The sequence below is a fragment of the Bradyrhizobium sp. WYCCWR15520 genome (genome assembly GCF_056174665.1).
This window is the reverse complement of sequence record NZ_JBWBWM010000005.1, coordinates 54,918-111,950: the sequence shown is the minus strand read 5'-3', so window position 1 is coordinate 111,950 and position 57,033 is coordinate 54,918. Positions and strand designations below refer to the sequence as shown.

The window sequence follows — 57,033 nt, the reverse complement described above, 5'->3', positions numbered from 1 at the left end:
AGAAGACCGCCGAGAGATTGCCGCTGGCCCACATCACCACGCCAGACGATGTCGCAAGGGCCGTGATTGCCTGCATAGTCAACCTGACCAGTTCGACGGGAATTGTGCTGCCGGTGGATGAGGGCAGGCACCTTTAGCACGCAGAATAGCGTCACGGAAAAGGAACGATGGAAAAACTGAAATTCTACATCGACGGCGCCTGGGTCGATCCGGCTGCACCATCGACGCTGGGAATAGTCAACCCTGCAACGGAGGAGATCTTCGCGCGGATCAGCCTGGGCTCGCCGCAGGATGTGGATCGGGCCGTCAAGGCAGCGCGCCGCGCGTTCGCGGCCTATTCGGTAACAAGCGTCGAAGAGCGCCTGTCCTGGCTTCAGAAAATCATCGCAGGCTTCAGAGCGCGGCTGCCGGAACTGGCGCGGATGATGACGCTCGAAATGGGCGCGCCCATCACGTTTGCGACCGAACGCCAGGCGACCGTCGCGCTGTTTCATTTCGAGGAAGCGGCGCGCGTACTTGCGCAATACAAGTTTGAGGAGCGGATGGGGAACGGCATCGTCCGCCGCGAGCCGATCGGTGTCTGCGGGCTGATCACGCCCTGGAACTGGCCGCTGAATCAGGTTGCATCCAAAGCTGCACCGGCGCTTGCGACCGGCTGCACCGTCGTGCTGAAACCCAGCGAGATCGCGCCGCTCAGTGCAATGTTGTTCGCCGAGATCGTCGACGCCGCCGGTGTCCCGGCGGGCGTCTTCAACCTCGTCAACGGCGATGGGCCCACGGTGGGCGAGGCGATCGCCGCCCACCCGGGGATCGACATGGTGTCTTTCACCGGATCGACGACGGCTGGCGTCAGGGTGGCCAAGCTTGCGGCGGATACGGTCAAGCGCGTCGCGCAAGAGCTGGGCGGCAAGTCCGCCAACATCATTCTGGCTGACGCCGACCTGAAAGCCGCCGTGATGCAAGGCGTTCACGCCTGTTACACGAATGCCGGCCAGAACTGCCAGTCACCCACGCGCATGCTAATCCCGCGTGGGCAGCGGGATGCGGCGTTCGCGGCGGCGCGTGAAGCGGTTGATGCGATTCGTCTGGGAGACCCGCTCGACCCCGCGTCCACCATGGGACCATTGGTGAGCCGGGCGCAGTTTCAAAAAGTTCAGGATCTGATCCAGTCAGGTGTGGACGAGGGGGCGACGCTGGTGGCCGGCGGAACCGGGCGGCCCGCCGAAGTCAACCGCGGATACTTTGTTCGCCCGACCGTCTTCGGCGATGTGACGCCGCAGATGAAGATTGCGCGGGAGGAGATCTTCGGCCCGGTGCTGTCGATCATGAGCTATGACAGCGAGGACGAGGCGATTGAAATCGCCAATGACACGCCGTTCGGATTGGCGGGCTTTGTGCAGTCCAAGGACGTGGCCCGCGCCCGCACCGTCGCCAATCGCATCCGCGTCGGGCGTGTTTACCTCAACGGTGCTCCCTTCGACCGCAGCCTGCCGTTCGGCGGCTACAAGCAGTCGGGCAACGGTCGCGAGTTCGGGGTCTTCGGGTTTGAAGAATATCTCGAGGTGAAGGCCATCCTCGGCCACTAGGGTCAGGCGACGGGCCGGAAATGTCCGGGCGGATGTTTGGTGTCGCGCCGGATCAGCCGGCGCAGCGTGGAGGGCTCCGCATATCCGACCCTCCGCGCGATCTCCTCGACCGGCAGCCGCGTGGTCTCCAGCAAGAATCGCGCGGTCTCCAGCCTGATCCGCTGGATGAATTGAATCGGTGAAACGCCGCAGGTCGCTGCCATTCGCCGGGCGAATGTCCGCGGCGCCAGCGCGACGGCTGCGGCGAGCTCCTCGATCGCAAAGTCGCGCGCGATGTTGTCGCGCACCCATTGCTCGGCCTTGGCAATTTTGGGGTCCTGGCCCGCCAGATAGGTCATCGCCATGAATGGCGCCTGCGAGCGCCGCTCATCCAGCAGGAGAAAGTTGGCGCAGGCTTTGGCAAGGCTGGGCCCGGCGAACCGGCCGACGATGACAAGCATCAGGTCCATCTGCGCCATGGCCGCTCCGGCGGTTGCGATCGGCCAATCGGCGACGACCATCTGCTCCGTCATGAGTTCGACGCGGGGATAGCGCTGCCGGAACAGCGGCGCGAACCACCATGTCGTGGTCGCCCGCCGGCCATCGAGCAAGCCCGTCTCCGCCAGCAGGAATGTGCTGGCACAGGGCGCGGCGAGCATGGCGCCGTTGCTGAACGCGCGGGTGAGCATGTCGCCCGCGCGCCGGCACGCCGGACTCTTCAACTTGCTGACCAGTTCGTCGGCCGACGGCGTGCCGAGACCGGGGACGATGACAAGTTCTATCCCTCGCAGATTGACGTCGCTGCGGCGGGAGCCGCAGCGCACCGTCGTCACCTCGAAAGGCAGAACGCGTTTCGCCCCGCTGATCCGGTTGGCGGTCGCCATGACGTCATGGGTGATGGCCGCGCTTGAAGCCATGCATCCCTCGATCTCGACAATGGCGACCTTGGTCATGTCAAAAAATGCCTGATAAATGTCATTTATGACACTAGCCCGCCGGCCGTGAAAGCGCAACGATACGCTCGAAAACATCCTCCTGTGAGTACTGATCGATCAAGGAATTGCGCCGATGCCGACCCGGTCCATGAAGCAGGACGATCCGCTCGAGGATTTCACGCGCCGCGACATCACGCTCGATGACGTCACCAAGGTCGTCTACGTCGCTGGCGCAGGGCCTGCCGTCATCGTGATGACGGAGATGCCAGGCATCAGCCCACATGTCGCGCGGTTTGCGCGCTGGGTTCGCGCCGCCGGCTTCACCGTCTACATGCCCTCGCTGTTCGGCCGCGACGGCGCCGTTCCAGGCGCGGAGGAGGGCGCCGCGGTTTTTCAGCGCGCCTGTGTGAGCGCCGAGTTTCGCGCCTTGGCCTCCAACCAATCCAGTCCGGTGACGAAGTGGCTGCGATCGTTGGCGCGGTTTGCGCATGGCGAGCGCGGCGGACCCGGCGTCGGCGCCATCGGGATGTGTTTTACGGGAAACTTCGCGCTGACCATGATGCTCGAACCGTCGATGCTGGCGCCGGTGCTCTCGCAGCCGTCACTGCCGCTGAACGATCCGGCCGGCATTGAAATCGCGCCTGACGAAGTCAGGGCGGTGCGCGAGCGGCTCGAACGGGAGGATCTGACTGTCATGGCCTATCGCTTCGAAGGCGACAAGTTCTGCACGGCGCAACGCTTCGCGGCCTATGCAGACGCGCTTGGCGACCGCTTCATCGGCCGGGTGCTTCCGGACAGTGCCGCGAATACCGATCTCGCGCCGTTTTTCGCGCGCCACGTGACGACGCCGCATAGCGTCGTCACCGCGCACCTGATCGACGAGGCCGGCCAGCCGACCATCGCGGCGCGCGACGAGATCCTGGCGTTCTTCAGGCACAGGCTGGCGCCGCTGCGAGGAGGGCGCAGCTCATAGCGCCCCAAGCGCGCGTCGCGACGGCGCAATCGGCAGCCATTCCGGGATGCGGCGCTTGGCGAGCCAATACGGCCGCCAAAGCGAAAGCCAGGTCATGCGATCGAGCGGCGCGGTGTCCCAGCCACGCCGCACTATGTTGATCTGCGATAGGTCATGCATATGAAGCCACTGGCGCGCCACCCACCATAGCTCGCGCGATGCCTTTTTATTTCCGGCAACTTCGAGCTCGACGATGCTTGGCAGCGGATCACGAAAGCGGCAGCCAACGCTCAGGGTGGCGACGCGTTCGCCATTTCGCCGTATGCTCCACAATCGCGAGCGATTGTACGCCAGATGGTAGCCATAGGTGCGAAGGCAATTCCGCATGGCGTCCGCCTCTTCAGTGATAGCGGAGATCGAGTTCAAAGGAAGGAAATCGTAGCCAGTCACGCGACCGCCATGGAGCCACATGTCGTTGATCGGCTGAGGGCCGAGGTTCACATGCAAATCGATCGTCGTTCGCCAGTCGTCGGCAGCTTGAAGGGCGGCACCCATGCGCATGCCCGGCGTCCACCGCTTCCCGATCAAACCGTGGGCGAACGTTGTCGGTTGGCCGGAGAACCACGCCCAGAGGCTGATGAGCCGCAACCGCGCGGGGTTTACCCGGCGTGGCTCGCGGACAAGCTCGCGCGCGATCCACACCGCTGCCGGCTCATGCGCGAGCTCGACGACATCGGCAACGACCTGCAGCCAGGTCGGCGCGAGCCTGGGTGAGTGCGGCAAGTGGTTCGCGATCTGCCGGCGAAACAGTTCGCCGTCGGGCAGCCGCGCGATCGGACGCGCGAACGCCTCGGGAGGCAGCCTTCGTAGCCACAGCGGCAGCTCAGCGGCCGCGGCCGCTTCGGCGAGACCGACACCATCGAGCACGCGCGCAAGCGCAGGCGCTGGATCGAACCCGGGTCGTGGGACGGCCAGTGCGAAGAGAAGCGCGGGAAAGCTCGCGGCGAGGTCGGCAATGCGCGAGTGCCGCATCGCCAGTGTACGCACCGCGCCCTGAAAGCGCGGATGATAGCGCCGAAGTCGACGTTCCAGCAGATCGGAACGCCCGGCCCCTCGGCGAGGGGCCAGCATGGGAGTCGTAGTCATGACAAAGATTCCGCAAGCGCGGACCAGGGGTCTACGGCAGATTGGGTTTCAGTTGAAGATCTTAAGATCTCGTCCGGGATCGTATCCCGGAGTACGCGCTAAGTATCGCGCGTCGAACCCGGGAAGCGTGCTGTGGCAAGCATAGTCGCCTCCAGTAATGCAGTTGCGGTGCAGCCCTGTAGCTTAGTTTTTGTCATCGTGCAACCCGGGACTGCTTGCCGTCCCAGCGTCGGCGCAGCGTCGCGGTTTGGAATCGGCTCAAGTGTGCTTGTCCAGCCGACGCTTCAGCAGGGTCAAATGTTGCAGTAGGTCCGATTGCGCGACGGGTGACAGCTCGCCGATCAGGGCAATCACCCATTCCTCGTGCCTGCGCGCCATCCGGCCGAATTCCTTGGCGCCTTCCTGAGACAGGCGCAAACGGAAGGTGCGACGGTCCTCGGAATCGACCTCGCGATGGATAAGGCCGTCGGCTTCCAGCTTCTGCACCAGCGCGGTGATGGCGCCGTTCGAGACCATCAGCAGCTCGGAGACCTCGGACATGGTAGCGCCGTCAGGCTTGCGCGTAAGCTGCGCCAGCAGGTCGAAGCGGGCCAGCGTGGTGTTGAACTCCTTGCGCAGCCGCGCGTTCAGCGCCTTCTCGATCCGGGTGGCGCAGGAGAGCAGCCGCAGCCAGATGCGCAATTCCAGATGCGCGCCGTCGGATTCGTGCGCCGGCTCGACCGGCCGCAATGCTTGCCCGCGCGTGCCCTTCGTGGATCTGGCCTTTCGCTTGACTGTGGCGTCCATGGTTGTGATCTCAGATGGAAATCGATCCAATGCTGGCTCCGCCGCAGACATACAGCGTCTGTCCGGTGATGAAGTCGGCATCGGGTGAGCTGAAGAATGTAACCGCGCGGGCGACGTCGCTCGATTTGCCGAGGCGGCCAAGCGGGATCGACTGCGCCAGCTTTTTGGCGCGTTCGGATTCCGGCGACATCACGCTCTCGAACATCTCGGTATCGCCGATCGGGCCGGGCGCGACGACATTGACGGTGATTCCAAAGGGGGCGAGCTCCAGTGCCCAGGTTCGCGCCATGCCGATGATGCCGGCCTTGGTGGCCGAATAGACCGTGCGTGTGGTGGCGCCGAGTGCGGCGCGGGAAGACAACAGCACGATGCGGCCGAAGCGGGCCTGCTTCATGTTCGGCAGCGCCGCTTGCGCCAGCGCGATTCCCGCGCCGAAGTGGAGCTGCGCCAGGGCGCCGACGTCTTCGTCGTCGACTTCTTCCAGCGGCTTGGCGCGGATTGCGCCGGCATTGTGCACGACGTGGGTGATGGCAAATTTCGCGGCGATTTCCCCTGCCGCCTGGCGCGTCGCCGCCGCATCGAGCAGATCGACCTCGTGCGAAGAAAGTTTTGGATGGCTCCAGTCGGGCTTGCGCCGCGACAGCGAGATCACGTCATAGCCCTCGGCGAGAAGATCGCGCGCGATCGCAGCGCCAATTCCGGTATTGCCGCCGCTGACGATCGCCGTGTGGTGGAGAGCACCCATCTTGCCTCACATGAAGAGCTGGATGTTGCCGAAGGCAGCATCGCAATTGATCAGGTCGACACGCTTCAGCTTGATCTTCAACTTGCCGTCCTCGACGCTGAGATGATGCGTCGCCCAGGCCGCATAGAGCGTCTGCTCGTCCAGGCGGGTCTCGATGTAATGCATCGGGGTCCAGGTGACGTAGCTGTTGGCGCTGGCGTCGCGCGAATCCACCTGCGGCGTCTGCAGCACGTGATGGCAGCGGCTCTTCGGTTTCTGGCTGAAGGTCCGCGCGCCCTTGAGCCGCTCGACCCGGATCGAGAGCAGCAGTTTGTCCTCGTACATCAGCGAGCAGGTCAGCCGAGGATCGGTCTGATTCCATTCCAGCGGCATCCAGTAGAAGGCGTCGTCAGCGTACATTTCGAGCCATTCGTCGAAACGCTGCTGGTCGATCAACCGCGCTTCGCGGACGACGAAGTCGATCAATTCCTGGTCCGTAGGAATCGCATTCTTGAGGGGAGCTTCAGCGACCATGCTCATGTCACATCCCCATCGTCATGAATTTGGTCCAGGCTCGGAACTGGTGGCGCATCGGCCACTCGCTGGTGCCGTTGACGGCCACGTTGGTCTGCCCGGCTTCGTCGGGGCTGTAGAGGCGCTGGAGGTTGACCCACTCGTTGCCGTTCGAATGCAGGCCTTCCTGCGCGCGTTCATACATTTCGAGGTCGTCATGGCCGACGATGGAGGTCGGCGCATTGATGAGCCGGTTGTACATCAGCGTGCGCTCCAGCAGCATATCGGGCGCATCGACGAGCTGGAAGGTCCAGGACTCCACCAGCGTTTTGTTGGCCGCGATCGGCTTGAAGTGCCGTAACAGCTGGATCGGACCCTTGATCATGATGTTGGGGAAATAGACGGTGTTGTGCCGGTTCTCGCCGAGGATCGCCTTGGCGCGCTCCTCGCCATAGGCCGCCGTCATCTTCTCGAAATAGCCGGGGATCGCCGAATAGTCGGAATGGATCGAGTGATGCACGCCGGTGTGGCCGTGGCCATTGTCCCAGATCCGGATGCCCATGTTCTCGAAGAACTCGTACGGGCTCATAAAGGGGGCGATGATCTCGACTGCCATCGGCTTCTTGGTGCCGGGCGGCGCCTTCTTCCAGACCTCGACCACGGTCCCGGCCGAAGATTCGTGTGCCACCATCGGATGGCAGGTGTCGGTCTGGTTCTCGACCAGCATCTTCCAATTGCAATTGTGCATGTAGCGCAGCACGCCGCCGGCGACCTTGAGCTGGCCGACCGGCGAACGGTCGATCATGTTGTCGAAGCTAGACAGGCTTTCGCCAAAGAATTCCTCGAAGTCGAGGCCGCCGTCGTTGATCTTGGCGAACACGAAACCGCGATAGTTGCGGACATGGCGCACCGGCGTCATTCCGGTCGCGGCATGGCTCTGCTCGAAGCCGGTGTTCTCGTAGCCCTTCTTCAGGGGAATCGCGAGCAGCGAGCCGTCGGTCTTGAAGCTCCATGCATGATAGGGACAGCGGAAGAATTTTCCGGTGTTGCCGCAGGTCTCGGAGGTGATGCGCGTGCCCTTGTGCGGGCAGCGGTTGTGCAGAACCTTCACCGTTCCGTCGGTGTGGCGGACCAGCAGGATCGGCTGCGTGCCGATCGTGGTGCCGTAATAGTCACCGGGATTGGGGACCTGGCTGTCGTGGCCGACATAGACCCAGCTATTCGGGAACATGTGCTCCATCTCGAGCTGGAACACTTCCTCGCTGACATAGACGTCGCGGTGAACCTCCTGGTCGCGGACCAGGGCGCGGAGTGCCGCGGCGTTGCCGGCATATCGGGTCATGCGTTCCTCCTTCACAGGTCGAGCACGAGTTTCTTGGTCTTCGCGCGCGAAATACATATCTGCATCACCTTGTTCGACGCCTTCTCGCTGTCGCTCAGGATGTAGTCGCGATGATCGGGGACGCCCTCGATCACCGTGGTCTGGCAGATCCCGCAATCGCCGCGCTTGCAGTCATGCATCGGGTCTTCGCCGGCCTCGAGCAGCACGTCGAGGATGGTCTTGCCGGCCGGAATTTCGTAGACGCGTCCGCTGCTCTTGAGTTCGACCTCGAAACTGGCATCGCCGGATTTTTCTTCCGGTGCGCTGAAGATTTCAAAGTGCAACCGCCCCTGCGGCCAGTTCATCCGTTTCGCCAGCGCGATGGCGGCTTCGATCATCGGCAGCGGCCCGCAGAGATAGAGCGACACCTCGGGCGCAAGCCTGTTCATCAGGCCTTCGAGATCGAAGAGGCCGCCGGCCTCCTCGTCGGCATGGATGGTCGCGCTGGCACCAGCCAGCCGCTCGACCTCGCCGAGAAAGGCCAGTTCGCTACGGCTGCGTCCGGCGTAATAGAACGAGAACGGCCGCTTTGCTGCATTCAATTCGCAGGCCATGGTGAGCAGCGGCGTCACGCCGATGCCGCCCGCGACGAGCGCGACTTCATCGGCGCCTGCATGAAGCGGAAAATTGTTCGCCGGCGGCGAGATCGTCAGGCGGTCGCCGGTCTTGAGGCCGTGCATGAAGGTGGAGCCGCCTTGGCTCTTGTTTTCCTGCAGCACGGCGATGCGATAGGCGGTCGGGTGTTCGGCCGCGCGCGGCGACATGGTCTCGATCAACGAATAGGAGCGGCGGCCGACATCGGGCAGGTGGATGTCGATATGGGCGCCGGCAGCCCAGCCTGGCATCGGCGCGCCATTGGCGCGCGCCAACACGAACTCGCGAATGCGCGGCGTGAGCGCCTCGGCCTTCGACACCACGACTTCGAATTGATCCATCCTCAGGCGTCCTCAAACAGTGTCTCGACGGTACGCAACGCGCCGTCGAGCTCGGCGCCATCGGCGTCCTTCAGCGCCACCTTGATCAGCCTCTGCACCCATTCGGCGGCGTCGGGCCTGCCGGCCAGACGCTCGGACGCAAGCATGACCTTGTCGAATTTCGATTCGCCGCGGGAATGCGTGTCCGAATAGCCGCCGACGAGACGGCGGGCCTCGCACACGGCGGTTGCAAGCGCGACGTCGCTTGCTGCGAACTTCCTGATACGTTGCGCCCAATCACCGAGATGGCGCATCTCACGGGTATGCCGCAGCGTGCGACGGCGGAACCGCCGCAAGCCCGCCACGCAGTACAGCATCAGGAACGCCGCCGGCGCGGTCGTGCGCAGTCTTCGTCCACGATCGATGAGCCGGGCGAGTCGCTCGCTGCGCTCGACCTTTTCGCCGAGCCGCGGCGGCAATAGCCCCGCCATTTCCTCGATCCTTGGATGGAAGAACTCGGTGATCCCGAGGATCTGGTCATCACCGGCCCGCGCCTCACGGCGCACCCGGTCGAATCGCCCCGCGCGCGTCTTGAGATCCGCCACGCGGATCACGTCGTCATAGGCCATCGCAACGGCGAGATATTTGGCAAAAGCCTGCAGCAGGCCGGTCGCGTCGCGCGGCATCGCTTCCAGGCGATGGAGATATTCGCCGCCATAGGCGACGTCCTGATAATCGACAACGCGCTGCAGGCCGGCCGCGACGATTCCGTGCACCTCTTCCGGCAATTGCCGCGCTCGCGCGACCAGCGCGTCGTAATCGGCGTGACCGATCGGCTCGAGGCGCGGAAAGTGTTTAGCGAGCGGCGGTTTCGCTGCGGGCTTGATCTTCGGATCCTGCTTGAGCGTGGCGACGGCCCGCTCGCGGCCGGCAGTGAAGGCGCGCAGGCTGGCATCGACGCCGACACCGGCGGCCCGGATCGTTTCTTCAAAATCCTCGGTGGCGAAGGGCAGGGCGCCGGAGCCGGCGAGCGCGCCGAACAGTACCGAGGAAACTACGCTGCCGGTGGCGTCAGCGATCTCGGCCATGTCGAAGGCGATGAAGCGATTGGCTGCGACATTCGCCGCCTCGTAGACCTGCGATGCGTCGGCAGTGCCGTCGCCGGGCGCGGTTTTTTCGATCACGGCCAGGGAGCGGTGCGAAGAGCCGATTAGGAGCGTGCGGTCGGGCGAGACCAGCCCGCGCAGGATGGCGCGGCCGGCTTCCATCAATTCGGCGCCGATCACGATGTCGACCTTGCCCGGCGCCGGCATCAGCGACAGCACGGGGTGACGGTCGGGTTTGCTGGCGTCGGGCGCGATCATCTCGATGTAGTAGATCGTGGCGCCGGTGCGCTGAGCGACGCCGGGCACCGAGGTTGATTGCGCGAACCAGCCGCGCCGCTCGGCCAGCGCCACGATCCAGTCGACCAGCACGCCGCCGCCCTGGCCGCCCATCGCGAGCACCGCAACGGTGATGGGCCGTGCCTGACTGAGCGCGACCGAGGAGGGGGCTACGGAGACGTTCATACCGCCTCCTGTTGGAACATGATCCGCCGTCCGGCCCGCCAGCGCTGCAGCGCGCCGATCACACCCCGCCAGATGCGGTCGAGCCGCGCTTCGAATGCGGACGGATTGGAAACGATGTCGGCGCGGTAGAAGGAAGGACACAGCACGGCGGCGTCGGCGACCTCGCCGCAATGCCCGCAGCCCACGCAGGTATTGTCGACCGCCGCGACCGGATTGTCCTTTAACGGGTCGGTCGTCGGCTTCACCGACAGCGACGGGCAACCGGACAGGCGGATGCAGGCGTGATCGCCGGAGCAGACATCTTCATCGACGCCGAAGCGCTCGCGCACGATGCGCTCACCGCGTTTGGCGGCAGCAGCGACCAGCGGTTTCACGCGCCGCTGCTTGTTCAGCATGCACTCCGAGGAGGCGACGATGACCTTCGGCCCCTTTTCCTCCGTCGTCAGTGCCTCGCGCAGGGTGTCGCGCATGCGCGACACGTCGTAGGTGCGGTCGATCTGGCGCACCCATTTGGCGCCGACGCCCTTCACCGCCTCGACGATCGGATGCTTGGTCGAGCGCGAACGGTTGTCGGCGCGGGAGGAGGGGATGTCCTGGCCGCCGGTCGCGGCAGAATAATAATTGTCGACCACGACGATCACGCCGTCATGCTGGTTGAACACGGCGTTGCCGACGCCACTGGTCAACCCGTTATGCCAGAAGCCGCCGTCGCCCATCATCGAGATCGAGCGCTTGCCCGCGGGAACGTTGAAGGCGGAGGCCGACGCGGGGCCGAGCCCGTAGCCCATGGTGGTGGCGCCGATATTGAACGGCGGCAGGATCGAGAACAAATGGCAGCCGATATCGGCGGCGATGTGATGCGGGCCGAGTTCCTTTTCCACCAGCTTCATCGCGGAAAAGATCGGCCGCTCCGGGCAGCCGGTGCAAAAACCCGGCGGCCGCGGCGGCACCACATCGGCCAATGCGCGGATCTTGTCGTCGACCTCGACCCGGTCGATGTTCGGTGCGCGCGCGGCATCCGGCAGCGCATCCGCTCGCCAGCGGCGGATGAAGGCGCCGATCGCTTCGCCCATCACCTGCGCGGTGTACTCGCCGGCCATCGGGAACAGGTCCTTGCCGTGCAGCTTGGCCGGAATGTCGGCATTACGCAGGATCTTGTGCAGCGCCTGCTCGATGAATTCGGGCTGGCCCTCCTCGACCATCAGCACCGCCTTCTTGCCGCGGCAGAAGTCGATCACCTCGCGGTCGACGATCGGGTAGGTCACGTTCATCACATAGAGCGGGACGCGCGTCTCGCCCCAGATGTCGGCAAGGCCTGCCTCGCGCAGCGCCGTGATGACGCCGTTATACATGCCGCCCTGCATGATGATGCCGATATCGTCGATATCGCCGTCGAACGTCTCGTTCATGCCGCGTGCATGGATGAATTCGACCGCTGCGGGCCAGCGATGCTCGATCTTCTCCTTCTCGTGCAGGAACGAGGCAGGCGGCAGCACGATGCGGTTGGTGTCGCGCGACGGCTGATCCAGCGCGCGGGAAAGCGGAAAGGCGGGACGGACGTTGTCGCGGGTGGCGAACCGGCCATGGACATGGCAGGCGCGGATCCGCACTTCCAGCATCACAGGCGTATTCGATGCCTCTGACAGCTCGAAGGAATCGTGCACGGCCTTGACGATCGAGGCCACGTTGGGCCGCGGGTCGACCAGCCAGAGTTGCGACTTCATCGCAAACGCGTGCGAACGCTCCTGCATGATGGAGGAGCCTTCGCCGTAATCCTCGCCAATGATGATGAGCGCCCCGCCGGTGACGCCGCCCGAGGATAGATTGGCGAGCGCGTCGGACGCGACGTTGATGCCGACCGGCGCCTTGAAGGTGACCGCGCCGCGGATCGGATACATCACGGACGCGGCCAGCGTCGCCGCTGCCGTCGCTTCGCTCGCGCTGGATTCGAAATGCACGCCGAGGTCGGAGAGGATATCCTGCGCGTCCGACAGCACGTCCATCAGATGCGAGATCGGGGCGCCCTGGTAGCCGGCGACGTAACTGACGCCGCATTCAAGCAAGGCCTTGGTGATGGCGAGGATGCCTTCGCCGCGGAATTCCTGGCCGGCGCCGAGCTTGAGGTCCTCGACCTCGCGCGCAAAAGAGCGTTCTGCCATGCTCGCCTCCAAGGCCTTGCCCGGAACTCTGGGATGACCGAATATAATTTTAGACATCAAACAAAAATGATGTCAATCGGGCCGGCGGGTTCACAGGCCGCAAAAACACCGATCGCGCATTTGTGCGCAGTTTTTAGCCTGTTTCGTAGGCTTCGTGCGCAGGCGCCGGGCTTCCGATGAGCGAGCGGCTCGCTTGACAGGATATTTTAGCCATGAAACATTATTGGGGCGCGCTGCGCTTGGCGGCGTGCGCCAAAAGCGGCCTTTGCGGGAGACTAGTATGACCCCGGTTTCGCCATTACGCGGGCCGTCGCGCGAACATCTCGCGTGGCCGTTCTTCGATTCCCGCCACAGCGAATACGCTGCCGCGCTCGATGCATTTGCTGCCGATCTTGGCGATACGCACGGCCATGACGTGGACGAGACCTGCCGTTCGCTGGTCCGCAGGCTTGGCGCCGCCAGATTGCTGGAGGCCTCGGTTGCGGGCGAGCAACCCAATGCGGTAATCGATTCCAGGCTGATTTGCCTCGCCCGCGAGACGCTGGCCTGGCATAGCGGGCTCGCCGATTTCGCTTTTGCGATGCAGGGGCTTGGCACCGGTGCGGTGGCGATTGCCGGTTCGCCCGAACTGCGCGCGCTGGTGCTGCCGAAGGCGCGGCACGGCGAATGGGTTGCCGCCTTTGCCCTGTCGGAGAAGGAAGCCGGTTCCGACGTTGCCGCCATGGCCTGCAGCGCCCGGCGCGAGGGCGATCACTACATCCTGGATGGCGAGAAGACCTGGATTTCCAACGGCGGCATCGCTGACGTCTATACGCTGTTTGCGCGAACCGGCGAGGCGCCAGGTGCGCGGGGCATTTCAGCCTTTGTAGTGTTGCCGGACGATCCCGGCTTTTCGATCGCCGATCGCATCGATGTGATGGCGCCGCACCCGCTGGCGACGCTGCGTTTTGAGGGCTGCCGGATTCCGGCGAGCCGGCTGTTGGGTTCCCCGGGTGAAGGTTTCAAGATCGCGATGTGCACGCTCGACATCTTCCGGGCATCGGTCGCAGCCGCAGCGTTGGGTTTTGCCCGCCGCGCGCTCGATGAGGCCGTGGTGCATGCCCGGTCACGACGGATGTTCGGCGGCGTGCTGGGCGACCAGCAATTGACGCAAGCCACGCTCGGCGACATGGCCGCCGACGTCGATGCCAGCGCGCTTCTCACTTATCGGGCGGCGTGGCGGCGCGACGTGCAGAAGGCCTCCACGACGCGCGAAGCAGCGATGGCCAAGATGGTTGCGACGGAAGCCGCGCAGGCAGTGATCGACCGCGCCGTACAGATGTTCGGCGGCCGCGGCGTGCGCTCTGGCGAGATCGTCGAGCAGCTCTATCGCGAAATTCGCGCGTTGCGCATCTATGAAGGCGCGACCGAAGTCCAGAAACTCATCATCGGACGCGACGTCCTGAAGGCGATCTAGCCGTACGGCTTTCCAGTCGCGTCCTGCTACGGGAGTTGAGAATGTTCGAAGTCTTGCAGCCGCCCGGTTGGGCCAAGCCGAGCGGTTACGCGAACGGCATCGCCGCGCGGGGCAAGATGATCTTCATTGCCGGCCAAATCGGCTGGAACGAACAATGCAAGTTCGAGTCGGACGATCTGGTGGATCAGATCGGCCAGACCCTGAAGAACGTCGATGCGGTTGTGCGCGCCGGCGGCGCCGCACCCGAGCATATCGTGTCGATGACCTGGTTCCTGCTCGACCGCAAGGAGTATTCAGCGCGCCTGAAGGAAATCGGCGTTGTCTACCGCGGCGTCATGGGCCGTCACTTTCCGACCATGACGGCGCTGCAGGTATCGGGGCTGGTCGAGGATCGCGCCAAGGTCGAGATACAGGCGATTGCGATGATACCCGATTAGATGAATTGACAGGCGATGCCGGAAACGGCGCCAACTCACAGGAGGGCGGCATGGCAACGAAAGCTCGTGAAAACCACCGGGAAGACGTGGCCGGGCGGGCCAATGTCGAGGATACCCCTGAACTGCTCGCCTACTATGACGAACTCGAAAGGCTGGAGGCGGGCGCGCTCTGGACGGTGGCGAACAAGATCGAGCCCTGGCAACCAAAATCATCCTCCGTTCCGGTCTTGTGGCGTTATGAAGATCTTCGCGCGCATGTGCTGCGCTCCGTCGAACTGGTATCACCGGAGAAGGCCGGGCGGCGCGTCATCTATCTGAACAATCCCGGCCGGCGCGAGCACGCCGCCGCGGTCGGCTGGCTCTATTCCGGGCTGCAGGTGATGCATCCGGGCGAGGTCGCATCTGCCCACGCTCATTCGGCCTCCGCGCTGCGCTTCATCATGGAAGGCGAGGGCGCCTACACCATCGTCGACGGTCACAAGATGACGCTCGGCGCCAACGATTTCGTGCTGACGCCGAATGGCACCTGGCACGAGCACGGCGTCTCCAGCGACGGCACGCCCTGCATCTGGCAGGACGGCCTCGACATTCCCCTGGTCAACACGCTCGAAGCCAATTTCTACGTGGTTCATCCCGATCTGCAGCAGAGCGTCGGCTATCCCGTCGACGATATGACGCACACCTGGGGCAGCCCCGGCCTGCGGCCGGCCGGCGCCGAGTGGTCCAAGGGATATTCGCCGCTGCTGAAATATGAGTGGGGTCCGACCTACGAGGCGCTGCAGCGCTACGGCAAGGCCACCGATGGCTCGCCATACGACGGCGTTCTCATGAACTATGTGAATCCCGTTACCGGCGGTCCGGTGATGCAGACCATCGGCGCGTCGATGCAGATGCTGCGGCCGGGCGAGAGCACGTGCGCGCATCGTCACACCGGCAGTTTCATCTATCAGGTCGCAAAGGGAAGCGGTCACTCCATCATCGACGGCAAGCGCTTCGACTGGAAGGAGCGCGACATCTTCTGTGTTCCGTCCTGGGCCTGGCATGAGCATGTGAACGGCTCGGCCAGCGAGGATGCCTGCCTCTTCACCTTCAACGACCTGCCGGTCATGCAGGCGCTTGGCCTCTATCGCGAGGAAGCGTTCGGCGACAATGGCGGCCGCCAGCCGCTCGTAGCCTAGGAGAGCAGCAGTGCGTCTTGTTACTTATCGCAGCATCGTTGAAGCCGCCGCGCGTCTTGGCGCTGTCGTTGGTGATCTCGTTTTGGACGTCGAGAAGGCCGGGCAGCATGCCGGGTTTGCGCTTCCTTCGTCGATGCTCGATTTCATCGATCTCGGGCCGGCCGCACCGGCCGCGCTCAAAAAGGTACTGAACGAAGGCAAGAATAACTGGCCCGTCGGCGCCGCCTTGCCGCTCGCGAACGTCAGGCTGCTGGCGCCGATACCGCGTCCGCGCAAGAACATTTTTGGCATCGGTCTGAACTATGTCGAGCACGTCGCGGAATCATCGCGCGCCCTCGATACCGCGAAGGACCTGCCGAAGCAGCCCATCATCTTCTCGAAGCCGCCGACCAGCGTCATCGGGCCGGATGAAGCCATTCATCACAACAAGGCGATCACGCAGCAGCTCGACTGGGAGGTCGAGCTTGCAGTCGTGATGGGGCGAACCGCGCGGAGGGTATCGGAGGCGGACGCACTCGGCTTTGTGTTCGGATACAGTGTGATGATCGACATCAGCGCCCGCGACAATCGCCGCGCCGGTCAATGGATCTATTCCAAAGGGCAAGACACCTACGCGCCGTTCGGGCCGTGCATCGTCACGGCAGACGAAATCACCGATCCGCACGCGCTGGATCTCTGGCTGACGGTGAACGGCGTCGAGAAGCAGCGCTCCAACACGCGCCACATGCTGTTCAAGGTGCCGCTGCTGATCGCCGACATTTCGGCCGCGATGACGCTGGAGCCGGGAGACATCATCGCGACGGGCACGCCCGAAGGCGTCGGCGCGGGGCGCTCTCCGCAGGAATGGCTGTGGCCGGGCGATGTGGTGGAAGCCGAAGTGACCGGCATCGGCCGGCTGCGTCATCCCGTGGTGGCGATCTGAGAGGCCGACATGATCTTCGACATGGAGACGCTGGAAGCGCAGAACCGCTACAAGATCCTGACGGCCACGGTGACGCCGCGGCCGATCGCCTGGATCACCACGCTCTCCGCGAGCGGCGTGATCAACGCTGCGCCTTTCAGCTTCTTCAACGTGATGGGACATGAACCGCCCACCATCGCGATCGGGCTTCTGGCGGGCTCCGAACGCTTCAAGGACACGGCGGCAAATATCCTCGACACCGGGGAATTCGTCGTGAACCTCGTCGCCGAAAGCAATGCCGAGGCCATGAACATCACCTGCATCGATGCGCCGCCGGACATCGACGAGCTGAAGCTCGCCGGTTTGACGCCGGCCGCCTCACAGGCGGTGCGCCCGCCGCGTATCGCGGAATCGCCGGTGTCGTTCGAATGCCGCGTCCTCACGTCGCTGGTGACAGGGCCGCGGCAGACCGCCGTCATCGGCCGCGTGCTCCGTGCCCATGTCGACGATGCCGTGATCCTGGACAAGGAACGCTGCCACATCGATACGCAGGCGCTGCACCTGATCGCCCGTATGCATGGCAGCGGCTGGTATGCGCGCTCCACCGACCTGTTCCAGATCGATCGGCCGACCTGGGCAGCGTGGCAGGACAAGAACGCCAAGGCGGAACCTGCGTGACAGGGTTTCCGATGCGTAGGTCGACGAAGCGGAGGACATCTTGAAGATCGCAGTGTTGGGTGGAGGAAACGGTTCGTTCGCGGCCGCCGGGGACTTCGCTTTGGCCGGTCACGAAGTCCGGCTGTGGCGTCGAGATTCGAAAGACGTCGAGGCGCATCGGGCGCAGGGCGGCACGATAACGGTCATCGACCGGTCTGGCCGCAGAGAAGTCCGTCTCGCGGCGATCACGTGTTCGATCGCGGAAGCCATCGAAGCCGCCGACCTCATCCTGTGTCCGGCGCCTGCGTTCGCCCAAGAATCTATTGCCAAACTGGCCGCGCCGCATTTGCGCGACGGCCAAGTCGTGTTTCTGCCGCCTGGGACGTTCGGTTCCTACATCTTCGCCCGCGCCACGAAAGACGCGGGCAACCGCGCGGCAATCGTAACCGCGGAGACCGGGACGTTGCCGTGGCTGGCGCGCAAGCAGGGTCCTTATACCGTCCGCATTTCCGGCAGGGGCGCACGGCTGCCGACCGGGGTATTTCCGCTGCGCCTCGCCCCGCATGCGCTCGATGTGATCGAACGCGCGTTTCCGAACGCCATCGAGCCATGCGGCGATGCGCTTTCGGGGGCGCTGATGAATGCCGGTCCGATCATCCATCCGCCGCTGATCACGATGAATGCCGGCCCGATCGAACATTTCGACAAGTGGGACATCCATAAGGAAGGTACCCAACCGGCGATCCGCCGCGTAACGGACGCGCTCGATGCCGAACGCATCGCCATCCGCGAGGCGCTTGGTTACAGAGCGCCGCATTTTCCGTTGGCCAACCATTACTCGAAGGATGGCGAACCCTGGATGTATGCGCGCGACGCGCACGACCAGCTCACGGATTCCGGCGACTGGTCCGAACGCCTCATCCTCGTCGAGCATCGCTACATGCTGGAGGATTTGCGTCTCGGCTTGTCGTTCCTCGCTTCTGTAGCCGGTCTCGTTGGTGTGCAAACCCCGCTCGTGAAGGCGTTCCTCGCGATCGGTTCCGCCATCACGGGACAGGATTTCGCGGTGACGGGCCGCAGCCTGTCATCACTCGGCCTCGGCGATCTCGACCAGACCGCATTGCAGACCCTTCTGACTGAGGGCTTCAGATGAAACCGGTCATCGGATGTCTCGGCGCCGGACGGATGGGACGCGGCATTGCCGTCGTATTCGCGTTCGCCGGCCACAAAGTCGTCGTTATCGACTTCAAGGAACGGGAGGCGTCGGCATTTGACGCACTGGCGGCCGAAGCCAGGGCTGAGATTCGCTCGACGCTGGAGATCCTCTCACGCATCGATCTGCTTCCGGCCGAGCTCGTGCCGACAATTGCCGAGCGCATTACGATCGTGCCTCGGCAGGAGGCGGGTGCAGCACTGCCGAGCTGCGATGTCATCTTCGAAGGAATGCCGGAAATTCTCGCGCTGAAGCAGGCGGCGCTAGTCGAGGCCTCGCGGTTGGCGGGCGAGCGCCCGATCATCGCTTCGACCACGTCGACAATATTGGTCGACGATCTCTCCGGATCGATCGAGCATCCCGGCCGTTTCCTCAATGCGCACTGGCTCAATCCTGCCTATCTCGTGCCGCTGATCGAATTGTCTCCCGGACGGCTCACCGCGCCGGAAGTTACGACGCGGATGAAGGCGCTGCTCGAAGACATCGGCAAGGTGCCGGTCGTCTGCGCGGCGCGGCCGGGCTTCATCGTGCCGCGAATCCAGTCGCTGGCGATGAACGAAGCGGCCCGCATGGTGGAGGAGGGCGTCGCCTCGGCGGAGGATATCGACAAGGCCGTCATCTACGGTTTCGGATTCCGCTTCGCGGTACTGGGCCTGCTTGAGTTCATCGACTGGGGCGGCGGCGATATCCTGCATCATGCCAGCCGTTATCTGGTCGAGGCGCTCGGCGACAGCCGTTACGCCGCACCTGACATCATCGCGACGAATATGCGCGATGGGCGGATCGGCATGAAGACCGGGCAGGGCTTCATGAACTATGAAGGCGTCGACTTGGCCGCCTACCGCGAGCAGCGCCTCGCGGCCTTTGCGTCGGCGTTGCGGGCCATGGGTTTGGCGCGCGAACCGGTCGCTTGATGCGCCGTCGCTTCAGTGACCGCCGAGATAGGCCGCGATCAGTTTTGGGTCGTGGATCAGCGTGTCCGCCGGGCCGGACTGGATGATCTCGCCGGTTTCCAGCACATAGCCGTAGTCCGCGGTCTCCAGCGCTGCGCGGGCGTTCTGCTCGACCAGGAGCACCGAGACGCCGAGGCTTCGCAGCGAGGCGATGGTGCGGAAGATTTCGCGGACGATCAGCGGCGCCAGCCCGAGGCTGGGTTCGTCGAGCACGAGCAGTTTCGGCTTCGCCATCAGCGCGCGGCCGAGCGCCAGCATCTGCCGCTCGCCGCCCGACAAGGTGCCGGCGGCCTGCTTGCTGCGCTCCTTCAGCCGCGGGAAGCGGTCGAACACGTCGTCGAGGCTTTTGCGCGTCGCGGAGCGGTCGCGCAGGCTGTAGGTGCCGAGCAGCAGATTGTCGGCCACCGACATGTCGGCAAACAGCTCGCGCTTTTCCGGCACGAGACAAAGGCCGCGCTCGACGCGGCCTTCGACGTCGATCTTCGCAAGATCGGCGCCCTGAAACACCATTCGCCCGGTGGACTTCAGTAGCCCGATCGCCGCCATCAGCAGGGTGGTTTTGCCGGCGCCGTTCGGGCCGATCACGGTCACGATCTGCCCTTGCTCGACGGACAGCGAGACGTTTCGCACCGCCTCTACCTTGCCGTAGGCGACCGACACATTCTCGATCGAGAACATCTGTGTCACGCGACACCTCCGAGATAGGCTTCCTGGACCCGGGCATCGCTGCGGATCGCCGCCGGTTCGCCTTCGCAGAGCTTTGAGCCGAAATCGAGTACGACGATGCGATCGACCAGCGACATGACGAATTCCATGTCGTGCTCGACCAAGAGGATGGTCAGGTGATCCGCGCGCAGCGACCGCAACAGCTCCGCAAGCTTCAGCTTCTCCTGGCGACGAAGGCCGGCGGCCGGCTCGTCGAGCACGAGCAGCGTCGGATCAGCGGCAAGCGCGCGGGCGATCTCGAGCACGCGCTGATTGCCGAGCGGCAGATTGCCGGCGAGCTCGAATGGTTTGTCGCCGAGCCCGACCCGTTCGAGCTGCTGCAGCGCTTCGTAGCGGGCGCTGGCCTCTTCCGCCTGGTTCAGGCGTAAGGCGCCGGCGAGCAGGCCGGTTTTGGTCCGCGAATAGGTGCCGAGCAGCACGTTGTCGAGCAGCGTCATGCGTGGGCGCAACTTGACGTGCTGGAAGGTGCGGGAGATGCCGGCGCGGGCGATGTGGAATTGCTGGTCGTGGGTGATCGAACGGCCTGCGAACGCGATCTCGCCGCTATTCGCGCGCAGCGCGCCGGTGAGCAGGTTGAACATCGTGGTCTTGCCGGCGCCATTAGGCCCGATCAGCCCGAGGATCTCGCCGGATTTCACTTCGAAGCTCACATTGTTGACGGCGACGAGACCGCCAAATCGGCGCTGCGCTTCGCGCACTTTAAGAAGGAGCGTGCCCGGCGCCGGTTTGTCACGGAGCGGCAACGGATCAGCCACCTGCGGGCGGGACTGCTTGAGGTCAGGCAGAAAGCCTGCGAGGAACGGGACGATGCCCTGCCGGGCACGTTGCAGGAACAGGATGAACAGCGCCGAGAAAGCCACGATCTCGAGCTGGCCGGAGGCGCCCTTGGCGATCAGCGGCAGATAGTCCTGCACGGTGTTCTTCAGCAGCGTGACGATCGCGGCGCCAACCACGCCGCCCAGAATGCTGCCGGCGCCGCCGACCATCGCCATCATCAGATATTCGATACCCATGCCGGCTTCGAACGGTCCGGGGCTGACGAAACGGCCGAGATGGGCGTAGAGCCATCCAGACAGCGAGCCAAGGAACGCAGCGATGACGAATGTCACAAGCTTGATCTGGAAGGCGCTGATCCCGAGGCTTTCGACCAGCGTATTGCCGCCGCGGAGCGCGCGCATCGCGCGGCCGATGCGGGAGTCGAGCAGGTTGTAGCAGACGAAAAGGACCGCCACGACGATCGCCCAGATCAGGAAATAGATCTGCCGGCTCTCGACGAGGGCGACCGGGCCGATCGAGATCGGCGGAATGCCCGAAATGCCGTTGTGTTGGCCGAGGCCATCGATGTTGCCGAACAGGAATGCGATTGCCAATCCCCAGGCGACCGTGCTCAGCGACAGGAAGTGGCCGCCCAGGCGCAGCGTCACGAAGCCCAGGATCGCCGCGATGCTGCAAGTAAGAACGACGGCCAGCACCAGTCCGAGCCATGGCGAATAGCCGTTCACCGCTGTGACCCAGGCGGTTGAGTAAGCTGCGACGCCGACAAAGGCGGCCTGGCCGAACGACACAATGCCGCCAACGCCGGTCAGCAGCGCCAGTCCGATTGCCGCAAGCGCGTAGATGCCGATGTAGTTCAGCAGGGTGATGCTGAACGGATTGAGCACGAAGGGCGCCGCCACGAGGCAGGCGATCGCCGCGGCAATGATGAGACGGATCTGCTGCAGTGTCATTCCTCGACTTCCTCTTCGGAATGCTGCGAGGCGAGCGAGCGCCAGAGCAGGATGGGGATCAGCAGCGAGAAGACGATGACGTCCTTTAACGTACTGCTCTGGAATGAGGCGAAACTCTCGATAATGCCGACGCCAAATGCGCCGAGCGCCGCGCCTGGATAACTGGCCATGCCGCCGACGATGGCGCCGACAAAGGCTTTCAGGCCGAGCAGGAAGCCGGAATCGTAGAAGATGGTGTTCACCGGCGCGATCAGGATGCCGGAGACGCCGGCCATCAATGATCCCAGCAAATAGGCGATGGTTCCGGCACGCGCAGGCCTGATACCCATCAGTCGGGCGCCGGTCCGGTTCAGGGCGGTGGCGCGCAGCGCCTTGCCGATCAGCGTGAAGTCGAAGAACAGAAACAGCAGGCCGCTGAACACTAGCGCGGCAGTGAGGATCAGCACCGTCTGTCCGGAAACGTGCACGCCGGCGATCTCGATCGCCATCGACGTCAGCGGCTCGGTCCTGACGCCTTCGGGGCCGAAGAACAGCAGGCCAAGTCCGACCAGCGCGAAATGCAGTGCGACCGAGACCGTCAGCAGCAACAGAACCGAGGCGTCCGCGATCGGGCGAAACACGATCCGGTCCAGGAGCGGCGAGATCGGCATGATCAAAAGCAGCGCCAGCACGATCCGGACCGGCATCGGGGGATTGAAGCGCATCGTCAGCCAGACGATGCCGACGACGATCAGCGGCAACACGAGATAGCCGAGCACGGCCTTCGGCACGGAGCGAAGCTCGCCGGCACGCGCCAGCGAGACGACCTCCATGACGCAGGCCATGCACGCCAGCACGACAACCAGGCCGACCGTGCCGGGAAGCTGCTTGGCATCGAGCGCCGCCAGCGTCAGTGCCGTGAAGGCGGCAATGTCGCCGAACGGAATGAAAATCACCCGCGTCACGGTGAAGATCAGCACGGTGCCGATCGCAACCAGGGCGTAGACCGCCCCGGTCGCAATTCCATCGATCGCAAGGATCGCTGCGATGTCTGCCGTCATGCCGTCGGCCGTCCTTCCGTGTTACCCGCAGGCACCGCTCAGGGTTGATAGGTCCAGGCGCCGTTGTTGAGGCGGACGATGACCAGGGCGCGCTCGTCCACGCCGTGATAGGCGCCGGGCTTGAAGTTGTAGACCGCGTGCACGCCTGAGAGCTCCTTGGTGTTGAGGATCTCGTCGCGCAGAGCTTTTCGGAATTCGACGGTGCCGGGTTTCGCGGTCTTCAGCGCACGCTCGGCGGCAGAGGTGAAGATCCTCCAGCCGTCGAAAGAATAGGCCGAGAAGCCGTCCGTGGTCGGGACATTGTTGGCCTTCAGGAAGGCAGCGCGGAACTCGAGCGCGAGCTTCTTGGCGAAATGGTCGTCGGGAAGCTGCTCGGCCACAATGACCGGGCCTGCCGAGACCTGAATGCCTTCAGCAGCCTTGCCGCCGACGCGCACGAAATCGGGATTGACCAGCGCGACCGTGCCGTAGGTCTTGCCCTTGAAGCCGCGTTCGCCGAGCGCAAGCAGCGGCAGCGCGCCCTGCGTGCCCGACCCGCCGATCAGCACGGCATCCGGACGCACGGCGAGAACTTTAAGGATCTGGCCCGTAACCGACGTATCGACGCGCGCATAGCGTTCGTTGGTCAGCACCTTGATGCCGTCCTCGGTTTCCACCGCCTTGGCGCCGTTGTAGACGAGATCGCCCCAGGCATCAGAGAAACCGATATAGCCGATGTTCTTCATCGCATCGCGCTTCATGCGGTCGGCGACGACCTTGACCAGCAGCGAGGCGGGCTGCGGAACGGAAATGCCCCATTGGTCGGCCGGATTCGGCTGACCGATCACCGGGGAGACCGCGATCATCGGCACCTTCAATTCGGTCGCGACCGCCAGCATCGCAATGGTCGAGGGGGCGGTGGCGGTGCCGATCAGGAGGTCGACCTTCTCTTCCTCGATGAGCTTGCGCGCATTGCGGGTTGCGGCGGAGGGATCGGAGCCGTCGTCGAGCTGGATCAGCTTGATCTTCTCGCCGTTGACCTCGTTCTTGTATTCCATCGCCGCCTGGATGCCGCGGCCATACGGGATGCCGATCGAGGAGCCGGGTCCACTAAGCGACGTCACGAATCCGATCGTGATATCGGCCTGTGCGGTCGAGGCCGCGACCAGGCCGCCGATGAGTGCAGTCAAACTCAACATCTTGCGCATTGCATTCCCCTTGGTTGAAATCAGCCGCGACCTGAGCGAGATGTCAGCATGGATCGAGGTCGGACCAGCACGATCGATGCCGCGATTGTCGCCGAAAGCAAGCGTGGGCCTGGTGCCTGCATCCGGATGGAGCTACGAAATGAGCGCTACAAGAACTGGTTCCAGCGTCGAGCGTCGCTTTGTTACGACATCTCTTGGGCGCATCCATGTCGCCACGGCGGGAACTGGCTTTCCCATCCTCATGCTGCATCAGACGCCGCGCTCGTGGGACGAATACCGCGATGTGCTGCCGCTGCTCGGCCGCGATTTCCGTGCGATCGCGATGGACACGCTCGGCTTCGGAGATTCCGATCGGCCTGCCGGCAAACCTTCCATCGAATTGTGGGCACAGGGGGCGTTCGCGCTGCTCGATGCGCTGGAAGTGCCGCGCGCTGCCATCGTCGGCCATCACACCGGTGCGGCGATCGCGGTGGAAATGGCCGCGTCGGGGTCTGCGCGCGTCAGCGCGCTGGTGCTCTCGGCCTGTCCTTTCGTCGATGCGGCGCGCCGGGCCAAACATCACGCCATGCGGGTGATCGATGACGTCGAGACACGCACCGACGGCTCCCATCTCACCGAGCTCTGGGCGCGCCGGCAGCCGTTCTATCCCGCTGATGATACCGATCTGCTGCGGCGCTTCATGATTGACGCCCTGCGGGCCGGCGAGATGGCGGCGGAAGGCCACCGGGTGGTGAATCGCTATCGAATGGAGGACCGTCTGGGAAGCATCCAGTGTCCCACGCTGGTCATTGCTCCGACAGGCGATCCGCACGCTCATCTGGTGGCTCCAAAGGTCGCTGGAGCTATCGAGGGCAGTATCTTGCGCGAGCTCTCAGGAGGCATGGTGCCGCTTCCCGATCAGTTGCCGGAAGCTTTTGCTGGAATAGTCCGCGACTTCGTCGCCGCCAATGCAGCCAAGACATGAAACGGCGCGACCGACCGCGGCGAATGCGAACCCGCCCGTAACATTCGCTGTCCCGAGGTCGATGATCTCAGCCACGATTGAAGAGCCTTTATCAACGCAACCATCAACGCGACGTGCGTCTGCACGGCGCCCACTCCCTGTCAATTGTTTAAAGCCTAAAGTATTTCTCGGCCACAGGTCAATACGCCAGATTCGCGCCCCGCGGAAAAAATTTGCGGCACTGCGAGTGCCCGCGAAAGCTGAATTCGCTTGTGCAAAAGGGTGAGGCGCTATCTGCCTGTCCTTTCGGCAAACCGATCCTGTCGTGCGCAGCGTGCGCCCGTGCGCGGTTCAATTGACGCCAAAATTATTTTGTGGTTGAAATATTTCGGTCGAAGGGATGGCGTCGCTCTCCAACGCGCCTCCGCAACGACAGGCTCGTGCGTGTCGTTACCCTCGCGACCGCGAGGGGGCGAGCCCTGCACGCTCCGCCTGTGAATGGGATATCCGCTGTGCGCATCTTCTGGCAGAGCTTCGTCGACCAGGCTACGAGCGCGCCCTACATGACGCGGCTGGCGGCCTATCTGAACGAGATCGCGGCGCCCGGCACCAGCGTCCATGTCGAAGGCATCACGCCTGCCGATCGCGACTTCGGCCGGCTCAGCGAATTCCGCTGTGCGATCCAGGCAGTCGACAACGGCCTCGCGGCGCAGGGGGACGGCTTCGATGCCTATGTCATGGGTCACTTCCAGGATCCCGGTTTGTATGAACTGCGCTCGGCGCTGACGATTCCAGTCATCGGCGCCGGCGAGGCTACGCTGCTGGCGGCCTCGCAGCTTGGCCGCCGCCTCGGCCTTGTCACGCTCGATAGCGCTTTCGAGGTCTGGCATTACGAGCAGGCCGATCGTTACGGACTTTCCGGCCGCGTGTCGCAGGTCGTCGGAATGGGCTGCCGGCCGGAGGATTTCAGCGCAACATTCGCGGGCGATGCCGCGGCGAAGGCGCGCATGCTGAGCGACTTTGCGTCCTGCGCGCAGCCGCTGGTCGATCGCGGAGCCGATGTCGTCATCCCGGCCGGCGTGTTGCCTGGTCTCCTGATTGCGAGCGAGCATGGGTTCAAGATCGGTCATGCGCCGGTGGTCAACTGCGCGGCGGTCGCGCTGAAGAGCGCCGAGATGTGGGTGCAGTTGCAGCGCCTCAACGGCACCGAGCCGAGCCGCGGGCCGAGCTTCGCGCTGGCCAATGACCGCGCCCGCCAGGATTTCCGCGCGCTTGTAGCGCGCACGCACAAGCCAAACAGCTCTTGAGGACACGACATGCTGCAGCCAGACAAGATTCTGTATGAAGCCGAGGTCACGGCAACCGGCGGACGCGACGGCAAGGCCGCGAGCGATGACGGGTTGTTGTCGGTGTCACTGTCGCTGCCGAAATCGTTGGGTGGTCCGGGCGGGCCCGGAACCAATCCGGAGCAGCTTTTCGCCGCTGGCTATGCCGCATGCTTCCTCGGCGCGGTAAAGCTGGTCGCGCGTACCCGCAAGATCACGCCGTCGGCGGAACCGACCGTCAGCGCCAAGGTCGGCATGGGCCCGGTCGAGGTCGGCTATGCGTTGACGGTCGAGCTTAAGGTGCAACTCCCCGGGCTGGAGAAAGCCGTCGCCGAGGAAGTCGTGGCCGGCGCGCATGAGCGCTGCCCTTATTCCAACGCGACGCGCGGCAATATCGACGTCAAATTGACCGTGCTCTGAACGGCTCACAGGAACCGGCGGTCCGATGCAGAACTCCATCCGCACACCTTACGACCGGGTCGTGATGGCAGTTCCGGTGACGATTCCTTACGTGCGTTACTCGATCGAGAGCGCGCAGTGGTGGATCGGCCGCGCACTGAAGGCGCTGGTGGATGGTGCCGGGATCACGCCGCGCGACATCGACGGGTTCTGTGTCTCGAGTTTCACGGCGGGGCTCGATAGCGGGATTGGTCTCACCCAGCATTTCGGCCTCTGCGTGCGATGGGTCGACACCATTCCGCTCGGCGGCGCCAGCGCGATTGCCGCGCTCCGCCGTGCCGCGCGGGCGGTGCAGGCGAACGACGCCCGCATCGTGGCCTGCGTCGCCGGTGACACCAACCACGTCGATTCCTTCCGCTACACGCTGGAGAATTTTTCGCGCTTCAACCAGGATGCCGTCTATCCCTATGGCGCCGGCGGGGCCAATGCGAGCTTTGCGCTGATCGCGCGCAACTACATGCGGACGTTCGGGGCAAAGCGCGAGGACTTCGGCAGGATCGCGGTTGCCCAGCGCAGCAATGCGCTTCGCAATCCCCATGCCCTGATGAAGGCGCCGCTGACCATCGAGCAATACATGTCGGCGCGGCCGATTGCCGACCCGATCCATTTGTTCGACTGCGTGATGCCGTGTGCCGGTGCGGAGGCTTTCCTCGTCATGAGCGAGGACGTCGCTGCATCGCTGAACCTGCCCGCCGTCAAAATCCTCGCCACCATCGAGCGCCACAACGCGTTCGGCGACGATCCCGTTCAGGTGCGCGGCGGCTGGGCGATGGACGTCGACGAGCTCTATGCGATGGCCGGGGTCAAGCCTGACGATCTCGATTTCGTCCAGACCTACGACGATTACCCTGTCATTTCGATGATGCAGTTCGAGGATCTCGGCTTCTGCAAGAAGGGCGAGGGGCCGGATTTCGTGCGGCAGCATGATCTGACGATCGACGGCAGTTTCCCGCACAACACTTCCGGTGGCCAGCTCTCGGTCGGGCAGGCCGGCGCAGGCGGCGCCTATCTCGGGGTGGTCGAGGCGATGCGACAGGTGCTCGGGCAGGCCGGTCCGACGCAGGTGAGGGATGCCCGCATCGGGTTGGCATCGGGCTTCGGAATGATCAATTATGATCGCGGCCTCGCTTCGGGCGCGGCGATCCTCGCGGGAGCGGGCTCATGATCGAACCGATCGCAAAGCCGCGCCGGAAGAATCCGCTATTGCGGACGCGGCTGCCGACGTCGCCGCCGCGCGCGCGCAGCCGGGCGTCGCACGGCTTTACACGGGCCGCTGCCGAGGGGCGCTTCATGCTGCAGCGCTGCGGCGCCTGCGAAACGTTCTGCTATCCGGCGCGCGATGCGTGCCCCAAGTGCCTTTCTGCCGATCTTGTCTTCGCGGATGCGCCGCGGCGCGGCACGCTTTTGTCCGAAACCACGCTGCATATCCCGGCCGACGTGCATTTCCGCGAGCGAGCGCCATGGCGCGTCGGCCTGGTCGCGATGGAATGCGGGCCGACCCTCGTGACGCATTTGCATGCCGATTGCGAAGAGGGCAAGCCGGTCGTGATGTCGTTTCAACTGGACAAGAGCGGGCAGGCCGTGGCCTTCGCCCATCCCGAACGGGAGACATCCAACATGACGGATGACAGGCAGTGGCGTGAGATGACGGCCGATCCGAAATTCCGGCGCGTTCTGGTGACGAATGGGCGGAGCATCGTCGGCCAGGAAGTGGTGGCAGCGTTGAAGGCAGCCGGCGCCTCGATTGTGTTTGTCGGCGTCGCTGAACCGTGGAAGCCGTTCCGCGGCGAGGATGCGTTGCGGACGCTGGAGGGCGTCGAAATCGTGCCGCTCGATATCGGCGACGAGAAGTCGGTTGCCGATCTGGCGGCCGATATCGGCGGCAAGGTCGACATCCTCGTCAATACCACCGAGCATGTCCGTTCCGGCGGGCTGCTCGATCGTCAAGGCACCAGCGTCGTGCGCGACGAGATCGACCAGAGCTATCTCGGTTTCGTGCATCTGGCGCAGGCGTTCGGGCCGGCGATGCGGATGCGGGGCTCCGATGGCGTCAACAGCGCCGCAGCGTGGGTCAACATCCTGTCGGTCTATGCGCTGGCGAACTGGCCAATATTCGGTGCGTATTCTGCCTCGCAGGCGGCTTCGCTCTCGCTGTCGCACTCCTTGCGCGCGGAGCTTCGGCCCGGTGGCGTCAAGGTGGTGAACGTGTTCACGGGCCCGCTCGATATCGAATGGTTCCAGACCGTGCCACCACCGAAGGTCGCGCCGCGCGTGGTCGCGAGCGCGATTGTCTCGGCGCTCAAGCGCGGCCTTGAAGACGTGTTCGTAGGCGACGTCGCCGCGGACATTCGCCAGCGTCTTGCGGCCAATCCCAAGGCGGTCGAGCGTGAACTTGGGGCGTAAGTGGGTTTGCTGAAAGCGGGAGAAGCGCAATGGACAGCAACAGTCTCATGCAGTTTGCCGGCGCGGTTGCATCCGGCGCGGTGCGCGTCGTCGATCTGACCTTCACGCTCAGTCCCGATTTTCCGGTCATCGTGCTGCCGCCCGAGTTCGGTCAGGCTGCGCCGGTCCGCATCCAGCAGATTTCGCGTTACGACGCCGGCGGTCCTGCCTGGTACTGGAACAACCTCACCTTCGGCGAACACACCGGCACGCATTTCGACGCACCGATCCACTGGTTCACGGGCAAGGATCTGCCGAACAATGCGGTCGACACGTTGCCGGTGCGCGACATGATCGCGCCGGCCTGCGTGATCGATTGTTCGGCAGAGGCCGCAAAGGATGCGGATTTCCTTTTGACGATTCCGGTCGTCGAGGCCTGGGAAAAACGCCACGGACGGATTCCTGAGCGCCATTGGGTGCTGCTGCGCACCGACTGGTCGAAGAAGGGCTGGCGCGACTATGCCAATCTGAAGGACGACGGCGCGCATACGCCGGGACCGGATGCTGCCGTGATGCGCTGGCTGGTCGAGGAGCGTGGCGTCATCGGCTTCGGCACCGAAACGATCGGGACCGATGCCGGCCAGGCCGGTCATCTCGATCCGCCCTATCCGGCGCACCATTTCCTGCACGGTGGCGGGCGCTACGGCCTGCAATGCCTGTGCAATCTCGATCAGCTTCCGCCGACTGGTGCCGTGATCGTTGCCGCGCCGCTAAAAATCCAGAACGGCTCCGGCAGTCCGCTGCGGGTCCTTGCGCTGGTGCCCGGGCAGGGTTGAGCCCTTTCATCGACATCGAGTGACATCATGAAAAAGAAAACTATCCTGTTGATCGGTGCCGCGTTCCTGCTCGGCGCCTCTGCGCCGGCGCATGCCGAAATTCTCGTCGGCTTCGTCACCGGCCTGAGCGGGCCGGTGTCCTCGATCGGCGTGCCGAATGCCAAGGGGCTCGCCGCAGGCCAAACGTATATCGGCGAGATAGATGGCGAGAAAGTTCGCGTCATCCAGCTCGACGACGGCTCGGATCCGGCTGCGTCGACGCGCAATGCGCGCAAGCTGGTCGAGCAGGAAAAGGTCGACTTTCTGATCGGTACGTCAGGCGCGCCGCAGACGCTGGCGATGGCGACCGCAGCGATCGAGATGAAGGTGCCGATGGTGGCGGTCTCGCCGATCGCGCCGGTACCGGCCGGGGAGGGTGGGCCGTGGGTGGTGCAAACACCGCAGCCGACACCGCTGCTCGTCCAGGGCATCGTCGATCACATGAAGAGCCGCAACGTGAAGACCGTGGCCTTCATCGGCTTCTCCGACGCTTTCGGCGACCTGATGTACAACTCGCTGCTGCAAAGCGCCGAGAAGGCCGGGATCAAGGTGATCGCCAACGAGCGCTATGCGCGTTCCGACAATTCGGTCACGGCGCAGGTGCTGCGTGCGGTTTCGCTGCGTCCCGATGCGATCATGCTGGGCGGCACCGGAACGCCCGGCGCGCTGCCGGTGATTGCGCTGGCGGAGCGCGGTTACAAGGGGCCGCTCTACGGCAATCACGGCATGATCAGCGCCGACTTTCTGCGGCTTGCCGGCAAATCGGCGGAGGGAATCATCTGTCCGACCGGACCTGTGACCGCAGGCGAGCAACTCCCCGAGAGCAATCCGATCCGCAAGGTCGTTCTCGCATTTCGTGCGGCCTATGAGAAGGCCAATGGCGACGCGCCGGCCGATGCGTTCTCGCCCTATGCCTTCGATGGCTGGCTGGTGTTCATGGACGCCGCCAAGCGCGCCAAGGCATCAGGCGCGAAGCCCGGCACGCCGGCGTTCCGCAACGCGCTGCGCGAGGCGCTGTTCACGACCAAGGATGTGGTCGGTGCGCACGGCATCTACAGCTACACGCCGGCCGACCGGCACGGCGTCGACGACCGCGCGCGGATCCTGGTCCAGATTGAAAACGGCAAATACAAGCTGCTGCCGTAGAGCGCGATGACTTCTCTTCGATTCGTCATCTCGCTCTACGTTTATCGTTTGAGCATGATCTTTTCGGAAAACCGGTTCCCACTTTTCCGGATCATGCTCTGACGGCAGCAGTCGTGGCTCAGGCGTGGCGCAGCTTCGCCTTGAGCGCGCGCATGTCGATCGCTCGATTGGCGCTGACGGCTTCGGCCGCGAGCGTCTTGATCTCGCCCCGGGCGAGTTTCCGCGTCGAGGATAGCGGCAATTCATCGATGATGGCGATGTAGCCGGGCACCTTGTGATAGGCGAGGCGTTCGGCGCAAGTCTTGACGATCGAGGCTGCAAGCTCCGCGGCATCGTCGACTTCAGCGTTCGGCACGATGAACGCGAACACCTCTTCGCCGCGGATGTCGTCGGGAACCGGCGTCACCGCGCAGCCGCCAATGCGCGTGTCCATATGGAGCGCGCTTTCGACCTCGAGCACCCCGATGTTCTCGCCGCTGCGCCGCACGATGGTCTTCTTGCGATCGAGGAAGTACATCAGGCCGTCTTTTTCGGCGAATACCAGATCGCCGGTGTGGAACCAGCCGCCCTGCCAAGCCGCTTCCGTGGCTTCCTCGTCCTTCAGGTAACCACTGAAGAATCCGGCCCGGCCGTCATCGCCTTTGGCGCGGACCAGCAATTCGCCGGGTTTGCCGAGCGCGACATCGGCGCCCTGATCGTCGACGAGGCGATACTCCATGCCTTCGGACGGCCGGCCGACGCAGCGCGCGCCGAAGCCTGCCGGCTCGCGCGAAGTGGTGGTGGCCGCCGCCCCGCCGGTCTCGGTCATCGCCCAGGCCTCGACGATCGGGATGCGATAGCGCTCCTCGAAGGTCGCGCGATGGCGGACATCGACGCCGGGCGCGAACGCGAAGCGCACGCGATGCTGCCGTTCGACCTCGGTCACCGGCAGTTGCAGCAGGATGGCGGGAATGACGCCGAGACAATGCACGACGGTGGCGCCGCTGTCGGCCACGCACTGCCACCAGCGGTTGGCGTGAAAGCGGTCAAGCGGCACTACGGCGCCACCGAGCACCATCATGCCGACCGCGCTGCAGCCGAGCGCGTTCATGTGAAACATCGGCAGCGGCGTCAGGTTGATCTCGCGGTCCGGCTGCAGTTCGGCCACGCCGCCCTGCCCGAGGTACCAGTCCGCGACCTGCAGGAAATAGCGGTTCGACAGCATGCAGCCCTTCGGCTTGCCGGTGCTGCCTGAAGTGAACAGCAGTGCGCATTCGCCGTTGAATTCGGGGCTTTGGGCGCTGACGTCGGTCTGGCACGGTGGAATGCGGCTATCGGTATCGATCAGGCGGGCGCGCCCGAGCGCCGCGTTTTTCGTCACATGGATACGGTCAGGTGTTGCAACCAGCAGGTCGGCCTGCGACAGCTCAAGCTGGAACGACAATTCGTCGGGCCGGACGTCGGGGTTGATCGGAACGATCGAAACCCCGAGCGCATTGAGCGCGAGCCAGTGCAGGAAAAAGACCGGGCGGTTTTCCAGCAGCAAGGCAACCCGCGCCCCGCGTCCATAGCCGGCGGCCGCGTATTCGGAGCGAAGCCGGTCGACCTCGGTCTTGAACGCGCCATATTCGATCCTGAATCCTTCCGGTGCGTAGGGCAATTGCGCACTCGCAGGCGCCAGCAGGAATGGCGCGTCCGGCCGTCTCATGGCGGAGGCCGCGAAGGCGTCGGATGGCGATCGATAGGGAGTGTCGAGGCTCATTGCGGACGTCGCTCCTGTTCCTGCCGCCGCACGGGTGGTGGCCGGAAGTCCGCACGCAGCCCCTTGCTGCGGCGGTCTTCGTCGAATACTTTAAGCCTAAACTATCTTGCTGGCCAAGTGCGATCTATCGCAGACCAGCCCGGCGAAGCCCGAAGATTGGCCTTGGAAGCTGCCTTGGAGGTGCGAATGCAGGTGGGTAATGGCAGCACGGCCGGTCAGCGGCGGGGTGGATCGATCTGGCCTCAGGCGGCCGAGCGTTTTGCGCCGCAGGACCGGATTCTCTCGACCATTTTGACGCGGCAGGCCGCGCAATACCGCGATCGCACACTGTTCGTCTTTGGCGAAACACGGTGGAGCTATACCGAAACGGCGTCGATCGCCGCTGCATCGGCTGGCCGCCTGATAAGGGCCGGAATTCGCGCAGGCGACCGCGTCGCGCTGATGTGCTCGAACCGGCCGGAGTTCCTGGAAGTCTATCTCGGCTGCGCCTGGATGGGCGCCGTGACGGTGCCGATCAATACCGCGCTGCGCGGCATCCAGCTCAGTCACATCCTGCGCAACGCCACGCCGAAGCTGCTGGTGCTTGAGTCGTGCTTTATGCCGGCGATCGAAACCCTGGAAAGCGACGTCGCGCCGCCGGACCTTGTCTGGACGATCGGCGAAGCCGCCGCGTCTCCGGCCTCGCCATTGCCTGCGCTCGGCGAGGCGGCTCCGCCCGCGCCGGTGCGGCCTGACGATACGGTCGCGATCCTCTATACGTCGGGCACCACGGGGCCTTCCAAGGGGATCTGCTGCCCGCAGGCCCAGATGTTCTGGTGGGGCGTCTATTCGGCGCGCGCGCTCGGCATCGTCGAAGGCGATGTGCTGTTCACGACGCTGCCGCTGTTTCACACCAATGCGCTGAACGCCTTCTATCAGGCGCTCCTGAACGGCTGCACCTATGTGCTCGAGCCGAAATTCTCCGCCTCCGGTTTCTGGGCGGCGGCGCGGCGGCATCAGGCGACCGTCGGCTATCTCCTCGGCGCGATGGCCGTGATGCTGCTGGCGCAGCCCCCATCAGCGAACGACACCGCGCATTTCGTGCGCGTAGCGCTCGGTGGCGGCGTTCCCGGCCAGTTTCATGGTCCGTTTCTCGAACGCTTCGGCGTGCCGCTGCTCGACGGCTACGGCTCGACCGAGACGAATTTCGTATTCACGGGCACGATCCCGTCCGATCGCCCCGGCACCATGGGCTATCTCGTTGATGGCGTTGAGGCCTGCATCGCCGGTCCCGACGACGAGCCTCTCCCAGACGGCGAGGCCGGCGAACTGCTGCTGCGCGCGCACGAACCGCTCGTGTTCGCGACGGGGTATTTCGAAATGCCGGACAAGACGGCAGAAGCCTGGCGAAATCGGTGGTTTCACACCGGCGACCGTGTCGTGCGCGATGCGGACGGCCACTACCGTTTCGTCGACCGGATGAAGGATTCGATCCGCCGCCGCGGCGAGAACGTTTCGTCCTGGGAGGTGGAGCTGGTGCTGCTGAAGCATCCGGCGATCGCGGCCTGCGCGATCTATCCGCTGCCGTCCGAACTCGGCGAAGACGAGGTTGCGGCGGCCGTCCAACTCGAATCCGGCCATGCACTTGAGCCGATTGATATCGTCAGGCATTGCGAAGGCAAGATGGCCTATTTTGCGGTTCCGCGGTTTGTCCGGATCGTCACCGAGATGCCGCTGACCGAGAACGGCAAGATACGGAAGGTCGCGCTCCGTGAGGCCGGCAGGACACCCGACACCTGGGACCGCGATGCCGCCGGCTACAAGCCGCGCCGCTAGAGTCCCGTTCCGATGGAATCGGAACGGGTCTCTAGATTTTTGATTTGACGCGTTTTCTTGACGCGAACCGGTGTCCGCTTCGCTGGAAAACGCTTTCGAATCAGGCGCGGGATTGTTCCGTTGCGCGCTTCACGGCGTTCTTCAGGTCGTCGAGCTCCCTGACCAATCCGTCGAGCCGCGCTTTCGGAAATTCGGCAAGCAGTGAAGCCAGCCACAGGCTGTGTTTCTTTGCCATCCGTCTGAACGCTCTCCTGCCTTCGGCCGTCATGCAGACGATCTGCACGCGGCGGTCGAGCGGCGAGGGCGACCGCGTGATAAGGCCGTCTTCGACCAGGCGATCCACGATCGGCGTCAGATTTCCGGCCGTGACCATCAACCGCTTCGGCAGTTCACCCAGCACGAGCCCGACCGGTTCACGATCGAGCTGCGCCAGCACGTCAAAGCGCGGCATCGTGAAGTCGAACTCTTCGCGGAACTGGCGCCGTAGCTCCGCGCCGATCAACGACGTGCAGGCCAGGAGGCGAAGCCATACCCTGACCTGGGTGCGATTGTCCGCGTCCTCGCCGGTGATGTTCTCTTCATCGATCAAGCGCGAGCTCCTTGCCGGCCATCAATCTATCTCCCGACGTTTCCGTTGTGCAGCCGTGCGGGCCGGCGTCAAAGGTTCCGGAGTGCAATTCCTTTAGGACCAAATCAACTGTCGACATGAGTGGGCCGAACGATACCGTCCTCGGCGTTGGCAGTCCGTATCGTCCGCGACCGTAACGGAGTATGCCATCACGGGGCAAGCGGCTCATCCTGTTCGCCCGCAGGAAATGGCCTGAATTCGGTGAGAATGCCGCCCTGCGCTCCAGCCTTGGAATCACCCATCGGGGGCGGGACACAGTGTACGAAGGCTTCAATACTCGACTTTACCAGCCGGCCCGGATATGGAAAAATACTTTATACCTAAACTAAATGAGCTCGGTGTATGGCCCGCTTTGAACCTCTGACGCTCTCCGAACTGCCTGATGGCATCTGGCGCACGCGCCTGCCAGTGCGCTTCGGCTCCTGCGATCCGGCCGGAATCGTCTACACGCCGGAATATCTCAACCTGTTCAATGGCGTGATCGAGGATTGGTACGGCGAGGCGCTGGGACTTCCCTATCATGAGCTGGTCGGAATACGGCGGACCGGGCTTGGCTATGCCCACGTCTCGGCGGATTTCGCCAAGCCCAGCAGGATGGGAGAGGTCCTCGACGTCGCGGTGATTGTGCGCGCGATCGGACGCACCTCGGTGAAGCTGACGGTTCACGCGTTCAAGGATGGTTCCGAGTGCGTACGCGCCACCTTCGTAACCGTGACGACGTCGCTGGTGGATCACAAATCGATTGCGTTGCCTGACGACGTGCGCCTCGCGCTGAAAAATTATCAGGCGAGTTGCGGTGGTGCGGCGAGCATTGCCTCGACAAACCTAAAGTATGGACCGAGCAGCAGCCTGCCGGCGTGACTGCCTTATAGCGTGACTGCCTTATGAAGTGGCGCGCGACGGCCTTGTGCGTATGGTAAGCTCTTTCTCGGAAGGAGCGCTCAATGCGCGTATTGGCAACGATTTTGACGATCGCCACGGCGTTGGTGGCCTTGCCCGCGCGCGCCCAGACCTATGATCCAAACTACCCAGTTTGCCTGCAAACCTACGCCATTGGCGGAGGCAGTATTGATTGCAGCTTTACTTCGCTGCCGCAATGCGCAGCGTCCGCATCGGGCCGCGCGGCGCAGTGCCTGAACAATCCATATTTCGCGCAGGGTGACAGGAAACTGCCTCGGCATCGTGGCGTTTACTAGAGGCGGCTGCATCGGCTTGCTTCGGAGGTGCCAATTTTGCCCACGCCATCGCTTCTACGTATAATCCGGCCAAACCACCCATTCCGTGAGGTCATGTGACTGCCCCCAATCCCGCTGCCGGCAAGCCGGTCGATCCCGCTTCCCTCGTCAACGTGCCGCAATTGGTAACGGCCTATTTCGCGTCGAAGCCGGATCCCTCCGATCCCACCCAGCGCGTTGCGTTTGGAACTTCGGGCCATCGCGGGACGTCGCTGAAGAACTCGTTCAATGAAAACCACATCCTGGCGACGACCCAGGCGATCTGCGATCATCGCCGCGAGACGGGGCTCACCGGTCCGATGTTCATCGGCATCGATACCCATGCGCTGGCGGAGCCGGCGCTCGCAAGCGCGGTGGAGGTGTTTGCCGCCAACGGCGTCGAGATCATGGTCGATGAGGGGGGCGGCTACACGCCGACGCCGGTGATCTCGCATGCGATCCTGAGCTACAACAAGGGCCGAACGAGCGGGCTTGCCGACGGCGTAGTTATCTCGCCGTCGCATAATCCGCCTGAAGATGGCGGGTATAAATACAACCCGCCGCATGGCGGTCCGGCCGATACCGACGTGACGGCCAAGGTCGAAAAGGCCGCCAACGCCTACATGGAGGCCGGCATGAAGGGCGTCGCGCGGATGCCGTATGCGCGCGCCCGCAACGCGCCCACGACGCATCTGCACGACTACATCCGTCCCTATGTTGCCGATCTCGGCAATGCCGTGGACATGGCGCTGATCAAATCATCCGGCGTGAAAATCGGGGTCGATCCATTGGGCGGCGCCGCCGTGCATTACTGGCAGCCGCTGATCGAGCACTACGGAATCAACGCGACGGTCGTGAACGACGCCGTCGACCCGACTTTCCGTTTCATGACCGCGGACTGGGACGGAAAAATCCGGATGGATTGTTCCTCGCCGTTCGCGATGGCGAGCCTGATCCAGATGCGCGACAGGTTCGACGTTGCCTTCGCCAACGATACCGACGCCGACCGGCACGGCATCGTCACGCGCACAGGCGGCCTGATGAACCCGAACCATTTTCTTGCGGCAGCGATCGCCTATCTGTTCGAGCATCGGCCGCAATGGGGCCGCGAGGCCGCGATCGGCAAGACCATCGTTTCCAGTTCGATCATCGACCGTGTTGCCAGGAAGCTCAATCGCAAGCTGGTCGAAACGCCGGTCGGTTTCAAATGGTTCGTCGAAGGCCTCGGCAGCGGCGCGTTCGGTTTCGCGGGCGAGGAAAGCGCCGGCGCATCGTTCCTCAAGCGCGACGGCTCGGTTTGGACGACCGACAAGGACGGCATCGTGATGGGGCTGCTTGCTGCCGAAATCCTCGGCCGCACCGGCCGCGACCCGAGCCAGTTGTTTGCCGGACTGACGGCCGAGCTCGGCGTTCCCTTTTACGAGCGGATCGATGTGCCGGCGACACCGAAGCAGAAGAGCGCGCTGAAGGCGCTCGGGCCGGAGCAGCTCGACATGCGCCAGCTTGCCGGTGAGCCGGTCAGCGCGATACGGACGCGCGCGCCCGGCAACGACCAATCCTTCGGCGGCATCAAGGTCGAGTCCGAAGCGGGATGGTTTGCCGCGCGGCCATCGGGGACCGAGGACGTCTACAAGATCTACGCCGAAAGCTTCCGGGACCAGAATCACTTGAAAACGATTCAGCAGGACGCGCAGCGCGCCATCGCGAAGGCTTTCTGAGTTTCGCGATGAGATGGTCCGGAGGTCGATAACGGGAAACGCCGAATTTTCGCCCAAGTGCATCAGTTCGGCACAATTTGCCCTCCAAGGGAACCAGAAACGAACTTTTTCGGTCGTGCGGATTGCGATCACGCTGAAATCACGAAGGCCCGAGCAGTGTTAGGCTCGGGAGTTAGCTGCCAGAAAGACCGTCCCGAACAGGCGGTCTGTCAGCTATCGCGAGGTACCGGGGGATGAAATGAGTGCTGAATCGGTCGTCTACTATCTAAATCGCGTGCCTGAGAGCGATCCGAATGACCAAACCGAATGGCTTGTAACGGCATTGGGCCAATATACCGGCGCGGAACTGCGCGAACTGCTCTATGTGGCGGAAGAACCTGGCTTCTTTGAACTAATGCGCGGGCTGTTTGCGCTCCCGGACGAGAGCCGTGCTGCCCTGCAGCATTTTCTCGAAACCGGTCACCCTCCCGCCATGAAGGCGGGGATCGACCCGAAGGGACGGTTGACGATCGAGCACGTCACTGACGAGCAGCGGGTGAAGCTGCTTCCTGGGATCGCGAATTAGCATCTGCATCTCCTTGAGGTTGTGCTAGGATCTCCCCAGCTTGAAACAGCCCGGGGGAGTCTGCCGATGGCGACGAGGAAGTCTGGCCCGCTCGATGCGATGGTGGGCGTCAGGATTCGGATGTTTCGGATCAACCGCGGCATGAGCCAAGCCCTGCTCGCCGAACGAATTGGCGTTACCTTTCAGCAACTGCAGAAATATGAACGGGGCGTCAACCGGGTCGGCGCCAGCCGGTTGTCGCAGATCGCTTCTGTGCTGGGCGTTTCGGTCGGCGAGTTGTTCGAATCTGTCGGGCCTGGATCTTCCGACTTGAATTCAGCGGCTCGCTTGCTCGCCGAGCCGGGTGCCTTGCGCGTTCTCAAGGCCTATGCGCGAACGACCAGCCTGCGTCTACGGCTTTGCATCGCGAAGCTGGTTGAAAGCATCGCCGATCGAGCGCCCGTGGCCAAGACCACGGTTGCGCAGCTGGGTACTGTCGATCACGATGAGCGGTGGAAGTTTCCTTCGCGGGGATAGTCCTCGTCAAGGAAAGACACGCGGCAATCTCATGCCGCTCCATTGGATTGGATCGTCCGATCGCCGAGTCAGCCGGTCGCGCGAATCGCAAGCCGCTCCCGCTCCGGCGGTCTGCTGCCGGGAATGAACTCGCCTATCCAGTCGCGGCGCGTCGCCTCGATATGCCAGGACATTGCCTCGGCCGAATAGGGGGCGGGATCAGGAATGTCCTTGCGAATCTCCTTGCCGTCGAGCCAGCCGCAACTATGCGAGTAGCGCGCGTTGCAGACGAGGTGGATATCGCCGTGGTCCTGTAGCAGGACGTACCCATCGGCCGGAAAGAACGTGCCGGCAAGTTCGATCGCACCGGGTAACTGACGTACCAACAGGAACGTACTGGTGGATTGCTTTTCCGATTCGGAGACCAGCACGCCGACGAGGCTGTGAATTGGCGCAATCGACTGTGGTGCAACCAGCGCGAGAGGCTCTGTGATCGGGCCGGCCGTCGCAATCGAAAGATACTCGCCCTCAGGTCCCCAACGGCAGGCGATCAGCCATTCGCGGCTACGGTCACGAATCAAGGTCGGCTTGGCATAGTCCGATCGTGCAATATCTGCTGCCATGGCTATGACTAAGGCTTTCGCGAGCATAAGTTCCTCCAGGGCGAAAGGCGGGGCTTGCCTTACGCCCTGAGTCTGCGCGTCAAGTCGTGAGGTCACCGTGAGCGGTACCGAAAATTCGATGCAAGAGTTGCTTGCACGCGCGGCAGCGTTGCTTCTTGGCAACGAATCGGACGCGGCTGGCGATCACGATGCCGAACTTGTGCTACGGGCGCTGGAATACGGCGTTAAATCCAGTGGCCAGATTGATTCGGAAACCGCGAATCGCTCCCATTTGCTTCTCGCTGCCTCGCGATTTTCGCGTGTGTTCGAATTGGTCGCGCCCGATGCGCCTGGCCTGATCAGCTTTGGTGCGCAATTCGATCCGGCGCTTGCCGATCCCTTGCATGACGGATGCCCCATGGTCGGCGTTTCCGGCGTCGGTCTGACGTTGCAGGAAGCATTCCAGGGCTGCATCGGCGAGGGTATAGAGTATCTCTCTCAATTGCAGGCCGGTACCGACCTGTTGCTCAAACCCGGCATCGACGATTGGGCTGGGAAACTCGGTCCGAAGGCGCTGGAATTGGTTGCCGTGCTTTCGGAACGAAGCATGCAACCGGAGCGGGTGCGTTCCTGGTGTCGCGCAACGCGCGTGACCGACGGCGGCGAAGTGTTGCTTCCGGCGGATATCTGTCTGCGGCGTCCGCCGGCACACCGCGACTTCGCGCCGCCATACCCCTTGAGCATCGGCTCAGCCGCGGGTCCGTCGCGGGATGCCGCAGCGCTGCGCGGCCTCCTTGAATTGATCGAACGCGATGCGGCCAGCCTGTGGTGGAGGGGCGGTCGCTTGCCGCGATCGATTCCGGTGCAGCATAAAGCCGACCTCGTGGCGAAAGAGTTGTTGCAGAGGCTTCGCCACGGCGCAGCAGCGCAGCGCCGGACATGGCTACTCGATATCACGACGGATATCGGCGTGCCCTGCGTCGCGGCGGTCTCCTGCCGGTCGGATGGTTCGGGTTTTGCCTTCGGCCTCGCGGCGCGGCCGGCGCTCGAGGCTGCGGTGCGCTCCGCGATTGTGGAAATGTGTCAGCTCGAACTGGCCGACGCCATCGTCGCAACCAAACGCCGCGAGCGTGGTGACGGCGCGCTCAATGCACAGGATCGTATCCACCTGCAGCGCGCAGCCATCGACACCGACCAGTGCAGATTGCTGCAGCCCGTCGCGGAGCACGCGGCCCATCTGCCGCTTCACGCAACTGAAGCGAGCGCCATATTTGAATTGATCGTACAGCGATTGGAAAGACTGGGAGTCGAGACGTTCTGTATCGAACTCACGCGCCAGCGCTTCGCCGTTCCGGTGGTCCGCGTGATCGCCCCGGGCCTGCAACTGGAGCCCTCCGAAATCGTCACGGCTAGGCTGCAGGATACGATGGCGCGAACCGGCGGCGGCGCAATCTATACCGGGGGTGTTGCTTTGATATAGACTGGCAGGAATTAACCAACCGGGTCCGGAAGCCGTTACATGCCGGCCAGTGCCAACGCCATGACATCAGACAACGCCGCGGCGGTGCCCGAAAGCGCGCCGCGTCTGTCGGTATCGCTGGTCGGTCGGTTCGGGGTCCGGTTCAACGGCCGTGCGATCGAACTGCGAACCCGCAAGGCCGGCGCCGTCCTGAGTTACCTCGCGCTATCGGAGGCGAAGCAGGAGAGCCGCGAGCGGCTGGTCGGCCTGCTCTGGAGCCGTTCGGACGAGGAAAAGGCGCGTGCTTCGCTGCGTCAGGTCGTGCGCGAACTGAGGTCCACGCTCGAGGAGGCCGGCTATGACGGTTTCGTCGCGGAGCGGCTGTTGATCGGTCTCGAGACCGGGCGAATCGAAGTCGACATCGAAAGCGTGATTCGACTCGCCGAAACCGGGCGCGTTCACCCGCTGCTGCTCGATACGCCGCAGCTCGATGGCCGGCTGCTCGAAGGGATGGACGATCTCGACCCCTCGTTCCGGGTCTGGGTGCTGGCCAAGCGACAGACCATCCATGAACGGCTGATGCGCAATCTCGACGAAGGCTTGACCTCCGCGAGCGTGCCCCCCGATGCCAAAAAGAGGATCGCGGCTGCGATCGTCAATCTCGATCCGACCCATGAATATGCCTGCCGCTATTTGATGCGGGCGCATGCGGAAGAAGGCGATACGGCCGGTGCGTTGCGCATCTACAAGGCGCTGTGGGATCTGCTGGACCGCGACTACGCGATGGAGCCGTCGTCGGCCACCGAAGAGCTCGTCGCCAATATCAAGCTCGGCATTCTGGAACGCGCGCCGGCCGATCGGGCGGCGTCGGCGGCGAATGACGAATTCGCCGTCAGAATGATCAGAGGGACCGCCGTTCAGCCGGCAGTTCCGATGTCATCAGCGGTCAATGCATCTGCCAAGACGCGCCTCGTGCTGCGCCCCTTTGCCATGCACGGTGTCGATGAGGATCACAGCCATCTGGTGCAGGGGTTCTCCCAGCATCTTGCCGCCTGTCTCGTACGTTTCCGCGAATGGAGCGTGGTCGACCGTCCGCCGGCCGCGATGGTGCTTCCCGCGCCGGACTCCGCGCCCCAATACTGCATCGAGACCACTGCCTATCAGGCAGGCGCCGAGATCAATATCGTGATGGTGCTGCGGGACGACACCACGGGAATCTATATCTGGAGCGAAAGCTTCCGCCTCGGCCTCGGCAACTGGTTTGAAACGCAGCAGCGCGTCATCCGCCGGATCGCGACTTCGTTGAACGTGCAGTTGTCGACGGAACGGCTGATGCGGCTCGCCGGCGAGCCGGACGTGTCGCTCGATCTGCACGACCGCTGGCTGCGCGGACAGAACCTCATGTCGAAATTCGACCCTGAAAGCTGGCGGCGGGCGGTCGCGATCTTCCGCGACGCGATCCGTGACAATCCGGGGTTCTCGCCCTGCTACAGCAGCCTCGTGCAGATCAACAACATCGAGCATCTGGTGCATCCCGGGGTCTTTCGCGATCTCGACAAGGCCAAGGCGACCCTCGAACTGGCGAAGACCGCCGTTCAACTGGACCCAGTCGATTCCAGGGCACATCTGTGCTGCGGCTGGTCCTATGTGATGGCGCTTCGCGAGACGGAGGCTGCGCCGCACATGACGCTCGCCTGCGAGCTCAATGACAACGATCCGTGGACGTTGCTGTCCAGCGCTCACTATGACGCCCTTTGCGGATCGATCGAGCAGGCTCGGCTGAGGGCCGATCAGGCGCTGACGGTCTCACCGGCGCCTTCCTATCTCGAATGGGCATATCATGGCACCATTCGCTTTCTGTGTGGCGACTATGAAGGAGCCCTCGAGGCCTGCGACCGTGCCAATAGCATCGTGCGGATCTTGCCGGCATGGAGGACCGCCACGTTGTTCTACCTCGGTGAGTTGGAAAGGGCGCGCGAAGAAGGTCAGCGCTTCGTGAACGGACTGCGCTCGTTCTGGGTAGGCACGTCCGTTCCGACCGACGAGGCGGTGGTTCGGTGGGTCATGCAAGCTCACCCGATCAGCGTGAGCGAGCGACGGGAAACCCTTCGTCGAGGTTTGCTCGGCGCAGGGCTTCCTGTCGGAGATATCGTCCAGCTCTGACTAGAGCGTGATGACTTTTCTTCGAATCGTCATCTCGCTCTTTTGTTTGATCCAAGCATGATCTTTTCGAAAAGCCGGTATCCACTTTTCCGGATCATACTCTAGGCGCAGAAGCTGATCGTGTAGTCGCCGATACGCTCGGCGTGCACCTTGAACTTCTCAGCTTCCGGAATTACCGGATCCATCCCGTTGAACAGCCGTTTGTAGAACGGCGGAAGCGGATAGGTTGCGCCCGGCTTGCTGAGCTTCTCTTCGGAGTCCGCGATCGCCACCGCAGGCGGCAGGCGCACGACGATCGTGTCCAGGTGCTGCTCGACGAACTGTACCTTCGTGTAGCGGTCCGGAACCGTCATGAACACCTGCGCCTTGGCGAGTTGCTCCTTGAATTCGTCGATGCTGGTCGGGATCGGATATTCGTTGTCGTCGTCGAGGTAGTTCTTGCCCGTCGACCAGGTCTTCACCAGATTGCCCCAGCGCTCATGATTGGTGACTTGCATTCTCTCGAGTGCCATCGTTCTTACTCCTCCGGGTTGAGTGAAGCGGAGAATCCCGCTTCACAAAAATGCGGGCACGGCCTGCCGCAGATCGGCAATCTCGGTGGTGAATTCCACCAGTCGAGCCATGTTTGAGATGTCTGGAATGTCCTGAAGTACGTTCGCCAGGTAAAATTCGCGGGAAATCAGATCCAGTTGGTCGGCGAGCGGGCCGCCGGCCGGCTGCGGGTCGCTCGCGAGCGCCCCGAATATCACCTCCGATACGATGATCGAACCGAGCAGCCCGAGCCGCAGGCCCTCCGTCTGCTGCATCGCCTCGAACAGGACGAAGAACGGCAGCGGCGGATCGTTCGAAAGCGTTTCGACGTCCTCGTCTGTCAGCGCGCCGTAGGTCTGTGACGAGACGAGCCATTCGCGAAGCTGATCGACGCGGTAGGCGCGGTCGGCAAGCAGGCGAGACATGGCGATCAAATGCGGTCGCCTGTCCCCGATCTCGGCAATCAATGCGTCTACCGACCACATGCCGGCGACGCCGGCGCCGAGCAGGTCGCGATAGAGCAGGCCGACCCGTGCCGTTTCGTCGAACGGCGGAAAGATCTGGTCATTGCCCAGCCCATCGCTGAGATGAGGCCCGATGCGGCGGCTGAAGTTCGGCGTCGACCCGTTGATCTCGAAGAAGCGCGACCATTGCACCATCCAGGTCTCGTCGAGAGGCATGTTGCCCGGATCGTTCGCCGAGGTCTTTTCGAGGGTATTGTTGAGATCGTGGAGCGACAGGTCGTTGATCTGGTATTCCGGTCGCACCATGGCATGACCGAAGCGAAACGCGCCGTGCGAAAACTCGAACGGAATTTCCCAATCTGCGGGCGCGAGGCGGCCGGCCGAAGCGAGCCGATCCATGAAGTGGGGGGAAGGCCCGCAGTAGCTTGCGTAGATCGCCGGATGAATCACCCGCTGCATCAGGTCGTTGCGGATGATGTTGTGATAGATGGCCGTCAATGCGCTGCGGGCGCACAGGAAGCGCTTGTAGGCTGCGCTGAACCGGCCGTTCGGCCCGGCAGTATCTTCGCGGCCGCGAATGATGTCGACGAGCCCGTTGTGCAACAGTGCGAGCAGCGCAGTGAGCTGCGACATGACGGCATGATCGTCGTTGCGCGGATCGGCGACCAGCGCCTCGGTGAGCGCAACGCGAACGCCCGCAATGCTGCGGTCGATCCCCGTCACGTTCTCGGCCGGTGTCCGCGCGATGTCGCGGAACGGGCAACCGCTCGCGGGCTCGTTCTCCTTCCAGCGCATTCGCCCGAGACGCAGCTTGGTGCGGCGGTCGTCGTTCGGCGCGTCGAGCGCATAGATGTGCGGCGATCCGACAGGGCCGCTGCCGTATAGCGTCTCCAGCCGAAGCGGCGTGCGGCGGGCGTTGGCTGTCCCGCGGCCGAGTCCTCCCGCGACTGAAAGCGGAATCGCCGAGTGAACCAGATCATGCGCGATGAACTGCAGCAGATAGGTGTAGCCGGAGGGAATGAAGGGATTCTCCCAGCGCTCCGCCGATCGAGCGTGATGTGGCGGCCATTTAATTGCGGCATCCATTCGCCGCGACAGGCGATGCATCAGTCCACGAAGCTTTACATGGTGTGCAGGCGAACAGAGCGGATCGACACCGAATGCGCGGAAGCGTTGTGAAGGCGCCGGTGTGCCGAGGAAGTGACGAAAGCCGGGAGTATTCGCCGCTGGATTAGAGGCGCACGTATTGAGCTCTGAAGTTCGGAGAGAGGATGCGTCAGCGACCTTCTGCACAACCATCAAACCTGTCTCGCGCTTGGTCAAGGCGACAAGATTGCGAAGAAAGTCGTGAAATTATCGTGAGTTAAATCGTTAGAACCTGTGAACAAGTGTGGACATCTTTTGGCCAGCGTGTTGTGGCCTGATGCCGCGTAACGGAGCGCCTGCCAGCAGTTTCCCGGCGGGTGATGCGGCGTATGATCCGGCACCTCGCGGCGCCGGCGGGCACAGGCGCATGCGCGAAGCCGGACGGCATCCTTGACGCGATATCTCGGCGCAATGCTCGCAGTGATTATTGCTGTTTGCGTGCCGCGCGAGTTTTTTCGTTCGAGCGCGCCGGGCAAGCTGCCGACAACTATTCAATCGAGCTGAGACCTGACGTCGAGAGTCTTGTGCTTCCCGGCGTCGAGGTAATCGACATCGAGGTGTGCTGCCGGCGATCGATGCCTGGCTGCGGGAGCGCAAATGACGGAGACACGCTCGGCGTTTTCGGAAGCGTTGCCTTGCCCGGCCGTTCCGGATAGCCATGGCGGAGAAAGTTTCCGCGCGAGGCACTCTCTCACCATGGCTGATTTCCACGGCGTCTTTCCCTATCTGGTCTCACCGGTCGATGTATCAGGCGAAATTCGCACCGATGTGCTGGGTCGGCTGTGCGATGATCTCATCAAGGCAGGCGTGCATGGGCTGACGCCGCTCGGGTCGACCGGCGAGTTCGCCTATCTCAACCAGGCGCAGCGCGCGAGCGTGGTGCAGGCAACGATCGAGGCGGCGAGGGGCCGCGTGCCTGTCGTCGCTGGTGTCGCCTCGACGTCGACGGCGGATGCGGTGGCGCAGGCGAGGGCGCATCAGAAGCTCGGCGCCGACGGCATCCTCGCGATCATGGAGGCGTATTTTCCGATCGCCGACGCGCAGGTCGAATCCTATTTCCGCGCCATTGCCGACGCCGTCGACATTCCCGTCGTGATCTACACCAATCCACAATTCCAGCGGTCCGATCTCACGCTCGATGTCATCGAACGGCTCGCGACCCATCCGCGCATCGGCTACATTAAGGATGCCTCGACCAATACCGGCCGCTTGCTGTCGATCATCAATCGCTGCGGCGACAGCATCAAGGTCTTCTCCGCGTCCGCCCATATTCCGGCGGCGGTGATGCTGATCGGCGGGCTCGGCTGGATGGCCGGCCCTGCCTGCATCATTCCGCGGCAGAGCGTCGAACTCTACAATCTCTGCAAGGCGGCGCGCTGGGATGAAGCGATGGCGCTGCAAAGCAGGCTCTGGCGTATCAATGAGGTCTTTGCGCGCTTCAATCTCGCCGCCTGCATCAAGGCCGGACTTGAGATTCAGGGCTATCCGGTCGGAGACCCGGTCCCGCCGCAGGCGGCGTTGACGGTAGACCAGCGCAAGGTGGTCGAGGCGGCCCTGCGCGATCTCGGATAAGGCTAGATCGCCCGCAGCGCCTCCTTTGGCGTTTCGCGTATCAGCGCTTCGAGGTCACTCTGCTCCAGGGTTTCCTTCTCCAGCAATTTTTTCGCTGCGCGGTCCAGGATTGCGCGGCGCGCCTTCAGGATGCCTTGCGCGCGTTCGAACACCCGATCGACGATCGCGCGAACCTCCTCGTCGACTGCTGCAGCGGTTTCGTCCGCATAATCGCGCTCGCGCGTCGGGAAGGGCCGGTCGGCGCCGGCCAGGAAATTGCCGGGATCGCGCTCGTAGGCGACGCTGCCGAGCTTTTCGGACATGCCGTAGCGCGTCACCATGCTGCGGGCGATGTCCGTGACGCGGCGAAGGTCGTCGGCGGCACCGGTGGACAGATGGTTGAACACGATCAACTCGGCCGCGCGGCCGCCAAGCAGCACCGCCATCTTGTTCTCCAGCTCCTCCTTGGTCATCAGGAAGCGGTCCTCGATCGGGCGCTGAATGGTGTAGCCGAGCGCGCCGACGCCACGCGGAATGATCGACACCTTGTGCACGGGATCGACGCCAGGCAACGAGAGTGCGATCAGCGCGTGGCCCATTTCGTGAAAGGCGACGATCTCGCGCTCCTTCGGATTAAGCAGCCGGTTCCGCTTTTCCAGCCCCGCAACCATGCGCTCGACTGCGTTGTTGAAGTCGGTCATTCCGACCGCAGAGGCGCCTCGGCGTGTAGCCAGCAAGGCGGCTTCATTGACCAGGTTGGCGAGGTCGGCTCCCGTGAATCCCGGAGTCAGCGCCGCAACCGCCTCGGCATCGACGCTCGCATCGAGCTGCACCTTTTTCATATGCACCTTGAGAATTTCAACGCGGCCCTTCTTGTCGGGCCGGTCGACCAGCACCTGCCTATCGAAGCGGCCCGCTCGCAAGAGCGCTGGATCGAGGATTTCCGGTCGATTGGTGGCAGCCAGGATGACGAGCCCGGAACGCGAGTCGAAACCGTCGAGTTCGACCAGGAGCTGATTGAGCGTCTGCTCCTTCTCGTCATGCCCACCTGCAAAGGGGCCGATGCCCCGGGCGCGGCCGAGCGCGTCAAGCTCGTCGATGAAGATGATCGCCGGAGCCTTCTGGTGCGCCTGCTGAAACAAATCACGCACCCGCGCCGCGCCGACGCCGACGAACATCTCGACGAATTCCGAACCTGAAATCGAGAAGAACGGCACCTTGGCCTCGCCGGCCACGGCCTTGGCCAACAGCGTCTTGCCGGTGCCGGGCGGTCCGACCAGCAGAACTCCCTTGGGCATGCGTCCTCCGAGCCGTCCGTAGTCGGTCGGATTCTTCAGGAAGTCGACGACCTCGCGCAGTTCGTCCTTGGCTTCGTCGACGCCGGCGACGTCGGCAAAGTTCACGCCGGTATCGGCCTCGACATAGATCTTGGCCTTGCTCTTGCCGATCGCCATCAGCCCGCCGCCCAAACCTCCGCCTTCCATGGTTCGTTTGCCGATGTACCACCACAGGCCGAAGAACAGCAGCACCGGCATGATCCATGACAAGAGGTCGCGCAGGAAGGTACTCTCGATCTGGCCCGTGAAGCGGACGTTGTATTTCTCAAGCTCCTGCGCGGTCTCCTGATCGACCCGAGTGGTGAGGAACTGTTTCTGCCCGCCGGACAACGGCTCCTTCAACGTGCCTTGCAGTGTGCGGTCGGAAATGCCGACGGTGGCGACCTTCCCCTGCTTCAACAATTGCTGATATTCGCTGTAGGGGATGACGGCAATTTGGCTTGCCGCGGAGAAGAAATACTGGATCAGGAAGATTGCCAAGATGGCGGCGATCGCATACCCGACGTTGAAACGCGTCTTGTTGTTCATCATCGGATTGTTGTTCATGATCCGCGCCTTCACACGAAGCCGCCTCGGGACACTCGCCTGACGAAGAGATCCGCCGGCGACACCGGATTGCGGCTCTCTGACAATGGGAACAGGAAGATTTGGTTTCAATGGTGGCGGAAGCGGCTTGCGGGGCACATCGCCCTACCTAAATCATTGCTGGAAAGCCAACTTCGGCGCGCCAGCAAGTCTCTGAAAGATCAGAAACTTTCGGCTGCTCTGGGTGTTTGGTTATCCGGACATGCCTTCCGTTTGCCCTTCGCACGCGAGCGGCATTGCCAGGTGAGTGATCAATGAACCGTCGCTTTGCGCTTTCTTTAGCCGTCATCGCAGCCGTACTGGTGGCGCTGACCCTCTCCAATATTCGCTACAGCCCATGGACCAATACCACCGCCCGAACCGTCGACCAGCGCGGTCCGCTGTCCGATGCCGAGCGCGCAAACATCGAGCTTTTCGAGCGAGTCTCGCCGTCAGTCGTTCAGGTCGCGGCGCGATCCGGCGTGGCCAATCCCTTCGAAGAAGAGGAAGGCCCGGCGGCCTCAGGTCCGGCAGCCTCCGGCACCGGGTTTGTCTGGGACAGTAGCGGCCATGTGGTCACCAACAATCACGTCGTGCAAAATAGCCGCGAGGTAGCCGTTCGCTTCGCCTCGGGCGAGGTGGCGCAAGCTTCAATCGTCGGCGTAGCACCGAACTACGATCTGGCCGTGCTGCGGATCAGGAATCCGCGCCAGTTACCGCCGCCGGTGGCGCTCGGCAGTTCTAACGACCTCAAGGTAGGTCAAATTGCATTTGCGATCGGTAATCCCTTCGGCCTCGATCAATCGCTGACCAGCGGCATCATCAGCGCGCTCAAGCGCCGACTGCCGACCAGCAGCGGCCGCGAGATCACCAACGTGATCCAGACCGACACCGCGATCAATCCCGGCAATTCGGGCGGGCCGCTACTGGATTCGGCGGGGCGGCTGATCGGTGTCAACACGGCGATCATCTCGCCGTCGGGATCGAGCGCCGGCATCGGGTTTGCGGTGCCCGTCGATATCGTCAATCGCGTGGTCCCCGAGCTCATCAAGAACGGCCGCGTGCCGACGCCCGGGATCGGGATTATCGCCGCCAGCGAAGCCGTCTCGACCAGGTTAGGCGTCGAAGGGGTAATCATCGTGCGTACCGCGCCCGGGAGCCCGGCCGAACGCGCCGGCATTCGCGGCGTCGATTTCAACTCGGGTGCACTGGGCGACGTCATTGTCCAGGTTGACGGCAAGCCGGTGCACCGGCTTTCCGACCTGACCGATCAGATCGAGCAAGTCGGCGCCGGCAAGAGCATTCGCATCAGCCTGAAGCGCGGCTCGCAGACGCGCGACATTACCATCGACATCGTCGACATCGGCCGCAGCTGATACTTCTTTTTTGACGACAGAATCATACAAGCCCGCGACACGCGTGCCGCGGGCTTGGCGCATTTATTGCAGCGGATTGAATGAGTTGTCTCGGGCCAAAAAACCGCTAAAACCGCGCCCGATCCGACAGAAGCTTTAAGGACAAACTGATGAACATTCTTCCCGGCAATATGCGTTTTGGTGCGGGCCAGCCGGTCAAGCGTTTGGAAGACCAGAGACTGCTCACCGGGAAGGGACAGTTCATCGACGACAAGCCGGAGGACGGCGCGCTGTGGCTGCACCTGCTGCGCTCGCCCCATGCTCACGCGAAAATCGTTTCGATCGATACCGCCGATGCCGCCGGGATGCCCGGCGTCGCAGCCATCTACACCGGCGCGGACCTGCTCAAGGACGATATCGGCACCCTCCCGACGCTCGCGATCTTCAAGCGGCCGGACGGCACGCCGATGACAGTGCCGCCGCGCCGGCTGCTCGCGCATGAAATCGTGCGCTATGCCGGCGAGGCCGTCGCCGCCGTGGTCGCGACATCGCGGGTGCAGGCGCAGACGGCGGCCGAAGCGATCGCCGTCGAATACGAGGTGCTGCCCTCGGTGGTCGATCCCGTCGAGGCGGTGAAGCCCGGCGCGCCGGTGGTATGGCCCGAGGCGCCCGACAACATCGTGGCCGCCATGAGCTACGGCGATGCGGCCAAGGTCGAAGAGGCCTTCGCCAATGCCGCGCATAAAGTCTCGCTCGATCTGGTCAGCCAGCGGCTGGTGCCTTCCGCGATGGAGCCGCGCTCGACGATTGCCGAGATCGAGAAGAAGACCGGCCGGCTGATCCTGCACGTGCAGTCGCAGACCCCCGGCTCGACCAGGGACCTGCTCGCTGAATCCATTCTGAAGCGGCCGAAGGACAGCGTCCGCGTGCTGGTCGGCGATATCGGCGGCGGCTTCGGCCAGAAGACCAGCCTTTATCCCGAGGACGGCATCGTTGCCTACGCCGCGACCAAGCTGAACAAGAAGATCCGCTGGCGCGGCGACCGCACCGACGAGTTCGTCGGCGGCACCCATGGCCGCGATCTCACCTCGACCGGCGAATTCGCGCTCGACGCCAAGGGCCGCGTGCTCGCCTATCGTGTGCGCTCGATCGGCGGCACCGGCGCGTATTCGTCGGGAACCGCGAACATCATTCCGCTGGTGCTCGGCCCGTTCGTGCAGACCGGGGTCTACGATTTGCCGCTGGTGCATTTCGAGGTGAAATCGGTGATGACCAACACCGCGCCGGTCGGCGCCTATCGTGGGGCGGGGCGCCCCGAGGCGGTGTTCATTGTCGAGCGGCTGATGGATGCGGCCGCGCGCCAGATCGGCATGGACCCGCGCACCATCCGCAAGGTCAACTACATCAAGCCGGCGCAACTGCCCTACACTAACGCCGTCGGCCAGGTGTACGATTCCGGCGCCTTCGCGCACATGCTGTCGCGCGCTGCGGAGCTTTCGGATTGGGATGGTTTTGCCGCCCGCAAGAAGGCGGCGAAGAAGAAGGGGCTACTCTACGGGCGTGGCCTCACCAGCTACATCGAATGGACCGGCGGGCGCGCGCATACCGAAAAGGTCAGCCTGCATGCGACCGCCGAGGGCCGCATCATCCTGCATTCCGGCACCATGGCGATGGGGCAGGGCCTGCAGACCACCTACAGCCAGATGATCTCGGAATCGCTGGGCATCTCCCTGGACAAGATCGATGTCGTGCAGGGCGACACGGACCTGGCCACCGGCTTCGGCAGCGTCGGTTCGCGCTCGCTGTTCGTCGGCGGCACGGCGGTCGCGGTCTCCAGCAATGACATGATCCAGAAGGCGCGCGAGAAGGCGTCCAACGTGCTGGAGACGTCGGTCGGAGATATCGAATATCGCGATGGCTGGCTGATTGTGGTCGGTACCGACAAGCGCATCAGCCTGTTCGAGATCGCGAAGAACGAGGATGGCGCGCGGCTCTCGGTTGACAGTGAAGGCGAAGTCGACGGGCCGAGCTGGCCGAACGGCACGCATATCTGCGAGGTCGAGATCGATCCCGAGACCGGCGTCAGCAAGGTGGTGCGCTACACCACGGTCGACGACGTCGGCGTTGTCGTCAACCCAATGCTGGTGACTGGCCAGGTGCATGGCGGCATCGCCCAGGGCATCGGCCAGGCGCTCTACGAAGGCGTCGCCTATAGCGAGGAGGGTCAGCTATTGACCGCGAGCTATCAGGACTACTGCGTGCCGCGCGCCGACGACATCCCGCCGATCACGGTGATGCTGGATGATTCCGCGCCGTGCCGCACCAATCCACTCGGCGCCAAGGGCTGCGGCGAATCCGGCGCCATCGGCGGCCCGCCCTGCGTCACCAACGGCGTGATGGATGCCTTGAGCGAACTCGGCATCAAGCAGCTCAACACGCCATTGACGCCGGCGAAGGTATGGCAGGCGATCCGGGATGCGAGGGCGGGGGCGTAAGGCGCGCTTTCTCAACTCGTCATGGCCGGGACAAGCCCGGCCATGACGGGTGAGCTAAAGCCCCAGCACCATCTTCGCGACGATGTCCCGCTGGATCTCCGACGAGCCGCCGAAGATCGTATATGCCCGTCCGTTGAGATATTCCGGCACCACCGGCAGCAACTCCTCCGGAATTCCCGGCGTCTCATTCAGGCTATACAGCGGCCGCACCGGCTCGACATAGAGCCCGTCATTGCCGATCACGTCGACGCCGAGCCGCGTCACCGCCTGACGGATTTCGCTGACGCGCAGCTTTAGCAGTGACGACACCGCGCCGGGATTTTGCCCAGTCTGCAGCGCCGACAGCACACGCAGCTCAGTCATTTCCAGCGTATCGATATCGACCTCGATCTCGGACATCCGCACCGCGATATCGGGATCATCGATGGCGCGGCCAGTGACTTCGGACTCGGCGAGGTCCGAAATCGTCTTCAGCGCGTCGCGCAGCTTGGCCGAGGCGATGCCGGCGCCGCGTTCGAATTCGAGCAGGTATTTTCCGTAGGTCCAGCCCTTGCCTTCCTCGCCGACGCGGTTGGCGACGGGGACGCGCACATCATCAAAGAACACCTGGTTGACTTCGTGGTCGCCGCCGATGGTGAGGATCGGCCGCGTCGTGATGCCCGGGGTCTTCATGTCGATCAGGATGAAGGAGATGCCGTCCTGTTGCCGCTCGGTCTCGTTGGTGCGCACCAGCGCGAACATGCGGTTGGCATGATGGGCGTGCGTGGTCCAGATCTTGGTGCCGTTGATGATGTAGTCATCGCCATCGCGCACGGCACGGGTTTTCAGCGAGGAAAGATCGGAGCCGGAGCCCGGCTCGGAATAGCCCTGGCACCAGTAATCTTCGCCGGAGAGAATCCGCGGCAGATAAAAATTCTTCTGCTCGGGCGAGCCGAAGCCGATGATGACGGGGCCAACCATCTTGACGCCCATGACATTGACATTGGGCACGCCGGCGCGGGCGCATTCGGCCTCAAAAATCCAGCGCTGCGCCGGGGTCCAGTCGGGTCCACCGTGCTCCACCGGCCAGCCCGGTGCGCCCCAACCCTTCCTGTGCAGCGCGCGCTGCCAGGCCATGCCGATATCAGGGTCGGAGAACACCGACGGCGTCAGGGCGGTGGCGCGCTTCATCTCCGGCGTGAGGTTGGCCGCGATGAAGTCGCGGACTTCCTTCTCGAAGGCGCGCTCTGCGGCGTTGAAAGCGAGATCCATGGATAGCGCTCCTGTTCAGGCCTGGACGGCACGGCCGCCGAGGGCGGCATGACGGCGATAATGATAGGCGCTGCCGCCGAACAGCGTGTCGAAGGCGAGCAGCCGTTTGAAATAGGAACCGATGTCAAGCTCTTCGGTGACCCCCATGGCGCCGTGAAGCTGGACGGATTGTTCGGCGACGAAGCGCGCGCATTTGCCGATCTTGGCTTTTGCCCCCGACGCGGCGCGGCTGCGCGCCACAGGTTCGGCATCGGCCATCAGCGCGGCACGCAGCGCCATCGAACGCGCCTCGTCGCATTGCATCGCCATGTCGGCGAGGCGATGGCGGATCACCTGATTGGCGGACAGCGGCCGTCCGAACTGCTTTCGTATCTTGGTATATTCGAGCGTCTGGTCGAGCAGCGTCTGCATGATGCCGACCGCTTCCGCGCCGAGCGCGGCCATCGCGCGATCGACCACGGCTTCGATCGCGGGCAGCGCGTCGCGGCCGTCGCCGAGCAGGGCTCCGGCGGGAAGCTGCACGCCGTTCAGATCGAGGTTGCAGGCCCGACCGCCGCCAAGACGAGGAAAGTCGCGCGAGGTGAGCCCGGTTGCGCCGCGAGGCACAAGGAATAGCCCGAGCTTGCCGTCATCGTCGCGCGCCGAGACGATGATCTGCCCGGCGGCGTTACCGTCGAGCACGGCGGTCTTCTGTCCGTCGAGACGCCAGCCGTCAGGCGTCTTCTTCGCTGATGTCGCGACCTTGGCCAGATCGAAGCGCGCCTGTCGTTCCGAATGCGCGAACGCCACAACCAGCGAGCCGTCGGCGATCTTTGGCAGCAGGGCCTGCTTCTGTGCATCGGAACCGCATTCCGAGATCAGCGATGCACCGATCACGACCGTGGAGAGATAGGGCTCAGATACCAGGCCGCGCCCGAACGCCTCCATCAGAATTCCAATCTCGATCGCGCCTCCGCCGAGCCCGCCATGAGCCTCGGGAATCGGCAGCGCCAGCCAGCCGAGATCGGCGAACTGCTTCCAGATGTCGGCGCTGAAGCCGAGCGGATCGCCCGCAATCTTTCGGCGATGATCGGCGGTATAGGTCTCGCTGACAAAGCGGTCGGCACTTTCGCGCAGCAACCGCTGCTCGTCGCTCAAGGTGAGGTCCATCTGATCTTCTTTGCTTGTTGCTGTTCTATTTTGCTTGGGCGGGTTTGCGGACGGACGGATGAAGGCCTGCCGGATCCACGATCATTCCGAATTCCTGAAGATTGTGCGCGTGACAGAGCTGATGCAGCGCGAATGCCTGCTCGATCGCCGCGGGCTGTCCCATGACGTCCACCGAGCGATTGACGGCTTCCTTGGTCAGTTTCAGCGCGAAAGCGGGTTTTGCTGCGATCCGCTCAGCGAGCTTCATCACGAAGGCGGAGAGTTCATCCCGCAGCACCACGTGATTGACCATGCCGAGCCGGTGCGCTTCCTCCGCGCTCCAGACGTCTGCCGTGAACAGCAATTCCTTGGCCTTGCGTGGGCCGAGCTCCCAGGGATGCACGAACCACTCGACGCCGCAGACGCCCATGGTCACGACGGGATCGCAGAACTCGGCATCGTGGCTTGCGACAATGAGGTCGCAGGCCCAGGCCAGCATCAGCCCACCGGCGATGCATTTGCCGTGCACCTCCGCAATCGTCGGTTTGGCGAGATTGCGCCAGCGCCGCGTGATCTGCAGATAGATCTCCTGCTCGCGCGCGAAGCGGCCGTGGGCGTTGGGTTCGGCGAATCCGCCCCAATTTCCGACCGGTGGAAAATCCGCGCCGGCGGTGTTTTTGCCGCCGGGTCGCAGGTCATGCCCCGACGAAAAATGCGGGCCGTTGCCGGCGAGGATGATGACCTTGACCGTGTCGTCCTGCACCGCCTGGTCGAAGGCGGCGTTGAGGTCGTAGGTCATCTGCAGGTTCTGCGCGTTGCGTGCCTCGGGCCGGTTCATCACGATCCGCGCTACTCGCGGGTCGGGCCGCTCCACGACGATGGTTTCGAACTGCATGGCGCCCTCGCGTTTCCTTATTGTTGGCGGTCATGTTGTTATTTCGGCAAATGATACGCAAGGGCCGTCGCCAGCAAAATCGGGCCCAGTCGGGCTCGCGCCTGCATACCGGACGCAACCAATCTGCTATGGTGGCGTTGGACTTTTCTTTTGGGAGAGTTCGATGCGCAGATTTTGGACCGTGCTAGCCGCGCTGGCCACGCTGAGCCTGACCAATTGCGGCTACAATGCCATCCAGACCACTGACGAGCAGGTCAAGTCAGGCTGGTCGGAAGTGGTCAACCAATACCAGCGCCGCGCCGACCTTGTGCCCAACCTCGTCAATTCGGTGAAGGGCTTTGCGCAGCAGGAAAAGGACGTGCTGCTCGGCGTCACCAATGCCCGTGCCAAGGTCGGCAGCGTCCAGGCGACGCCGGAGGTGCTGAACGATCCCGCCGCATTTCAGAAATTCCAGGCAGCCCAGGGCGAGCTGTCGAGCGCGCTGTCTCGGCTATTGGTGGTGACCGAAAACTATCCGCAGCTCAAGTCGGACGCTTTGTTCCGCGACCTGATGGCGCAGCTCGAAGGCACTGAAAACCGCATCACCGTGGCGCGCAACCGCTACATCAAGGCGGTGCAGGACTATAACGTCGGCATCCGCACTTTCCCGAACAATCTGACGGCGATGG

General features: G+C 63.6%; 51 protein-coding genes (2 of these 51 running past the window's edge). 29 read left to right on the top strand and 22 right to left on the bottom strand.

Going from position 1 to position 57,033, the window contains the following annotated elements:
* Positions 1–137, top strand: partial view of an SDR family NAD(P)-dependent oxidoreductase gene (locus AC0QUY_RS07290; RefSeq protein ID WP_475386322.1) — the end only. 625 nt of this gene lie to the left of the window's left edge; only the last 137 of its 762 coding nucleotides appear in the window; the start codon falls outside the window, past its left edge; it ends in the stop codon at positions 135–137.
* Between the two features lie 30 nt (positions 138–167).
* Positions 168–1,586, top strand: coding sequence for an aldehyde dehydrogenase family protein (locus tag AC0QUY_RS07285; RefSeq protein ID WP_475386321.1), 1,419 nt, complete (start codon positions 168–170; stop codon positions 1,584–1,586).
* 2 nt (positions 1,587–1,588) lie between these two features.
* On the opposite strand, the gene AC0QUY_RS07280 is transcribed toward AC0QUY_RS07285, so the two are convergent.
* A complete protein-coding gene (locus tag AC0QUY_RS07280; RefSeq protein WP_475386320.1) occupies positions 1,589–2,518 on the bottom strand; it encodes a GlxA family transcriptional regulator in 930 nt (309 codons plus the stop codon).
* Between the two features lie 115 nt (positions 2,519–2,633).
* Between AC0QUY_RS07280 and AC0QUY_RS07275 the strand changes: the two genes are divergently transcribed.
* Positions 2,634–3,473, top strand: a complete 840-nt coding sequence (locus AC0QUY_RS07275) for a dienelactone hydrolase family protein (RefSeq protein WP_475386319.1) — start codon at positions 2,634–2,636, stop codon at positions 3,471–3,473.
* Here AC0QUY_RS07275 and AC0QUY_RS07270 read toward each other — a convergent pair.
* The 8 genes from AC0QUY_RS07270 to AC0QUY_RS07235 form a co-directional block, all read right to left on the bottom strand.
* Positions 3,468–4,484, bottom strand: a complete 1,017-nt coding sequence (locus AC0QUY_RS07270; RefSeq protein WP_475386318.1) for a hypothetical protein — start codon at positions 4,482–4,484, stop codon at positions 3,468–3,470. The genes AC0QUY_RS07275 and AC0QUY_RS07270 overlap by 6 nt on opposite strands.
* A gap of 372 nt (positions 4,485–4,856) precedes the next feature.
* On the bottom strand, positions 4,857–5,384 hold the full coding sequence (locus AC0QUY_RS07265; RefSeq protein WP_475386317.1) for a MarR family winged helix-turn-helix transcriptional regulator: 528 nt from the start codon (positions 5,382–5,384) through the stop codon (positions 4,857–4,859).
* A 10-nt stretch (positions 5,385–5,394) separates the two neighbouring features.
* Complete coding sequence (locus AC0QUY_RS07260; protein WP_475386316.1) at positions 5,395–6,129, bottom strand: SDR family NAD(P)-dependent oxidoreductase; 735 nt, start codon at positions 6,127–6,129, stop codon at positions 5,395–5,397.
* A gap of 6 nt (positions 6,130–6,135) precedes the next feature.
* Entirely contained in the window at positions 6,136–6,648 is a 513-nt protein-coding gene (locus AC0QUY_RS07255) for an aromatic-ring-hydroxylating dioxygenase subunit beta (protein ID WP_475386315.1), read from the bottom strand.
* Between the two features lies 1 nt (position 6,649).
* Positions 6,650–7,963, bottom strand: a complete 1,314-nt coding sequence (locus AC0QUY_RS07250; RefSeq protein ID WP_161851991.1) for an aromatic ring-hydroxylating dioxygenase subunit alpha — start codon at positions 7,961–7,963, stop codon at positions 6,650–6,652.
* A gap of 11 nt (positions 7,964–7,974) precedes the next feature.
* Positions 7,975–8,937 (bottom strand): PDR/VanB family oxidoreductase, encoded by a 963-nt coding sequence (locus AC0QUY_RS07245; protein WP_475386314.1) that lies wholly within the window; start codon positions 8,935–8,937, stop codon positions 7,975–7,977.
* Between the two features lie 2 nt (positions 8,938–8,939).
* Positions 8,940–10,484, bottom strand: a complete 1,545-nt coding sequence (locus AC0QUY_RS07240) for an indolepyruvate oxidoreductase subunit beta family protein (protein ID WP_475386313.1) — start codon at positions 10,482–10,484, stop codon at positions 8,940–8,942.
* Positions 10,481–12,643 carry a thiamine pyrophosphate-dependent enzyme gene (locus tag AC0QUY_RS07235; protein WP_475386312.1) on the bottom strand — a complete coding sequence of 721 codons (2,163 nt, stop codon included), beginning with the start codon at positions 12,641–12,643 and terminating at the stop codon, positions 10,481–10,483. The genes AC0QUY_RS07240 and AC0QUY_RS07235 overlap by 4 nt, the downstream gene beginning before the upstream one ends.
* 280 nt (positions 12,644–12,923) lie before the next feature.
* Between AC0QUY_RS07235 and AC0QUY_RS07230 the strand changes: the two genes are divergently transcribed.
* Genes AC0QUY_RS07230 through AC0QUY_RS07200 form a run of 7 tightly spaced genes read left to right on the top strand, consistent with a single transcriptional unit; the run spans position 12,924 to position 19,399 of the window.
* Positions 12,924–14,099, top strand: coding sequence for an acyl-CoA dehydrogenase family protein (locus tag AC0QUY_RS07230; protein ID WP_475386311.1), 1,176 nt, complete (start codon positions 12,924–12,926; stop codon positions 14,097–14,099).
* Between the two features lie 41 nt (positions 14,100–14,140).
* Entirely contained in the window at positions 14,141–14,536 is a 396-nt protein-coding gene (locus AC0QUY_RS07225) for a RidA family protein (protein WP_161851996.1), read from the top strand.
* A gap of 50 nt (positions 14,537–14,586) precedes the next feature.
* Entirely contained in the window at positions 14,587–15,714 is a 1,128-nt protein-coding gene (locus AC0QUY_RS07220) for a cupin domain-containing protein (protein ID WP_475386310.1), read from the top strand.
* 10 nt (positions 15,715–15,724) lie between these two features.
* Positions 15,725–16,636 carry a fumarylacetoacetate hydrolase family protein gene (locus AC0QUY_RS07215; protein ID WP_475386309.1) on the top strand — a complete coding sequence of 304 codons (912 nt, stop codon included), beginning with the start codon at positions 15,725–15,727 and terminating at the stop codon, positions 16,634–16,636.
* Positions 16,637–16,645: 9 nt separating this feature from the next.
* The gene (locus AC0QUY_RS07210; RefSeq protein ID WP_475386308.1) at positions 16,646–17,293 is read left to right on the top strand and encodes a flavin reductase family protein; all 648 of its coding nucleotides are present in this window, start codon (positions 16,646–16,648) and stop codon (positions 17,291–17,293) included.
* A 40-nt stretch (positions 17,294–17,333) separates the two neighbouring features.
* Positions 17,334–18,425 (top strand): NAD/NADP octopine/nopaline dehydrogenase family protein, encoded by a 1,092-nt coding sequence (locus AC0QUY_RS07205; RefSeq protein ID WP_475386307.1) that lies wholly within the window; start codon positions 17,334–17,336, stop codon positions 18,423–18,425.
* Complete coding sequence (locus AC0QUY_RS07200; RefSeq protein ID WP_475386306.1) at positions 18,422–19,399, top strand: 3-hydroxybutyryl-CoA dehydrogenase; 978 nt, start codon at positions 18,422–18,424, stop codon at positions 19,397–19,399. Before AC0QUY_RS07205 ends, AC0QUY_RS07200 begins: the two co-directional genes overlap by 4 nt.
* Positions 19,400–19,411: 12 nt before the next feature.
* On the opposite strand, the gene AC0QUY_RS07195 is transcribed toward AC0QUY_RS07200, so the two are convergent.
* From AC0QUY_RS07195 to AC0QUY_RS07180, 4 genes are read right to left on the bottom strand one after another with little or no spacing between them, the layout of a single operon-like run.
* Entirely contained in the window at positions 19,412–20,116 is a 705-nt protein-coding gene (locus AC0QUY_RS07195) for an ABC transporter ATP-binding protein (RefSeq protein WP_475386454.1), read from the bottom strand.
* 5 nt (positions 20,117–20,121) lie between these two features.
* A complete protein-coding gene (locus tag AC0QUY_RS07190; RefSeq protein ID WP_475386305.1) occupies positions 20,122–21,891 on the bottom strand; it encodes a branched-chain amino acid ABC transporter ATP-binding protein/permease in 1,770 nt (589 codons plus the stop codon).
* A complete protein-coding gene (locus tag AC0QUY_RS07185) occupies positions 21,888–22,931 on the bottom strand; it encodes a branched-chain amino acid ABC transporter permease (protein WP_161852003.1) in 1,044 nt (347 codons plus the stop codon). Before AC0QUY_RS07185 ends, AC0QUY_RS07190 begins: the two co-directional genes overlap by 4 nt.
* Before the next feature lie 38 nt (positions 22,932–22,969).
* Complete coding sequence (locus tag AC0QUY_RS07180; protein ID WP_161852004.1) at positions 22,970–24,118, bottom strand: ABC transporter substrate-binding protein; 1,149 nt, start codon at positions 24,116–24,118, stop codon at positions 22,970–22,972.
* Positions 24,119–24,257: 139 nt separating this feature from the next.
* Between AC0QUY_RS07180 and AC0QUY_RS07175 the strand changes: the two genes are divergently transcribed.
* The 7 genes from AC0QUY_RS07175 to AC0QUY_RS07145 all read left to right on the top strand — a co-directional run bounded on the left by AC0QUY_RS07175 (position 24,258) and on the right by AC0QUY_RS07145 (position 31,248).
* Positions 24,258–25,082, top strand: coding sequence for an alpha/beta fold hydrolase (locus tag AC0QUY_RS07175; RefSeq protein WP_475386304.1), 825 nt, complete (start codon positions 24,258–24,260; stop codon positions 25,080–25,082).
* Between the two features lie 491 nt (positions 25,083–25,573).
* Complete coding sequence (locus tag AC0QUY_RS07170; protein WP_475386303.1) at positions 25,574–26,368, top strand: aspartate/glutamate racemase family protein; 795 nt, start codon at positions 25,574–25,576, stop codon at positions 26,366–26,368.
* 9 nt (positions 26,369–26,377) lie between these two features.
* A complete protein-coding gene (locus AC0QUY_RS07165) occupies positions 26,378–26,806 on the top strand; it encodes an organic hydroperoxide resistance protein (RefSeq protein ID WP_475386302.1) in 429 nt (142 codons plus the stop codon).
* 25 nt (positions 26,807–26,831) lie between these two features.
* Positions 26,832–28,010 carry a thiolase family protein gene (locus AC0QUY_RS07160; protein ID WP_161852008.1) on the top strand — a complete coding sequence of 393 codons (1,179 nt, stop codon included), beginning with the start codon at positions 26,832–26,834 and terminating at the stop codon, positions 28,008–28,010.
* Complete coding sequence (locus AC0QUY_RS07155) at positions 28,007–29,248, top strand: SDR family NAD(P)-dependent oxidoreductase (RefSeq protein WP_475386301.1); 1,242 nt, start codon at positions 28,007–28,009, stop codon at positions 29,246–29,248. The genes AC0QUY_RS07160 and AC0QUY_RS07155 overlap by 4 nt, the downstream gene beginning before the upstream one ends.
* Before the next feature lie 29 nt (positions 29,249–29,277).
* Positions 29,278–30,063: a cyclase family protein gene (locus AC0QUY_RS07150; RefSeq protein WP_475386300.1), complete on the top strand. Its 786-nt coding sequence runs from the start codon at positions 29,278–29,280 to the stop codon at positions 30,061–30,063.
* A gap of 27 nt (positions 30,064–30,090) precedes the next feature.
* Positions 30,091–31,248, top strand: a complete 1,158-nt coding sequence (locus AC0QUY_RS07145) for an ABC transporter substrate-binding protein (protein ID WP_475386299.1) — start codon at positions 30,091–30,093, stop codon at positions 31,246–31,248.
* A 118-nt stretch (positions 31,249–31,366) separates the two neighbouring features.
* On the opposite strand, the gene AC0QUY_RS07140 is transcribed toward AC0QUY_RS07145, so the two are convergent.
* Complete coding sequence (locus tag AC0QUY_RS07140; RefSeq protein WP_475386298.1) at positions 31,367–32,989, bottom strand: AMP-binding protein; 1,623 nt, start codon at positions 32,987–32,989, stop codon at positions 31,367–31,369.
* A gap of 186 nt (positions 32,990–33,175) precedes the next feature.
* Here AC0QUY_RS07140 and AC0QUY_RS07135 point away from each other — a divergent pair, with 186 nt between their 5' ends.
* A complete protein-coding gene (locus tag AC0QUY_RS07135) occupies positions 33,176–34,804 on the top strand; it encodes an ATP-dependent acyl-CoA ligase (protein WP_475386297.1) in 1,629 nt (542 codons plus the stop codon).
* Positions 34,805–34,904: 100 nt separating this feature from the next.
* Here AC0QUY_RS07135 and AC0QUY_RS07130 read toward each other — a convergent pair whose 3' ends face one another.
* Entirely contained in the window at positions 34,905–35,393 is a 489-nt protein-coding gene (locus tag AC0QUY_RS07130; protein WP_161852014.1) for a MarR family winged helix-turn-helix transcriptional regulator, read from the bottom strand.
* A gap of 381 nt (positions 35,394–35,774) precedes the next feature.
* Here AC0QUY_RS07130 and AC0QUY_RS07125 point away from each other — a divergent pair, with 381 nt between their 5' ends.
* From AC0QUY_RS07125 to AC0QUY_RS07105, 5 genes are all read left to right on the top strand, one after another.
* Complete coding sequence (locus tag AC0QUY_RS07125) at positions 35,775–36,293, top strand: acyl-CoA thioesterase (RefSeq protein WP_161852015.1); 519 nt, start codon at positions 35,775–35,777, stop codon at positions 36,291–36,293.
* A gap of 83 nt (positions 36,294–36,376) precedes the next feature.
* Positions 36,377–36,628, top strand: a complete 252-nt coding sequence (locus tag AC0QUY_RS07120; RefSeq protein ID WP_161852016.1) for a DUF3551 domain-containing protein — start codon at positions 36,377–36,379, stop codon at positions 36,626–36,628.
* A 95-nt stretch (positions 36,629–36,723) separates the two neighbouring features.
* Positions 36,724–38,364 carry a phosphoglucomutase (alpha-D-glucose-1,6-bisphosphate-dependent) gene (pgm, locus tag AC0QUY_RS07115; RefSeq protein ID WP_161852017.1) on the top strand — a complete coding sequence of 547 codons (1,641 nt, stop codon included), beginning with the start codon at positions 36,724–36,726 and terminating at the stop codon, positions 38,362–38,364.
* A 238-nt stretch (positions 38,365–38,602) separates the two neighbouring features.
* The gene (locus AC0QUY_RS07110; protein ID WP_161852018.1) at positions 38,603–38,929 is read left to right on the top strand and encodes a hypothetical protein; all 327 of its coding nucleotides are present in this window, start codon (positions 38,603–38,605) and stop codon (positions 38,927–38,929) included.
* A 141-nt stretch (positions 38,930–39,070) separates the two neighbouring features.
* Positions 39,071–39,445: a helix-turn-helix domain-containing protein gene (locus AC0QUY_RS07105; protein WP_475386296.1), complete on the top strand. Its 375-nt coding sequence runs from the start codon at positions 39,071–39,073 to the stop codon at positions 39,443–39,445.
* Positions 39,446–39,513: 68 nt separating this feature from the next.
* On the opposite strand, the gene AC0QUY_RS07100 is transcribed toward AC0QUY_RS07105, so the two are convergent.
* Positions 39,514–40,074 (bottom strand): hypothetical protein, encoded by a 561-nt coding sequence (locus tag AC0QUY_RS07100; protein ID WP_161852020.1) that lies wholly within the window; start codon positions 40,072–40,074, stop codon positions 39,514–39,516.
* 274 nt (positions 40,075–40,348) lie between these two features.
* Between AC0QUY_RS07100 and AC0QUY_RS07095 the strand changes: the two genes are divergently transcribed.
* Together AC0QUY_RS07095 and AC0QUY_RS07090 are read left to right on the top strand one after the other, a co-directional pair.
* Complete coding sequence (locus AC0QUY_RS07095; protein ID WP_161852021.1) at positions 40,349–41,506, top strand: YcaO-like family protein; 1,158 nt, start codon at positions 40,349–40,351, stop codon at positions 41,504–41,506.
* Positions 41,507–41,545: 39 nt separating this feature from the next.
* Positions 41,546–43,648 (top strand): BTAD domain-containing putative transcriptional regulator, encoded by a 2,103-nt coding sequence (locus AC0QUY_RS07090; protein WP_161852022.1) that lies wholly within the window; start codon positions 41,546–41,548, stop codon positions 43,646–43,648.
* Positions 43,649–43,749: 101 nt separating this feature from the next.
* Here the strand turns inward: AC0QUY_RS07090 and AC0QUY_RS07085 are convergent, their stop codons facing one another.
* Both AC0QUY_RS07085 and AC0QUY_RS07080 read right to left on the bottom strand, forming a co-directional pair.
* Positions 43,750–44,160 carry a hypothetical protein gene (locus tag AC0QUY_RS07085; protein ID WP_161852023.1) on the bottom strand — a complete coding sequence of 137 codons (411 nt, stop codon included), beginning with the start codon at positions 44,158–44,160 and terminating at the stop codon, positions 43,750–43,752.
* A gap of 42 nt (positions 44,161–44,202) precedes the next feature.
* Positions 44,203–45,729: a peroxidase family protein gene (locus AC0QUY_RS07080; RefSeq protein WP_475386295.1), complete on the bottom strand. Its 1,527-nt coding sequence runs from the start codon at positions 45,727–45,729 to the stop codon at positions 44,203–44,205.
* Positions 45,730–46,485: 756 nt separating this feature from the next.
* On the opposite strand from AC0QUY_RS07080, the gene AC0QUY_RS07075 reads away from it, so the two are divergent.
* Positions 46,486–47,361 (top strand): dihydrodipicolinate synthase family protein, encoded by an 876-nt coding sequence (locus AC0QUY_RS07075; protein WP_475386453.1) that lies wholly within the window; start codon positions 46,486–46,488, stop codon positions 47,359–47,361.
* Between the two features lie 2 nt (positions 47,362–47,363).
* Here AC0QUY_RS07075 and ftsH read toward each other — a convergent pair whose 3' ends face one another.
* On the bottom strand, positions 47,364–49,205 hold the full coding sequence (ftsH, locus tag AC0QUY_RS07070; protein ID WP_474416253.1) for an ATP-dependent zinc metalloprotease FtsH: 1,842 nt from the start codon (positions 49,203–49,205) through the stop codon (positions 47,364–47,366).
* A 311-nt stretch (positions 49,206–49,516) separates the two neighbouring features.
* Here ftsH and AC0QUY_RS07065 point away from each other — a divergent pair, with 311 nt between their 5' ends.
* Both AC0QUY_RS07065 and AC0QUY_RS07060 read left to right on the top strand, forming a co-directional pair.
* Complete coding sequence (locus AC0QUY_RS07065; RefSeq protein ID WP_161852025.1) at positions 49,517–50,617, top strand: S1C family serine protease; 1,101 nt, start codon at positions 49,517–49,519, stop codon at positions 50,615–50,617.
* A gap of 149 nt (positions 50,618–50,766) precedes the next feature.
* The gene (locus AC0QUY_RS07060) at positions 50,767–53,091 is read left to right on the top strand and encodes a xanthine dehydrogenase family protein molybdopterin-binding subunit (RefSeq protein WP_475386294.1); all 2,325 of its coding nucleotides are present in this window, start codon (positions 50,767–50,769) and stop codon (positions 53,089–53,091) included.
* A gap of 54 nt (positions 53,092–53,145) precedes the next feature.
* Here the strand turns inward: AC0QUY_RS07060 and AC0QUY_RS07055 are convergent, their stop codons facing one another.
* From AC0QUY_RS07055 to AC0QUY_RS07045, 3 genes are read right to left on the bottom strand one after another with little or no spacing between them, the layout of a single operon-like run.
* The gene (locus AC0QUY_RS07055; protein WP_161852027.1) at positions 53,146–54,342 is read right to left on the bottom strand and encodes an acyl-CoA dehydrogenase family protein; all 1,197 of its coding nucleotides are present in this window, start codon (positions 54,340–54,342) and stop codon (positions 53,146–53,148) included.
* 15 nt (positions 54,343–54,357) lie between these two features.
* The gene (locus AC0QUY_RS07050) at positions 54,358–55,491 is read right to left on the bottom strand and encodes an acyl-CoA dehydrogenase family protein (protein ID WP_475386293.1); all 1,134 of its coding nucleotides are present in this window, start codon (positions 55,489–55,491) and stop codon (positions 54,358–54,360) included.
* A 25-nt stretch (positions 55,492–55,516) separates the two neighbouring features.
* On the bottom strand, positions 55,517–56,365 hold the full coding sequence (locus AC0QUY_RS07045; RefSeq protein ID WP_475386292.1) for an enoyl-CoA hydratase: 849 nt from the start codon (positions 56,363–56,365) through the stop codon (positions 55,517–55,519).
* A gap of 163 nt (positions 56,366–56,528) precedes the next feature.
* On the opposite strand from AC0QUY_RS07045, the gene AC0QUY_RS07040 reads away from it, so the two are divergent.
* Positions 56,529–57,033, top strand: the 5' portion of a protein-coding gene (locus AC0QUY_RS07040; protein ID WP_161852030.1) for a LemA family protein. It continues 104 nt past the right edge of the window; the window shows 505 of its 609 coding nt (coding positions 1–505); its start codon is at positions 56,529–56,531; its stop codon lies off the right edge, out of view.

Bases quoted from the DNA above. Each gene is read 5' to 3' on its own strand.
- AC0QUY_RS07285 (WP_475386321.1), top strand. From the start codon at position 168: ATGGAAAAACTGAAATTCTACATCGACGGCGCCTGGGTCGATCCGGCT.
- AC0QUY_RS07280 (WP_475386320.1), bottom strand. From the start codon at position 2,518: ATGACCAAGGTCGCCATTGTCGAGATCGAGGGATGCATGGCTTCAAGC.
- AC0QUY_RS07275 (WP_475386319.1), top strand. From the start codon at position 2,634: ATGCCGACCCGGTCCATGAAGCAGGACGATCCGCTCGAGGATTTCACG.
- AC0QUY_RS07270 (WP_475386318.1), bottom strand. From the start codon at position 4,484: ATGCGGCACTCGCGCATTGCCGACCTCGCCGCGAGCTTTCCCGCGCTT.
- AC0QUY_RS07265 (WP_475386317.1), bottom strand. From the start codon at position 5,384: ATGGACGCCACAGTCAAGCGAAAGGCCAGATCCACGAAGGGCACGCGC.
- AC0QUY_RS07260 (WP_475386316.1), bottom strand. From the start codon at position 6,129: ATGGGTGCTCTCCACCACACGGCGATCGTCAGCGGCGGCAATACCGGA.
- AC0QUY_RS07255 (WP_475386315.1), bottom strand. From the start codon at position 6,648: ATGAGCATGGTCGCTGAAGCTCCCCTCAAGAATGCGATTCCTACGGAC.
- AC0QUY_RS07250 (WP_161851991.1), bottom strand. From the start codon at position 7,963: ATGACCCGATATGCCGGCAACGCCGCGGCACTCCGCGCCCTGGTCCGC.
- AC0QUY_RS07245 (WP_475386314.1), bottom strand. From the start codon at position 8,937: ATGGATCAATTCGAAGTCGTGGTGTCGAAGGCCGAGGCGCTCACGCCG.
- AC0QUY_RS07240 (WP_475386313.1), bottom strand. From the start codon at position 10,484: ATGAACGTCTCCGTAGCCCCCTCCTCGGTCGCGCTCAGTCAGGCACGG.
- AC0QUY_RS07235 (WP_475386312.1), bottom strand. From the start codon at position 12,643: ATGGCAGAACGCTCTTTTGCGCGCGAGGTCGAGGACCTCAAGCTCGGC.
- AC0QUY_RS07230 (WP_475386311.1), top strand. From the start codon at position 12,924: ATGACCCCGGTTTCGCCATTACGCGGGCCGTCGCGCGAACATCTCGCG.
- AC0QUY_RS07225 (WP_161851996.1), top strand. From the start codon at position 14,141: ATGTTCGAAGTCTTGCAGCCGCCCGGTTGGGCCAAGCCGAGCGGTTAC.
- AC0QUY_RS07220 (WP_475386310.1), top strand. From the start codon at position 14,587: ATGGCAACGAAAGCTCGTGAAAACCACCGGGAAGACGTGGCCGGGCGG.
- AC0QUY_RS07210 (WP_475386308.1), top strand. From the start codon at position 16,646: ATGATCTTCGACATGGAGACGCTGGAAGCGCAGAACCGCTACAAGATC.
- AC0QUY_RS07200 (WP_475386306.1), top strand. From the start codon at position 18,422: ATGAAACCGGTCATCGGATGTCTCGGCGCCGGACGGATGGGACGCGGC.
- AC0QUY_RS07195 (WP_475386454.1), bottom strand. From the start codon at position 20,116: ATGTTCTCGATCGAGAATGTGTCGGTCGCCTACGGCAAGGTAGAGGCG.
- AC0QUY_RS07190 (WP_475386305.1), bottom strand. From the start codon at position 21,891: ATGACACTGCAGCAGATCCGTCTCATCATTGCCGCGGCGATCGCCTGC.
- AC0QUY_RS07185 (WP_161852003.1), bottom strand. From the start codon at position 22,931: ATGACGGCAGACATCGCAGCGATCCTTGCGATCGATGGAATTGCGACC.
- AC0QUY_RS07180 (WP_161852004.1), bottom strand. From the start codon at position 24,118: ATGCGCAAGATGTTGAGTTTGACTGCACTCATCGGCGGCCTGGTCGCG.
- AC0QUY_RS07175 (WP_475386304.1), top strand. From the start codon at position 24,258: ATGAGCGCTACAAGAACTGGTTCCAGCGTCGAGCGTCGCTTTGTTACG.
- AC0QUY_RS07165 (WP_475386302.1), top strand. From the start codon at position 26,378: ATGCTGCAGCCAGACAAGATTCTGTATGAAGCCGAGGTCACGGCAACC.
- AC0QUY_RS07160 (WP_161852008.1), top strand. From the start codon at position 26,832: ATGCAGAACTCCATCCGCACACCTTACGACCGGGTCGTGATGGCAGTT.
- AC0QUY_RS07155 (WP_475386301.1), top strand. From the start codon at position 28,007: ATGATCGAACCGATCGCAAAGCCGCGCCGGAAGAATCCGCTATTGCGG.
- AC0QUY_RS07150 (WP_475386300.1), top strand. From the start codon at position 29,278: ATGGACAGCAACAGTCTCATGCAGTTTGCCGGCGCGGTTGCATCCGGC.
- AC0QUY_RS07145 (WP_475386299.1), top strand. From the start codon at position 30,091: ATGAAAAAGAAAACTATCCTGTTGATCGGTGCCGCGTTCCTGCTCGGC.
- AC0QUY_RS07140 (WP_475386298.1), bottom strand. From the start codon at position 32,989: ATGAGCCTCGACACTCCCTATCGATCGCCATCCGACGCCTTCGCGGCC.
- AC0QUY_RS07135 (WP_475386297.1), top strand. From the start codon at position 33,176: ATGCAGGTGGGTAATGGCAGCACGGCCGGTCAGCGGCGGGGTGGATCG.
- AC0QUY_RS07125 (WP_161852015.1), top strand. From the start codon at position 35,775: ATGGCCCGCTTTGAACCTCTGACGCTCTCCGAACTGCCTGATGGCATC.
- AC0QUY_RS07120 (WP_161852016.1), top strand. From the start codon at position 36,377: ATGCGCGTATTGGCAACGATTTTGACGATCGCCACGGCGTTGGTGGCC.
- AC0QUY_RS07110 (WP_161852018.1), top strand. From the start codon at position 38,603: ATGAGTGCTGAATCGGTCGTCTACTATCTAAATCGCGTGCCTGAGAGC.
- AC0QUY_RS07105 (WP_475386296.1), top strand. From the start codon at position 39,071: ATGAGCCAAGCCCTGCTCGCCGAACGAATTGGCGTTACCTTTCAGCAA.
- AC0QUY_RS07100 (WP_161852020.1), bottom strand. From the start codon at position 40,074: ATGCTCGCGAAAGCCTTAGTCATAGCCATGGCAGCAGATATTGCACGA.
- AC0QUY_RS07090 (WP_161852022.1), top strand. From the start codon at position 41,546: ATGCCGGCCAGTGCCAACGCCATGACATCAGACAACGCCGCGGCGGTG.
- AC0QUY_RS07085 (WP_161852023.1), bottom strand. From the start codon at position 44,160: ATGGCACTCGAGAGAATGCAAGTCACCAATCATGAGCGCTGGGGCAAT.
- AC0QUY_RS07080 (WP_475386295.1), bottom strand. From the start codon at position 45,729: ATGGATGCCGCAATTAAATGGCCGCCACATCACGCTCGATCGGCGGAG.
- AC0QUY_RS07075 (WP_475386453.1), top strand. From the start codon at position 46,486: ATGGCTGATTTCCACGGCGTCTTTCCCTATCTGGTCTCACCGGTCGAT.
- ftsH (WP_474416253.1), bottom strand. From the start codon at position 49,205: ATGAACAACAAGACGCGTTTCAACGTCGGGTATGCGATCGCCGCCATC.
- AC0QUY_RS07065 (WP_161852025.1), top strand. From the start codon at position 49,517: ATGAACCGTCGCTTTGCGCTTTCTTTAGCCGTCATCGCAGCCGTACTG.
- AC0QUY_RS07060 (WP_475386294.1), top strand. From the start codon at position 50,767: ATGAACATTCTTCCCGGCAATATGCGTTTTGGTGCGGGCCAGCCGGTC.
- AC0QUY_RS07055 (WP_161852027.1), bottom strand. From the start codon at position 54,342: ATGGATCTCGCTTTCAACGCCGCAGAGCGCGCCTTCGAGAAGGAAGTC.
- AC0QUY_RS07050 (WP_475386293.1), bottom strand. From the start codon at position 55,491: ATGGACCTCACCTTGAGCGACGAGCAGCGGTTGCTGCGCGAAAGTGCC.
- AC0QUY_RS07045 (WP_475386292.1), bottom strand. From the start codon at position 56,365: ATGCAGTTCGAAACCATCGTCGTGGAGCGGCCCGACCCGCGAGTAGCG.